This window comes from Stenotrophomonas sp., assembly GCF_032056425.1.
Lineage (GTDB): Bacteria > Pseudomonadota > Gammaproteobacteria > Xanthomonadales > Xanthomonadaceae > Stenotrophomonas.
Map to the genome: position 1 here is coordinate 1 of NZ_DAMBCN010000022.1, position 57,671 is coordinate 57,671.

The following is a 57,671-nucleotide window of genomic DNA, read 5'->3' on the forward strand; positions in this document are numbered from 1 at the left end:
TGGCCCGGCGCTACCTGTAATGAAAAGGCCGCCTTTCGGCGGCCTCTTCATTACTTCAGCTTGATCTCGCGCAGGCGCTCTTCCAGGAAACCGTGGGCGGTGATCGGCTCCGGGTAGCGGCTGGGATTTTCCGCAGTGATGCACGAGGGCAGCACGTCGATCAGGAAATCCGGGTTCGGGTGCAGGAAGAACGGCACCGAGTAGCGCGGCTGGCGGGCCAGCTCGCCCGGGGGGTTCACCACGCGATGGATGGTGGACGGGTACACATGGTTGGTCAGGCGCTGCAGCATGTCGCCGATGTTGACCACGATGGTGTCGGCGTCCGAGGTGAACGGCACCCACTGGCCATCATGCGACTGCACTTCCAGACCGGCGGCACTGGCGCCGACCAGCAGGGTGATGAAATTGATGTCGCCATGGGCGCCGGCGCGCACGTTCGGGATATCGTCGGTGGTGATCGGCGGGTAGTGGATCGGGCGCAGGATGGAGTTGCCGAAGTTGGTCTTGTCCGCGAAGAAATCTTCCGGCAGGCCAATGTGCAGGGCCAGCGCCGAGAGCACGCGCGAACCCAGGTTGTCCAGCGCCTGGTACAGGCCGTAGCCGCGCTCACGGAACCCCTCGACCTCGGTCGGCCACAGGTTCGGCGCCATGACATCACGGTACTTGGAGTCATCGGCGATCTCGCGACCGATGTGCCAGAACTCCTTCAGGTCGAAGTGCTTGGAGCCCTTCGCGGTTTCCACGCCGAACGGGGTGTAGCCGCGGGCACCGCCGCTGCCGGCCACGTGGTACTTGCGCTTGACCTCGTCCGGCAGGGCGAAGAAGGCCTTGAAGACATCGTAGGCCGCGTCGATGTCGGCCTGCGGGATGCCGTGGTTGCGGATGCCCGCGAATCCCCATTGGCGGTATGCCGCGCCCAGCTCGGCCACGAAGGCCTCACGGTCGCTGTCGAAACGGGTGATGTCGAGGGTGGGGATCTGGCTCACAGCGGTTCCTGGCTTGTCGTGGGTCTGGTCGGCCCGACAGCTGTCTGTGGGCCACCTGAACATTGTGACAGATCGGCCGAAGTCCCACACCGATACATTGAAACAAACCGATACAATGCGCCGCCGCGCGTCTTGACGCCATCGTCACAGCCGCATTCCCTCCCCCCCCTTCCCCGTTGAACCCACCGTCGCCATGGATGCCGCTCCCGCCAACGCCCTCTCCCCGCCCGCACCGGGCGCCGACCGCCGCTGGCAGCGGCTGGCGTGGTGGTCGCTGTTCATCGCCGGCAATGCGGTGCTGGCCGGGCTCATCGCGCTGGGCAACATTCCGCTGCGCGACAATCCCGGCGGCGGGCTTGGCCTGGGCTACCTTGCCGTCGCCCTGCCCGGCCACCTGCTGGCACTGGGTGCGGTGGCCGGACTGCTGCCCCTGGCCCTGGGGCTGTGGCCGCAGCGCGCGCGCATTCTGACGGTATCGGCCATCGTGACGCAGGGATTGTGGCTGTGCCTGCTGTTGGTGGATGCCAAGGTATTCGCTCTGTACCGCTTCCACCTCAACGCCATGGTGGCCAACATGGTGTTCGGCGGTGCCCTGCAGGATCAGGTCAGCCTGTCGTGGAAGACCTGGGCGCAGGCGATCACGATGATCGGCGCATTGTTCGCTGCGCAGTCCCTGCTGGCGTGGGCCTGCTGGAAGCTGCTGCCCGCGACCCGGCTGCGTCGGTGGGTGCTGCTGGCCTGGGCGGCGGTGGCCGTGTGGATGGCCGGCGGCCAGGTTGCAACGGCGTACTACGACGCCCTTGGCGAACGCGCGGTCATCAGCCAGTGGAACTACCTGCCCTGGGCCCAGCCGATCACCGCCAAGAGCTTCATGCGCCGCCTGGGCGTGGTCAGCCAGCCGCAGGCCGGCCTGCCTGATCCTCGCCACGCACAGCTGAACTACCCGCTGCAGCCGCTGCGCTGCCAGAGCCACCAGCGCCCGAACGTGCTGATGGTAGTGCTGGAATCGCTGCGCAAGGACGCCCTGACGCCACAGTTCATGCCCAATACGACGGCACTGGCGCAGTCTTCACGCGTGTACGAACAGCACTTCAGCACGGGCAATGCCACCCGCTATGGGCTCTTCGGCCTGATGTACGGGCTGCCCGGCGGTTACTGGCCCACGATGCTGGCCGAGCAGCGCGGCTCGCAGTTGTTCACGGTGCTGCAGCAGCAGGGTTACGACATGCACCTGTACGGCAGCGCGCCGCTGTACAGCCCTGAGTTCGACCGCACCGTGTTCGCCGACGTGCGCAGCCAGCTGCACCAGGGCCCACGCGATCGTGACTCGGCCGGGCGTGACCGCGCCATCGTCGAATCCCTGCAGCAGGACATCGCCACCAGCCACGACGCGCAGCGCCCGTGGTTCGGCTTCGTGTTCCTCGATTCCACCCACGCGCCCTACCACATGCCTGCCGACTACCCGCCGGTGGCGATGCCGATGGCCGAGGACATCGACTTCCTGAAGTTCGGCCCGGACCACGACCCCACCCCCGAGTTGAACCGCTACCACACCGCCGTGCACTACGCCGACAGCCTGGTGGGGCAGCTGCTGGAAACACTGCGTGCGCAGGGGCTGGAGCAGGACACCATCATCCTGGTCACCGGTGACCATGCCGAAGAGTTCAACGATCTGGGCCTGAACTACTGGGGCCACAACGGCAATTTCTCCGATTACCAGCTGCAGGTGCCGTTCGTGCTGCATTGGCCCGGACAGGCCGCCACGCAGGACACCCGCACCAGTTCGCATGAAGACTGGGTGCCGACGCTGATGCGCCATGGACTGGGCTGTGAGAACGCCCTGGCCGACTACAGCACCGGCCAGGATCTGCTGGCTGCACCGCAGGGCACCCGATCGCTGGTGGTGGAGAGCTGGTCGCAGCGCGCGGTCCGCCATGGCGAGGTGATCCAGGTGTTCGACAAGTTCGGCAATGCCACCACGCTCGACCGCCGCTACCACCCGCTGCCGCAGCAGACCCCCGACCCGGCCAGCCTGCGCGCGGCCTGGGACGCGCTGACCCGCTTCCGTAATCGTTGATCCAAAGGACGGCTTCAACCATGCATCGCCCGTTGCGCATTCTGCATACCGAGGCCGCCACCGGAATGGGCGGCCAGGAGATCTACATTTTCCGCCACATGCAGGCCATGCGCGCGCGTGGCCATGAGGTGGCGCTGTTGTGCCAGCCCCATGCACGCCTGGCCGGGCTGGCCCGCGACGCGGGGTTCACCGTACACACCCTGCGCATGGGGGGGCTGCCGCGCCTGCTGCGCGGTATCTGGTCGGTCGCGCGCCTGGTGCGGCGTGAACGCTATGACGTGGTCAATACCACCAGCCGTCGCGACGCGCTGATCGCCGCTGCCGGTGCACGCCTGGGTGGTACCCCGCTGGTGGTGCGTTCGCGGCACCTGATGAGTCCGGTCAATTCACTGCTGACCTACACCGGGCTGCCGCACCGGGTGCTGACCGTCAGCAGCTTCGTGAAACAACTGCTGGCCGAACGTGGCGTGCCTGCCGCCAGCATCGGCATCGTGCCGCCGATTGCGGTGCCGCCGCAGTGGAGCGACGTCCGCAAGCCTGACCCGTGGCAGTGCCTGCAGGATGTCCGCGCCGAGGTGCGTGCCGAGCTGGGCTTCAGCACCGACGACATCGTGGTGGGCTGCGTGGCCGTGCTGCGTGAACCCAAGGGGCACGCCGACCTGCTGCAGGCCATCGCACCGCTGTGCCAGGCCAACCGCAACCTGCACCTGGTGGTGGTGGGTGACGGCGAGCCGGTGTTGGCCCGCCTGCAGGCGATGCGCGATGCGCTCGGCCTGCAGCACCAGATCCACCTGCTGGGCTACCGCGACGGCGCCTGTCGGCTGATGGCCGGCTTCGACATCTTTGCGTTGGCCTCGCACAAGGAAGCGGCCGGCACGGTGTTCCTGGAAGCGGCGTTCGTTGGCGTGCCGATCGTGGCCACACGCGTGGGTGGCGTACCAGAAATGGTGGTCGAAGGCAGCAATGCGCTGCTGACCCGTCTGGGTGACCGCGCCGCATTGACCGCTGCGCTGCGCCTGCTGGTGGACGACCCCGAGCGCCGCCGCCTGATGGGCCGCGCCGGCTGGGACTGGATGCGCAGCGCGCACCGGTTCACCCCGGCCGGCCACGGCGAAACCACCGAATATTATTATCACCAGTGGCTGAAGGAGCTGGGACATGGCTGACGCTCGTACCGTACCGGTGCTGATGCACCATCATGTAAGTCCGTCGCCGGGCATGATCACCGTGTCGCCGGAAAACTTCGAGAGCCAGATCGCCTGGCTCGCGCGCGAAGGCTGGACGTCGCTGACGCTGGACCAGTACGCAGGCTTCCTGGCCGGCAAACCGATGCCACGCAAGTCGATCGTGATCACCTTCGACGACGGCTACCTGGACAACTGGGTGTATGCCCACCCGATCCTGCAGAAGTACGGCATGCACGCAGTGGTGTTCGTGGTGACCGGCTGGATGGGCGAAGGCCCGGTGCGCGCGCATGCCGGTGTGCCCGGTGCCGTGCTGCCGCCCACGCCGGACCATCGCGGCTGCGAGGCGGCGATCTTCCAGGACAACCGCTGTGACAATGTGATGATGCGCTGGAGCGAAGCGCGCGCCGCCATCGAGGCCGGTACGTTCGAGGTGCATTGCCATACCCACACCCATACCCGCTGGCTGCAGCGGCAGGACCTGGACCGCGCGCAGCGCCGCGATGGCATCGACCAGGACCTGGCCCGCGCGCGGCAGGTGCTGCAGGCTGAGTTGGGCGAAGTGTCGGACACCCTGTGCTGGCCGTATGGCGACTTCGACCAGGACCATATCGAAGTCGCGCGCGCGCATGGGTTCCGCTACCTGCATACCACCCACCCGTTCGGCCGCAACGTGATTGGCGGCGATCCGGAACGCATCTATCGCTTCGCGATCCGCAACCGCCCGGCCAGCTGGCTGCGCAAGCGCATCGCGCAGAGCTACCACCCGCTGCTGGCGCCGATCTTCAACGGCTTCAAGGCACGCCAGAAGAAGATGGTGCCCGGGCCGTAGTTCCTTGCCTGCGGGTCGGCACGGCAGGAACGAAAACGCCCCGGTTTCCCGGGGCGTTTCGCATTGTGCAGGCAGGACCGGAGATCAGGCCGTCGCGGCGGATTTCACTGCGGCCGACAGCCGGTCCAGCGTGTTCTGCATCAGCGTGGCGTCGTCGGCTTCCACGGTAACGCGCACCACCGGCTCGGTGCCGGACGGACGCAGGAACGCACGGCCGCGGCCACTGACCGCCTGCTGCGCTTCCACCAGCGCCGACTGCACGCTGTCGGCCTGCACGGTGGCCTTGGCCGAGACATCGCCCAGGCGCACGTTGACGGTCTTCTGCGGCACCTTCGACAACGGCTGCAGTGCCTGGCGCAGGGTCTGGCCACTGCGCTTGAGCGCCACCAGCACCTGCAGCGCACTGACGATGCCATCGCCGGTCGTGGCGCGGTCCAGGCACAGCAGATGGCCGGAGGCTTCGCCGCCGAGCACGCCGTTGCCTTCGATCAGCGCCTGATGCACGTAGCGGTCGCCCACGTTGCTGCGCTGGAACGGAATCTGCAGCTCGGCCAGCGCCTTTTCCAGGCCGTAGTTGCTCATCAGGGTGCCGACCACCGGACCGCGCAGGCGGCCTTCGGCCTGCCACGCGCGCGCCAGAATGTAGAGCAGGTCGTCGCCGTCGACCGGTGTGCCCTGGTCGTCGGCCATCAGCACGCGATCGCCATCACCGTCGAAGGCGATGCCCAGATCGGCGCCGGTCTCGCGCACCTTGGCGGCAAGGTTGTCGATGTGGGTCGAGCCCACGCCGTCGTTGATGTTCACGCCGTTGGGCTCGGCACCGATGCCGATGACATCGGCACCCAGCTCGCGGAACAGCAGCGGCGCGATCTGGTAGGTCGCACCGTGTGCACAGTCCAGCACCAGGCGCACGCCGCGCAGATCGAACGAGCGCGGCACGCTGGCCTTGCAGAACTCGATGTAGCGGCCCACCGCTTCACGGGCACGTGCCGCCTTGCCCAGCTGCTCCGATTCGGCAGTAGTGAACGGCACATCCAGCGCCGCTTCCAGCGCCATTTCGGTGGCGTCATCAAGCTTCTCGCCATGGGCGGAGAAGAACTTGATGCCGTTGTCGTAGTGCGGGTTGTGCGAAGCACTGATGACGATGCCGGCGTCCACGCCCAGGGTGCGGGTCAGGAACGCCACCGCAGGCGTGGGCATCGGGCCGAGCAGCTGCACGTCGGCACCGGCAGCGACCAGCCCGGCTTCCAGCGCGGCTTCGAACATGTAGCCGGAAATGCGGGTGTCCTTGCCGATCACCACGATCGGGCGACGCCCCTGCGCGCCACGCTGGGCCACCAGCACGCGGCCCAGGGCATTGCCCAGGCGCAGCACGAAATCGGCCGAAATCGGGCTCTGGCCGACGCGTCCGCGGATGCCGTCGGTACCGAAGTACTTGCGGCCTGCCATCACGCCACCTCCGGCCGCGGCTGACGACTGAGCATGGCCAGCAGGTCGGCCAGGCGGTCACGCATTTCGCGGCGGTCGCAGATCTGGTCGATGGCGCCGTGCTCGAGCAGGAATTCCGAACGCTGGAAGCCTTCGGGCAGCTTTTCGCGCACGGTCTGCTCGATCACGCGCGGGCCGGCGAAGCCGATCAGGGCCTGTGGTTCGGCGATGTTGATGTCGCCCAGCATCGCAAACGAGGCCGACACGCCACCGGTGGTCGGGTGGGTCAGCACCGAGATGTAGGGCAGGCCGGCCTCGCGCAGCTTGCCCAGCGCGGCCGAGGTCTTGGCCATCTGCATCAGCGAGAACAGGCCTTCCTGCATGCGCGCGCCGCCGCTGGCGGAGAAGCACACGTAGGGCGCACCGATCTCGACGGCGGTTTCAGCGGCCAGCGCGAAGCGCTCACCCACCACCGAGCCCATCGAACCGCCCATGAAGGCGAAATCGAACGAGGACGCCACCAGCGGGCGGCCCTTGAGCAGGCCACGCATGGCGATCAGCGCGTCGTACTCGCCGGTGTTCTTCTGCGCGATCTTGATGCGTTCGCTGTACTTCTTCTGGTCCTTGAACTTCAGCAGGTCGGTCGGCCCCAGGCGCGCCGCGATCTCGGTAGTGCTGTCCGCGTCAAACAGCGCGGCCAAGCGAGCGCGCGCGCGGATCGCCATGTGGTGGCCGCACTTCGGGCAGACCTCCAGGTTCTCTTCCAGCTCGGGGCGGTACAGCGCGCTGCCGCAGCTGCTGCACTTTTCCCACAGGCCCTCGGGGACGCTGCGCTTCTTGCTGGGGGTGTTGTCGGTGCGGATGCCGGACGGCATCAACTTGCTGAGCCAACTCATGCGGGAGGACACTTCCGTTCAGGGCGGCCCGAAGGCCGCAAAGGCCGACAGTCTAGCGCCGCTCCCCCCGCCCGTGCACCCCCGCGCGTCTGCCGGGGGTTCCGGAAAAAACCATGCTGTGACGTACGTTTAGCGCGGCAACGCCGTGCAGGCAGCGCCGGGCCATGCCCGGGCGCGACCGTCAGGCGTCCAGGGCCTGTCGCAGCGGGGCCAGGAACGCGTGCGCCTGCTGCGCCGCCTGTTCCGGCGATTCGGCATCGGCCAGTGCGGCCACCAGCGCGCTGCCGACCACCACGCCATCGGCCTGCACGGCCATGGCCGCGGCGCTGGCCGCGTCCTTGATGCCGAAGCCGGCCACCACCGGCACCTTGGCGTGCGCGCGCAGGGCCTGCAGGCGCGCACTCGCCGCCTGGCTGTCCAGGCGTTCGGACGCGCCGGTGACGCCGGCGAAACTGACGTAATAGAGATAGCCGCGTGCCAGCCCCAGCAGCGTGTCCGCACGCGCATCGCTGGTGGTGGGCGAGGCCAGCAGCACCAGCGCCAGGCCCGCAGCATCGAAGGCCTGCAGCGCCTCACCGGCTTCTTCCGGCGGCAGGTCGACCAGCAGCACACCATCCACGCCGGCCTGCACCGCCGCCTGCGCGAACGCCGCATAACCATGGATCTCGACCGGGTTCAGGTAGCCCATCAGCACGACCGGCGTCTGCGTGTCACGCTGGCGGAACTCGGCCACCGCCTGCAGCACGTAGCGGCTGCCCGCCCCGCGTGCCAGCGCACGTTCGGAACTGCGCTGGATGGTGGGACCATCGGCCATCGGATCGGAAAATGGCACGCCCAGTTCGATCACATCGGCACCGGCATCGACCAGTGCATGCATGACCGGCACCGTGGCCTCCAGCGAGGGATCGCCGGCGGTGACGAAGGGAATGAGCGCCTTGCGACCGGCGGCACGCAGGCGGGCAAAGCAGGCATCGATACGTTCAACGGACATTTCAGCTACATCCTTCAATCAATTCAACGGCGCCACTGGCGCCCCAGTACATCCTCGATACGACGCCATCGACAATTTCCACCCGGATCGCCAGGTCCGACCCCGGGTCCTGCCAGAGCAGGCTCTCACCGGCTTCCGCATCGCCGCTGGACGGCTGGACGACGGTACCGGTGGGCAGTCGCTGCAGGGCCTGTGCGCGCGGCATGTCCAGATGCAGCCCGAACGGACCGGGCTGCACCACCACCTGGCCGGAATCATCGATGGGCGCCAGGTCGAAGCGCACCACATCATCATCCTGCACCAGCATCGACACGCCCTCGGGCAGAAGACCGCGCTCGTAGTACTCACAACGCCCCTCGGTGGCTTCATGCAGGCCGGCCGAGTGCCACTCGCCTTCCCCCTGCAGTTCGCTGAAGCGCTGGCCCACCAGCACCTCGCCGGCATGGTCCAGCGCCACCGAAACCACTGCGGGCGCCTCATCCATGGCCTGCGCTGCCGGCGGCGCAGGCGCCGGCGCGTCATCGATGGGGCGATGCGCGAGGTCGTCATCGTTGCTGGCCGGGTGCTGCGCAGCGGCAATCGCCGCCGGAGCGGCAGGCGCGGGCGCCAGTACCGGTGGCTCCGGCGGCGCACAGCCGCCCAGGCCGACGGCCAGCGCCAGCACGCCACCGTGGCGCAGCACGCAGTTCACAGCACCAGACCCTCGCGCGCGGCGATGGTGTGCACGTCCTTGTCACCGCGACCGGACAGATTGCACAGCACGATCTGGTCACGCGGGCGTTCACGCGCCAGCTTGATGGCCTGCGCCAGCGCATGGCTGGATTCCAGCGCGGGCAGGATGCCTTCGGTGTGCGCCAGCAGGTGGAAGGCCTGCAACGCCTCTTCATCGGTGATGCCGAGATAGCGTGCGCGGCCGCTGTCGGACAGGAAGGCGTGTTCCGGGCCGACGCCCGGATAGTCCAGGCCGGCGGACACCGAATGGGTTTCGATGATCTGGCCATCGTCGTCGCACAGCACGTAGGTGCGGTTGCCGTGCAGCACGCCGGGGCGGCCGGCGGCGATCGAGGCGGCGTGGCGGCCGGTGTGGATGCCGTCGCCGGCCGCTTCGGCGCCGAAGATCTCGACCTGGCGGTCATTGAGGAAGGCATGGAACAGGCCGATGGCATTGCTGCCGCCGCCGACGCAGGCGGTGATCGCATCGGGCAGTCGACCGTACTCGGCCAGCATCTGCTCGCGTGCTTCGCGGCCGACGATGGCGTTGAAGTCACGCACCATGCGCGGATACGGATCGGGGCCGGCCACGGTGCCGATGATGTAGAAGGTGTCCTGCACGTTGGTCACCCAGTCGCGCATGGCTTCGTTGAGCGCGTCCTTCAGGGTGGCCGAGCCGGAGGTGACCGGCACCACGGTGGCGCCCAGCAGCTTCATGCGGTAGACGTTGATCTTCTGCCGCTCGATGTCGGTGGCGCCCATGTAGACCACGCATTCCAGGCCCAGGCGTGCGGCCACGGTGGCACTGGCCACGCCGTGCTGGCCGGCGCCGGTCTCGGCGATGATGCGCTTCTTGCCCATGCGCGCGGCCAGCAGGGCCTGGCCGATGGTGTTGTTGATCTTGTGCGCGCCGGTGTGGTTCAGGTCTTCGCGCTTGAGCAGGATCTGCGCGCCGCCGACATGGTCGCTCAACCGCTGCGCGTGGTAGATCGGGCTGGGCCGGCCGACGTAATGGGCCAGGTCCCTGTCGTAGGCCAGCTGGAACGCCGGGTCCTGGCGGGCCTGGTCATAGGCCTGGGCCAGTTCCTGCAGCGGGCCGACCAGGGTTTCGGCGACGAAACTGCCGCCGTAGCGGCCGAAGTGGCCCTGGGCGTCCGGGAAGGCGTGGTAGTCGGCAATGGGGGAGGCAGACATGGAAGCGACCGCTGGTTCGAGACAGGTGGATACTCTAGCGCACGGGTCGTGACCGGAATATGGATATTATCTGGCCCATGATGTCAGGAAAACTCACATGAGCACGTCACTGCTGCCGCCCCTCAATGCCCTGCGCGCGTTCGAGGCCACCGCTCGCCTGGGGGGCGTCGGCCGGGCGGCGCAGGCATTGCACGTGACCCACGGCGCCGTGAGCCGACAGCTGAAGCTGTTGGAAGACCATCTGGGCGTGGCGCTGTTCCAGCGCTCCGGCCGTGGCCTGCGCCTGACCGAGGCCGGGCAGCACCTGCAGGCTGCCTGCAGCGACGCGTTCGCGGGCATTGAAAACTGCGTGCGCGAACTGCGCCGCCCGACGCCCTCGCCCGCGCTGGTACTGGGCTGCAGCGGCAGCGTGCTGGCACGCTGGATGATTCCACGCCTGCCCGCGCTGCAGGCAGCGCTGCCAGGGGTGAGCCTGCAATGGTCGGCGCTGGATGGGGCCTTCACTGAAGCACAGGCCGCGCTGGATGCCGTGCTGCTGCTGGCCGAAGGCCCGTGGCCGCGCGGCTGGCAGGTGCGCGAACTGGCCGCGGAACGAGTGGGCGTGGTGGTTGCGCCTTCGCACCCGGCCGGGCAGCGGCTGCGCCATGCCGCGCCGTCGGCCCTGCTGCAGGAGCCACTGCTGCACACCCGCTCACGCCCACAGGCGTGGCCCGGCTGGGCCCAGGCGCATGGGCTGGATGCCGCGCAGTTGCAGCTGGGTACTGGCTTCGAGCATCTGTACTACCTGCTGGAAGCAGCGGTGGCCGGGTTGGGCCCGGCGATTGCCCCGGAACCACTGGTCGCCGAAGACCTGGCCGCAGGGCGGCTGATCGCGCCGTGGGGGTTCTCCGCAACGGGTGGATACTGGGTGCTGGCCTGGCCGGACGGGCCGGTTGACCCGCGCGTGGAAGCACTGGCCGAGTGGGCCATGGCACAACTGTAGCGTCGAGCTTGCTCGACTGGAGCGAAGGCAGTCGAGCAAGCTCGACTCTACTGGACGCGGGGCAAGCTCGACGCTACGGGGTGCGGGGCAAGCGCGGCCCTACAAGCCGTTGGAGAACACGTCCAGGGCTTTTGCACTGACCCACCCCTGTGCACAGGAGCCCGAGGCGGGCAGGCAGGCCTGGCTGCGGTTGCGCTGCAGGTGCTGGATCGGGCGGTCGCCATAGGTGCTGCACAGCGGGCTGCCTGCCTGGCAGGCGGCCACGGTGCTGGCCGGCACCGAGGTAACGAAGTAGTACTGCGGGTTCTGCCCTGCACGGCCGATGGCCTGCACGCAGACCAGTTGGCCCTGCGCGAACCGCGCCGTCGCCACCGCCTTGCTGCCCGTACTGGGCACACGGTCGAGCGCGTCGGCGCCCTTTGCCTCGGCGACGCCGGCGAAGAAGCCCTGCGCACCGCAGCCGGGCGACAGTTCAACGTCATAGAAATCGCCGCTGGCGATGTCACCGGCCGTACATCCCTTGCCCGCCTTGGCGTCCGTGCACTGCACGCCACTGGCCTGCACCAGCGCGGCGACGGGGTCCACCGCCGGCGATGCAGCCGAGGCCTGCAAGGACAACAGCGCGCCGGACAGCGCAATGGAGATGCCTGCGGAACGACACAGCGATTTCAGAGGTGCGAGGGTCATGATCAGTCCTTTGGTTTCAATGACGGCGGTGATCGCCCGCCGATCAGGGGGCGGTGGGAGCGACCAGGCGCTGCTGCAGATCTTCACGCAGGCGCGCCAGTTCGACTTCGGCCTGCTGGCGCTGCTGCATGCCTTCGCGGTGGATGCTGCGGACTTCTTCCACGGTGGCGATCAACTGGTCGTGGACGTGGCGCAGGGTGGCCACGTCGATCACCCCGCGCTGGTTGCTGCGCGCGGTATCCACCGAGGCCTGGCGCAACAGGTCGGCATTGCGGCGCATCATCTCGTTGGTCGCATCGTCGATCGAGTTGGCCAGTTCGGCCGCGTTCTTCTGCTCGCCCAGCGACAGCTGGATGGCGAACTGGCGCTTCCACGAGGGAATGGTGATCTCGCGCACCGTGTTGAACTTTTCGATCAACTGCAACGCGTTGGCCTGGATCAGGCGGATCATCGGCAGCGACTGATCGGCAGCATGCTGCATCAGCAGCAGGTCGGACACGCGTTTTTCGATGAGGCGGATTGCATTGTCGATTTCGCTCTGGCGGATGCGCTGCTGCGGGTCGTCACTGCCCTGCCCGGCCAGCTGTTCAGCCTGCAGTTCGGCCAGCCGTTGCTTGCCAGCGGCGACATACAGGCCCAGCGCATGGCGCTCCTCGCGCACGATATCGTGCATGCGATCGAATTCACCCACGCGCTTGCCCATCAGCGCCTGCTGCATGCCGACATCGCCCAGCAGCTGCTCGATCTGCGCATTGGTGTCGCTGAACTTCTGCACCAGCTCACCCTTGGAGGATCGCAGGCGGTCGATCAGGCCACCGATGATCGGCACCTTTGATCGCTGGGAGAAGCTGTCCAGTTTCAGGCTGCGCGCAATGCGCACGACCTCGCCCAGTTTCTCGCCGCTGGCATCCAGATCGCGGTTGCGCACCTGGTCCAGCAGCTGGCTGGAAAACGCCGCGGTGCGGGTGGCGGCTTCACGCCCGAACACCTGCAGGTTGCCGGGGCGAAGATCGTCCAGCTCCTGGCGGATCTGCGCGATGCGCGGCAGGTCGGCCGGTACCAGACCAAGGGCCTGCAGCGTGCTGTCGTCAATCGTGGCAGGGACGGCAGTGCTCGGCACGAGGCCGCTGTTGCTGTGGCTGTCCTGGGTCATGGGGCAGTCTCCTTGCAGATGGTAATGCGGCAGCGGCGGCCGGCTCAGCGCAGTCTAGCCTGAGCAGCAGCCACTTCGTGATCGATCTGGGCCTGCAGGTCAGCAGCCTGTGCAACCTGCGCGCTACGGGCCTGGGTCTGGCCAGCCAACGCCGCCTGTCGCCAGGCGGGCAGCAGGGTGTCGTGGATGTGGGCAAAACGCTGCAGCAAGGCCTCATCCTGCTCGTTCAGCAGCTGTAACTGCCGCGCGTCCAGCGCGCGCAGGGCCGAAAGCCGTTGCAGGTGGTCCACCCGCGCGGCCAGCCCGGCCTGTGCGTGGCCGGGCAGCGTCGCCAGCATTGGACGCGCGGCATCGGCCCACTGCTGCAGTGCCTGCGCAGCTGCCTGGGCGTGGGCGATTGCGGACTGGCGCTGCTGCAGGTGCCCCTGCAGCCGCTGCGCCTGCTCACGCGCCTGCAGCACCAGCACCCCCAACTGCGACTGCAGCTGCTGCGCCTGCGCCTGGCGGGTGACGTCGCGGCCCAGCAGCCGGCCCCACCAGCTTTCCTGCTGGCGCAGCCGTGCCGGGTCGGCCGCCTGCACGGCCAGCGCGATGCGTGCCAGCGCCTGCACCAGGCCCTGTCCATCGCCGACGGCGGCGGCGGGCTCATCGGCCTGCAGCGCGCGCAGCAGCGGTGCGCCATAGTCGGCCAGTGCCGTGGCATCGGCGCTGTCAGGCAACTGCGGCGTGGGCAGGTGCGGGCTCACGGCAGCGGCGGTGGCCGCGGCATATCGTCGGCGCTGGTGTCCGGCGGCAGTGATTCGCCATAGAAGTGGCGCATCAGTGCTTCGTCCAGCGCGCGCTCTTCCGGCGTGGACGCACGGCGCACACGTGGCCGCCGGCGCAGGTCTGCCACCGGCTCGGACTGCACCTGCTGCCGCGCCCAGCCGGCAAAGGCCGCCAGGGTCTGCGACAGCTGCAGCTGCTGTTCCTGCGAGGACACGAGCACCTGCAGCAGCGGCGCCAGGCCGGCCTGCAGATCTTCGGCCAACGGCGGCGCCTGCACCACGGCAGGCGCGCTGGGTGTCGCTGCCGCAGGGCGCACCTCAGCCAGGCGCTGCAGCGCGTCCAGCAGGGCCGGCCACGGCGCCGGTTCGGCGGGCGGTGCCGGGGCTTGCACGGGCGCAGGCGGCGGCAACTGCAGTGCGCTGGCAATGTCAGCCAGCTGCGCCACCACCCGCCCACCGACATCGCCTTCGTCGGCGCCCATGGCCTTGTTGCGCAGGAAATCGCGCTTGATCTGCGCCCAGCGCTGCGCCTGCGCGTCATCCAGCACGCCACGCAGTTCCCCCAGCTTCAACAGGTTCTCTTCGGCGCCGGTAGTAAGCAGCTGCGCCTCGCCCAGGTAATGGTCGGAAATCAGCTGCTGCAGCTCTTCCTCGTTCATCACCGGCGAGATCTTCTCGGCCAGCTTGTTCATGTTGCGATAGCTGCCCTGCAGCCGGAACGGCGGCTCGGTGCGGTAGCGATCGTCCTGCGCGGCGCTGGCGATGTACTGCTGGTTGACCCGGTAGACCACGTCGCGCACCCGCAGCATGCGCTGCAGGGTGGCGGTGATCTCGTTCACCTCGGCGCCGCTGTAGGCGTGGCTGAGACCATTGGTGGAGACGTCCTTGCCCATCGCGCGATCGACCAGCAGGTAGAGGTCGGCCATGTCCCGCGTCGCCAGCGGCGCCAGCACCGGGTTGGAGGTGAGGCTGTTCTCGATGTAGCTGAGCGTGAAGGCCGCCTCCATGCCACCCAGCACGTCGCCCAGGTTGTAGATGTCGGCGCGGTTGGCCAGCATGTCCGGAATCTTGAACACCTCGCCGGACTCGGTGTACGGGTTGCCGGCCATGACCACGCAGAACTTCTTGCCGCGCATGTCATAGGTGCGGGTCCTGCCGCGCCACACGCCCTCGATGCGGCGCGTGCCATCGCACAGCGAAATGAATTTCTGCAGGAACTCCGGATGGGTGTGCTGGATGTCATCGACATACAGCATGGTGTTGTTGCCCATCTCCAGCGCCAGGTTCAGCTTTTCCAGTTCCTGCCGCGAGGTGGCATCGGGCGCCTGCTGCGGATCGAGCGAGCGCACTTCATGGCCCAGCGCCGGCCCGTTGATCTTCATGAAAACCAGGCCCAGGCGATGCGCCACGTATTCCATCAGCGTGGTCTTGCCGTAGCCGGGCGGCGAAATCATCATCAGCAGGCCCATCAGGTCGCTGCGCTTGTTTTCGCCCACCGTGCCCATCTGCTTGGCCAGGTTGTCGCCGATCACGCCCAGGTAGACGTCGTTGATCAACTTGTTGCGCACGAACGAAGACAGCGGTCGCGGCTTGAATTCGGACAGGCGCAGGGTGTCGCGTTCGCGGGTGATGATGCCCTGGCGCACGCTCTGGTAGGCATGGAAGGACGGCACGAAGCGCTGCAGGTGGTGCTGCAGGCGCGATTGGAAATCGTCCAGCGTCAGCACCAGAGTGCCGCCGTGGATGCGCGGATGCTCGCCCAGCAGCCCCTTCACTTCGGCGCGCAGGACGGCCTCGCTGGCTCGCGTGCGCAGTTGCCGCTGCACCAGCAGCAATGCCGCAGCCTCGTCCACGTAACCGGCGTGCGCGGCCTGCGCCGGCAGGCCCGCCAATGCACGCAGCCACTGCCCGGCGAGCGCCCAGCGGGTGGCCAGCGGGTCCTGGCTGCGCTGCAGCGCGCGCTCGAACGCATCGCGCTGGCCGGCCTGTTCCAACTGCTGGGACAACGCGTCAAGCAAAGCCTGTGCGTGGCGGCTGATGCTGAACACCGGCTCGCCATTGCGCAGTTCATCGGCCAGGTAGGCCGCGGCATCGGCGGCCATGTCGGCGTCGAACGGAAGGCCGTTTGCCTGTGCGTGGTGATGCAGGGCCTGCGCCATTTCCGCGCGCAGCGCCTGCCGCCCTTCGTCCGAACCAAACAGACGGGCGATGGTGTCTGCGCCTGCCTGGCGGCTGGGCCACTGCGCCACGGCATCCTCGCGCTGCTGCGCGGCCCAGAACAACAGGGCCAGCGCGCGCACGCGCGGCGCATGCCGCAGCGGACCGGCGGCCTGCTGCAACGGCAACAGCGCGCGCAGGATCAGCGCAGCGTCGTGATCGTGAATGCCGCGTTCGTAGCCCTCGCGGTAGCGCGGTGCGGCAAACGCACGCACGCGTTGGTCCAGCGCGTCCGGCTCGGCGGCATCGTGCAGCAGCTGTGGCAGATCCAGGCCGTCGCGTCCCTCTTCTGCTGCGCGCAGCAGGCAGCCGGCAAGGTACTCGCTGCGGTAGATGGCTTCGGATTCCGAGTCCAAGGTGACCGGCCAGAATGGCTTCAGCGCGTCCAGTTCCGGGTCGTGCAGGGTTTCCAGGAAGTCGGTGCCGGTCAGATGGATGGCGAGCGTATCGCCGCGCGGCAGCAGGGTCAGATCAAGCGCCTGGGTGTTCACGCTGAAGCGATGACGCGGGCCCAGCCGCACCACATTGCCGCCGGCTTCGTACAGGTCGCTGCGATCGCGCAACTGGCGCACGGCCTGGTCGCGCACGCCCTTCAGGCGGGCCTCGATATCGTCGGCCTTCACATTGTCGCGCAGCGCACGCAGGCGCTCGGCCAGTTCGCGCAGCTTGAGGATCAGCGGATCGCCGGCGAAGAAGGCATTCAGTTCGTCGGCGCTGGCGAAGCGCTCAGTGCGCTTGGCCAGGCCGTCGAGGATGCGGTTGGCCGCATCGAGCACCGAGCGCGCCTTGCGCTGGCGGTCATCCAGCAGCGCCTGCTTGTGCGTATCGAAGGCCTCAACCAGCTCTTCACGCTTGCTCAGGATGTCGCCGAGGAACTGCTCATGCTCGCCGAACTGGCTTTCCAGCTCTTCCAGCTGCACCAGCAACCGCGACAGCTGGTCATCGGCTTTTTCCGGATCGCTGGCCATGGCCAGCGCGCTGGTGATGGACTGCGAGAACAAGGCGAACTGTGCGGCAAACTGCGCCACCGACTCGGCGCTGCCCAGGGTCTTCCGGCGCTGCTCGGCACGGGCGCGGGCCTGGTTCAAGCGGCCATACAGGGCGGAAATGGCTTCCACCACGCGCGTACGCGCAGTGGCGTCGTCCACCTTCAGCCCGGCCATCAGCTGCGACAGCATGTCCAGATCGGCGGCCATGTCACGCAACCCCTGCAGCTGCTCGTCCAGCAGGCGCGCACTGGCGGCCTGCTGGGCCGCTTCATCCAGCGCCTGCAGGCGCGCAGCCAGCGGCGCCAACGCCGCGTCACCGGCCAGGAAGCTGCCGGTGGCCGCGCCGACCCGCTCGTGCGCCTGCACCAGCTCGGCGCCCATCGTCTCGATGCGGTCGGTGTCGATGTAGCGCAGTTCGCGCAGGGTCAACAGGCGGCCACGCAGCGCGGTGATGGCATTCAACGCCTCGACGAAGGCCTGCACCTCGTTCCAGTTTTCCGGCTGCAGCCGGCCCAGCAGTGCCTTGTACGCCGCTTCGGCCTCGGCCATGGCCTGCGCCGACTGCTGGCGGATCGACTGCACTTTCTCGTATTCGTCCAGCACCGATTCGCCGGTGGCGCTGATCTGCCGCAGCAGCGCTTCGGCACCGTCGCAGGCCTCGTCGCCCAGCCAGTGGTGGGCGTCGAACAGCCGGCGGGTGTCGGCCACCAGCCGCTGGTAGCGCTGCACCGACACGTCCTGGCCGTCGATCTCGCGCGCCAGGTTGAACAGGTTGGAAATGCCGCGCACCAGTTCGGCGTTGCCGATGCGGCCCATGAAGGTGTTGCCCGGCGGCCGGCTGGCAGCGAATTCGTCACTGCTGAAGGGCGTCTGCCAGACCTGCATCGGGTGGATGCGGGTGGGCTCGGTGCCTTCGGCGTTGAACAGCACCATGCGCCCATCCTGCATGAACGCATAGCCGTGGCCGAACACCGGGTTCTGCAGCACGCGCTGGATGGTGTTGTACACGAACAGGGCCGAGCGGCCGCCTTCGCGCTCATAGAAGATGTACAGCACGTCCTCGCCGTTGGGCGAACGGATGCTGCGCTTGAACTGCATGCCGGCCATGGACGCATCGAAGGCCTTGTGCTCGCCGCCCTGCAGGTAGTAACCACCGGGGAAGATCACGCCGTGGTCTTCGGGCAGCTGCACGCAGGCCTGCACGATGGCATCGTTGCGCACGATGGCGCCGGTGAGGGTGTTGTAGATCAGGCCGCGCCAGACCGTTTCGCGGTACGGCAGCACCTTCAGCAGCAGCAGCGAGCCGACCCGGGCGAACTCGAACTGCGCATCGTCCAGTGACTGGGTGCTGTCTTCCACCGGCTCGCTGTAGATGCCCTGCCCGGTCTCGGTGTTGTTCTCCACCTTGATGGTCAGGTCGCCACCGGTGGTTTCCACGAACAGGGTGTCGAGGATGTTCAGGTGCGAATGGCGGCCGTTGACCGCAAGATCGCGGGTCGCCTTGGTCCATTCGAAGTCGAACGGCGGCGGCAGGGCGATGTCACGCTCACCGCGTGCATCCAGGTAGGTCAGCTCGCCCTCGCGCGACAGCGCCCAGCGGAACACGCGCACATCGCTGCTGCGTTCACCGATCTGGAACGAGGCCAGCAGCTTGTCCCCCACCACGATCAACTGCAGCAGGCGCGCGTGCTTGTAGTAGGCGTACAGCTCGTTGAAGTCGTGTACGAAGCCAGGCTGGTCGAGGAAGCTGCCTTTCAGCTCCAGCGTGGCCACATCGTAGCCATCGGGCCCCTGCACCAGGCGATACAGGCCGAACACATCCTCGATGCGGGTCTGGGTCTTCAGCCCGATGAACACGTTGTAGCCGAACAGCAGGCGATCGGGACCGACCTGCACGATGTCGCGGCCGACGCAGTTGTTCTCGCTGCGGATGCGGAAGCGACCGACCACCTCCAGGCGGCTGTCGCCGAACTCGGCCAGGCGCTGCTGGTTCAGCGTTTCGGCCAGCGCCTGCAGGCGCTGGCCCTGTTCGACCAGGCGACGGCGAAGGACTTCGTAGGCGCCGCCCTGGGCGACGGCCTGGTCGACGGTGTCGGCGGCCACCGCCGCGGTGGCGCTGTCGGCGGTTGAATTCGTTTCAGACATCAGCAGGCTTCCAGCTCACGGATGGGTGGCCGCTGGGGCGGCCGCCGCGGGCGTGCGGTGACCCTGACGGCCACCGCACGGTGCATCAACGGACGCTGTCGACCACGGTGGCCGACACGCTCGGCACCGCGTCGGCGTCCTCGGCGATCTGCCGCGGTGCCGGCTCGGCCACGGCCACGCCCAGGTAGCGCTGCATCAGCTCCTGCACGATCGGGCTCTTGCCGGCGAAGCCTTCGATCGACTTGCCCAGCGACACGGCCTTGACCAGATTCTCGAACATGCCGCCGTCGCCGCCGACCAGATCGATGTCGGCGTTGCGCAGCGCGCTGGCGATGACGTTGGCGTTTTCGCGCGAGACTTCCTTGCCCGCCTCGATCGAGGCCAGCGCCTGCTTCAGGCTGTTGTCCAGCATCATGCGGAACTCTTCGTGGCCACGCGCCTGGTCGCTGAGCGAGGCGATGGCTTCGAACTTGCGCACCAAGCCCTCGGCCTCGGCCAGCAGCTTCTTCTGCACCACGCCGGCCTCGGCATTGCCCAGCGATTCGGTGGCGGTGGCACGGGCCAGGCCCATCTTCTCCTCGCCCTGCGCCTGCGCCTGCAGGGTCTCGGCCAGCACACGCGCCTCGTTGCTGCCCTGCTTCAGGGTGGCATCGGCCTTGGCTTCGATCACGCGGGCCTCGGCAATGCCGACCTTCTCGATGGCCAGCGCCGACGCTTCGCGCACCTGCGCTTCGGCCAGGCCGGGTGCGGCCTGTTCGGCGCGGAATGCATCGGCCAACAGGCGCTTGGCTTCGGCCTGCTTGCCAGCGGCTTCGTGCTCGGCCTGGGCCAGGGTGGTCAGCTCCACTGCGCGGTGCTTGGAGGCGGTTTCGCGCGCCTGCGCTTCCTTCACTTCGCGCACCAGCGCTTCCTGCGCCTTGGCTTCGGCTTCCAGGATCAGCACCTGCTTCTGGCGGTCGGCCTCGGACACTTCGCGCACTTCCTTGATGCGCTCCTCTTCCTGGGCCACGGTCTTGTCGATGGAGATGCGTTCGCGGGTGATGTTGGCCACGTCCATCTTGCCCTGTTCGACAACCTTGTCACGCTCCACGCCCTGCAGCTGCACTTCGCGGTCGGTGGTGACCTGTTCCAGCTGGCGGGCGCGTTCCACCCGCTCGGCCTCGATGGCCACGGCACGCTGGCGGTTCTGTTCGGCCACTTCCACTTCGCGCAGGCGGTTCTGGTCGCGGATCTCGATCAGCTGCTGCGCTTCGATGCGTGCGTTCTCGGACAGCTGGCGCTGCTCTTCCTGCACCTTGGCGGTCTCGGCTTCCTCGCGCGCACGGATGGTTTCGATCTCGCGCTTCTGCCGCGCTTCGGCCTCGGCCTGCTGGCGTTCCAGGGCCAGCAGCGCCTCGCGGGCCTCCACGTTCTTCTTGGTGATGGCGAGCTTTTCGTTCTGTTCCAGCTCGTTGGTCACCACGTTCTGCGCAGCGGTCAGCTCGGTGATCTTGCGGATGCCCTGCGCATCGAGGATGTTGAACTGGTCCAGCAGCGCCTTCGGCGTCTGTTCCAGGTAATCGATGGCCACGTCTTCCAGCACATAGCCGTTCAGGTCGTTGCCGATCACCGCGATGATCTCGTCGCGGAATTCCTGGCGCTTCTCGAACAGTTCGGTGAAGTCGAATTTCTTGCCGACTGTCTTCAGCGCCTCGGAGAACTTGGCGTTGAACAGTTCGTCCACCGCGTGCTTGTCCGAGGCACGGTCGGCACCGATGGCCTTGGCCACGCGCAGCACGTCGGCCTGGGTTTCGTTCACCCGCAGGTAGAAGGCCACGGCGATGTCGGCGCGCATGTTGTCGCGGCAGATCAGGCCTTCCTTGCCACGGCGGTCGATCTGCAGGGTGATCAGGCTGATGCGCATCAGCTCGGCGCGGTACAGCACCGGAATGATGAGCGCGCCGGTGAAGTGCACCTTGGGCGTGGAACTCATGTCGTTGACGATCAGGGCCACGCCCTGGTCGACCTTGCGGTAGAACGCCTTGAACAGACCCGCCAGGCCGAGCAGGCCCACCAGGACGGTGACCAGAATGATCAGGAAGGGGGCCGCGCCTGCGAAACTCATCGGTGATTCTCCTTGTTGCCCGGAAGCAGGTTGTCCTGGAAATCGAGGGCGACCGCATCGGCGCGGACTACCCGGTAGTAATGCTGTTCGGCCACGTGCTCGACCAGCACGATGCGCTCGCCACGCTGCAGTTCGATGTCGCTGCGCACCTGCAGGACCAGCCCGGCCCCGCCGTCGTCGACGGTGGCATGGCCACTGCGCGCATCCACTTTCGGCGAGGCGACCACGCCCAGCCGGCCCAGCAGCGATGCCTGCGGCACCGGCTGCAGGCGCAGCAGGAAGCGGCGGATCGGGCGCAGCAGCAGGGCGGTGAGCGGCACGCCCGGCAGCGGTGCCAGCAGGGCCACACCGGTGCCGATGGTCCAGCGCAGCAGGTCCGGCAGCGGCAGCAGCAGATAAAGGTGGACGAAATAGGTCAGCACCCAGCCGAACAGGGCAAGCATCGTGACCACGACCATGACCGGCACGCCGCCCAGGCCGAAGCGCTGCAGCAGGGCGGACAGACCGTGCAGATCGGTGCCGCCGTCGAGCGCGCCATCGGCGCCAAGATCGCCAAACCCATCGTCAACCAGGCCAAAGGCGGCAAGCCCCCAATACACCAGCGCCACCGACAGCACCACGCTGTACGGCAGGGTCGGGTAACCGAACACTACGGTCAGGAACTCCTGCATCGCTTGCCTTCCAGGGCTGTGGGCGCGACACGCCCGTTCGGATACCGCCGGTGGCGGCCCCGTCGATCCCCGCCACGGCCCTCATGGCCGCAGCGTTCCCTTTTATCCTATGTGAAGAGGACGTGCAGGGACAAATGTGAAGACCCCAGGCGGCGACCGTTGCAGCCGCGCCCTGGCCTGCAGGATCAGTCCAGCACGGTGCAGTCGGCGCTGCGGACTTCTTCCACGAACGTACGCATCTTGTAGCCGTCCTTGATGCCCGGCTCGACTTCGATGCCGCTGGACACGTCCACGCCCCATGGCAGCGTGGCCAGCACGGCCTCTTTCACATTGTCCGGGGTGAGCCCACCGGCCAGCAGGAACGGCCGGTGCAGACCGGTAGGAATGCGCGCCCAATCGAACGCCACGCCGGTGCCGCCGCCACCACCGGGCGCATGGCTGTCGAACAGGAAGCCGGCCGCACTGGGGTAACGCAGTTGCAGCGTGCGTGCGTTGACCTCCTCGCGCCCGCCCATGGCAATGGCTTTCAGATAGGGCATGTTGAAGCTGCGGCAGAAGCTTTCGTCTTCCTCGCCATGGAACTGCAGCAGGGTCGGCCGCACGGTGCGCAGGACCTCGCGTACCTCTTCCTTGCTGTTGTTGCGGAACAGCGCCACCACATCGACCATCGGCGCGATCGCCTGGCGCATGGCGCGGGCCTCGGCCGGGGCCACGCGACGGCTGCTTTCACGGGCGAAGATGAACCCCACCGCATCGACGCCCAGTTCACCGGCCAGGCGCACGTCGCCGGCGCGGGTCATGCCACAGAACTTGATGCGGGTGCGGTAGTACGAACGGCTCATAGAGTGACCTCGGCGGGCAGGTGCCAGTTGTCGGGGTACAGTGGCCCCAGGAACACCAGTCCCTGCGGGGGAGCGGTGGGCCCGGCCACGGTGCGGTCGCGTCCGGCCAGCAGTTCGGCGATCCATTCCACGGGTTTTTCGCCGCTGCCGACCAGGATCAGCGAACCGACGATATTGCGAACCATGTGATGAAGGAATGCATTGCCCTGCACGGCCACCTCGATCACCTCGCCCTGGCGGCTGACCTGCAGCGACTGCAGCTCACGCCGCGCATGCAGGGCCTGGCACTGCACCGAGCGGAACGCGCTGAAGTCGTTCTCGCCCAGCAATGCCTGCCCGGCCTGGTGCATCAGCGTGGCATCCAGCGCACGGCGCTCCCAGCTCAGGGTCTGCCGGTCCAGGGCCGGGCGCACCTCGCGGTTCAGCAGCCGGTAGCGGTAACGCCGGGCCCGGGCCGAGAAGCGGGCGTGGAAATCATCGGCCACCGGTACGCACCAGCGCACGGCGATCGCGCGCGGCAGGCGGGTGGTGGTGCCCAGCATCCAGGCGCGCGGGTCACGCACCACCTCGGTATCGAAATGGACCACCTGGCACTGGCCGTGCACGCCGGCGTCGGTACGCCCGGCACAGACCACCTGCAGCGGCGCGTCGGCAACCGATGACAGGGCCTGTTCCAGGCTGGCCTGCACGCTGGGACCACCTTCGCCCAGGTTCTGCCAGCCCCTGAAATCGCTGCCGTCATATTCGACGCCAAGCGCGTAACGCATGTGCTACCTCGATCTTGCCTTGGGGGTGGCGGTCAGGCCGGGTCTCGCTCGGACCAGACCGCCAGTTCGTTGCCGCCCGGTTCGATGAACTGGAAGCGGCTGCCGCCGGGGAAGGAAAACACCTCGCGCACGATGCGGCCGCCGGACTGCTGTACCGCGCTCTGCACCGGCAGCAGCTGGTCGGCATAGAGCACCAGCAGCGGCGCACCGGTGCTGGCCTGCTGCGGCGCTGCGCGGAAGAAGCCGCCCTGCAGGCGGCCATCGTCGAAGGCGGTGTAATCGCTGCCGTAATCGACGAACGACCAGCCGAACACCGTCTCGAAGAACGCACGGCTGGCGGCGGGATCGCTGGAAGCGAATTCAACGTAGTCGATGCGGTGTTCGCGGCTCATGGCAGGTTCCATCACGTGGATTCAGTCCAACCGGGCCAACAATTCACGCGCCTGCGCCTGGCAGTGCAGGTCGCCCTGCTCGGCCACTTCCTGCAGCAGGGTGCGCGCGGTCTGTGCGTCGCCCAGGTCCAGATAGGCGATGGCCAGTTCCAGCCGCTCCTGGCCGGGGCGTGGCGCCCAGTCGTGCGCTTCGGGCGGCGGCGGTTCGGGCAGTTCACCGTCGGTCTCGTGCGCGTCTGCAGCCTGCGCATCGTCATGTGCTTCGGCCGGCAGGTCGAACACGCCGCGGAACTGCGGCTGCTGCTCGGCGTGCAATGCGTAATCGGGCACGGCCACGGCCTCCGTTGCCGATGCGTCCGCATCCAGCGGCGCGGGCGCGGCTTCCGGTTCCGGCGCCACCCACTGCGGCGGCAGGTCCACGGCGGCCGGCACCTCGTCTTCGGGCGCGCCAGCAGGTGCGATGACCTCGAATGCTTCGGCGCGCGGCGGGTCGGTGTCGGCCGCAGTGGCCCACTCCGGCATCGCCGGTTCCTGACGGCCGTCGCCCGGCGCGGTGGATGCCCACGCCGACTGCTCGGCCAGGGTATCCAGAGCGGCACCGGCAGGCACGGCTGCAGCCAGGGCCGTGGCATCACCTTCGTCACGCAGCGGCGGCAGGGGCGAGGGCTTGCGCCGGCGCATCAACCACGCGCCGCCGGCCACGATCAGCAGCAACGGCAGGCCCAGCCAGTACCAGGGCGTGCCTGCGCTGGCGGCCTCCGGCGGCTGCGCCAGACGCTGCTGGGCAGCGGCCAGATCGTTGTCCTTCAGCGCGATCAGCGACTGCTGCTGGTCTTTCAGCTTTTCCAGTTCGGCCACGCGCTGCTTCAGCTCGCCGATCTCGGCATCGCGGGTGGCGATGTCCTCCTTGGCCTGGCGCAGTTGTTCATTGCCGAGCATGTCACCCTCGCTGCCGGCCGCAGTGCCGGTGGTTGTGCCCGCATGCGCGGCGTCGGCCGCCAGCGCAGGAGCGATCTCAAGACGTGCGCCAGTGGCGGCTGCCGGTGTGGCCGACGCAGGGGTGGCGACCGCGGCGGGCGCACCGGCCGGCTGCGGCACGGTGCGTGCCTGCCGCCATTGCGCCGCATGTTCGCGCAGCATCGCTGCCGCTTCGGCCGCATCGACCGCCGCCAGCGTGGCCTGGTCCGGCACGCGCAGCACCGCACCCTGCTTGAGCAGGTTGGCGTTGCCGCGGATGAAGGCCTCGGGGTTGGCACGCAGCAACGCAATCATGGCGCGGTCGCGGCTGACCTGGTTGCCGCGCGCGACCGCGTCGGCAATCTGCGACAGGGTCTGGCCCTGCTGCACGGTCACACTGCTGGCGGCGGCCACCGGTGAAGGTGCGGGCGCCCGGCGTGTCGTCGGGCGCGTGGCGCCGGGCGCCGGTGTTGCGACCGCTGCGGGCGGGGCCGCGGCCGGTGTCGCCGTGTCCCGGGTGATCGTGTCTGGCAGCATGCCTGCCGGTGCCACGATTTCCGGCTCGGCCACGGCCAAGGCGCTGGACGGCGCATCCACCAGCGCCGAGTACTCGCGTACCAGCCGGCCCTGGCCCCAGTCGGCTTCGATCAGGAAACTCAGCGACGGGGTCTCGACCGGGGTCTGCGAAGTCACCCGCACCACCGCCCTGCCCTGCGCGTTGGTGCTCAATTCGAACTGCAGTTCGCTGACCAGCCCGGTGGGCCGCTGCAGGCCCACGCGCTCAAAGGTGACCGGCGACGCCAGGGCCACCCGCAGGTTTTCCAGTTCGGAGGGGTCGGCCGATACCACCGGGATCTCGGCCAGCAAAGGCTGGCCCGGGCGCGACAGTACGCGGATGTCGCCCAGCCCCAGGGCCATGGCCGAACTGCTGGCCAGGGCCAGCAGTGCCGCGGAAAGATAGGTGAGCGGGCGTCGTGCGCCCTGGGCCCGTTTGTTCATGGGCGACACTATAAAGCGTGCGGACCAGGGTCCGCACCCACCGATTGGGGCGGTCCGCCCCCACCGTGTGGGGCAATACCGCTCATCGGGTGGCGACGATGCCCCGTAGAGTCGAGCTTGCTCGACTGCCTTCAACGCCGTCGAGCAAGCTCGGCTCTACGAAGGGCGGAGGCAGTCGAGCGTGGCTCGACTCTACAGAAGCAGGTGTCAGCGCTGTTCGGCGGCGACCAGCTCGGCCAGCTGCACGGCATTCAGGGCGGCGCCCTTGCGCACGTTGTCCGACACGATCCACAGGTTCAGGCCGCGCGGGTGCGACAGGTCTTCGCGGATGCGGCCAACGTACACCGCGTCGGTGCCCGAGGCATGGGTGACCGGGGTCGGGTAACCGCCCGCTTCATGGCGATCCACCACTTCCACGCCCGGCGACTGCTCCAGCAGCGCACGCGCTTCGGCCACGGTGACCTTGTCGCGGGTTTCGATCGCCACCGATTCGGAATGACCGTAGAACACCGGCACGCGCACCGCGGTCGGGTTCACCAGGATGCTCTCGTCGCCGAGGATCTTGCGGGTTTCCCAGACCAGCTTCATTTCTTCCTTGGTGAAGCCGTTGTCCTGGAAATCGTCGATGTGCGGAATCAGGTTGAAGGCGATCTGCACCGGGAAACGCTGCGGGTCGATCTCCTGGAAACTGAGCAGCTGGCCGGTCTGCTTGCCCAGCTCTTCCATCGCCGAACGGCCACCGCCGGACACCGACTGGTAGGTGGACACGTTGATGCGCTCGATGCCGTACTTGCGGTGCAGCGGCGCCAGCGCCACCAGCATCTGCATGGTCGAGCAGTTCGGGTTGGCGATGATGCCACGCGGACGGTTGCCGATCTGGTCCGGGTTGACCTCGGACACCACCAGCGGCACGTCGTCGTCGTAACGGAAGGCCGAGGAGTTGTCGATCACCACCGCACCGGCGGCGGCGAACTTCGGTGCGTACTCCTTGGACACACTGCCGCCGGCCGAGAACAGGGCGATTTCAACGCCGCTGGGATCGAAGGTGGCCAGGTCCTGGATCTTGATCTTCTGGCCTTCGTATTCGACTTCGCCACCGGCCGAGCGCTCGGAGGCGAGCAGGCTCAGGGTGCCGACGGGGAAGCCGCGCTCGGCCAGGATGGACAGCATGGTCTCGCCGACTGCACCGGTGGCGCCGACGATGGCGACGTGGTAGCTGCGTTGTGCATTGCTCATGGGGGAACTCTCACGAAAAACGGGAAGGGGAAAACTCACGCACGACAGCTGGGTTCGGGGAACCTCCTCGGACGGGGCGCGTGGAGGTTCCCTATCGTTTCCCGCTTTTTTTACCCAGCACGGCACGCGCGGCCAGGGCCGCGTCGGCATTGATCGCGCTCGGCATGGCAGTCGGGCTGCCCGACAGGCCCAGGCCCGCCAGCAGGTTGTCCACGGCCAGCTGCACCATGGCCGTGCGCGTGCCCAGCGAGGCACTGCCGATATGCGGGGTCAGCACCACGTTGCGCAGCGCCAGCAGTTCCGGGCGCACCTTCGGCTCGCCTTCGTAGACATCCAGGCCGGCGGCGGCCAGGCGGCCGTTGGCCAGCGCATCGACCAGGGCCAGTTCATCGACGATGCCACCGCGGGCGATGTTCACCAGCGTGGCCGACGGCTTCATCTTCGCCAGCGCAGCCGCGTCGATGATGTGGTGCGAGGCCGGGGTGTACGGCAGCACGGTGACCAGGTGGTCGGACTGCGCCAGCAGCGTGTCCAGATCGACGTAGGTCGCGCCCAGTGCAGCTTCGGTGTCGGCCGGCAGGCGCGAACGGTTGTGGTACAGCACCTTCATGCCGAACCCGTGTGCGCCGCGGCGGGCAATGCCCTGGCCGATGCGGCCCATGCCGAGAATGCCCAGCGTGCTGCCATGGATATCGGCGCCCAGCATGGTCTGGAACGACCATTGCCCCCACTTGCCCTCGCGCAGCCAGCGCTCGGATTCGGTGATGCGACGCGCGGCGGCCATCAGCAGGGCAAAGCCCATGTCGGCCGTGGTTTCGGTCAGCACATCGGGGGTGTTGCTGGCCAGGATGCCGGCCGCGCTGAGCGCGTCCACGTCCAGGTTGTTGTAGCCCACGCCGACGTTGGCGATCACCTGCAACTGCGCGGCATCGGCCAGCTGGGCCGCGCCGATGCGCTCGTTGAGGGTGATGATGGCGCCGTCGACCGAGGCCAGTTGTCCGGCGATCTGCTGCGGCGACCAGGCGGTGACGGTTTCGGTGGCGAGCAGCCGCACGCGATCGCGCAGCGGCGCGATGGCCGCATCGATCAGCGGCTGGCTCACCCATACCGTCGGCCGCGTATCAGCCATCGATCTGCCCGGGAATGCGCGGGGTAATGGTACCGACGTCGCCACACTGGGCGCGGTGGCGCAGTGCCTGGTCCATCAGCACCAGGGCCATCATGGCCTCGGCGATGGGGGTGGCACGGATGCCGACGCAGGGATCGTGGCGGCCGGTGGTGACCACTTCGACCACGTTGCCTTCGGTATCCAGCGACGGGCCCGGCAGGCGCAGGCTGGAAGTGGGCTTCAGCACGATGGACGCGACCACCGGCTGGCCGGTGGAAATGCCACCGAGGATGCCGCCGGCATGGTTGCTGGCAAAGCCCTGCGGGGTCAGCAGGTCACGATGTTCGGTGCCCTTCTGCGCGGCGCTGGCGAAGCCGTCGCCGATCTCCACGCCCTTGACCGCGTTGATGCTCATCAGCGCGGCGGCGAGGTCGCCGTCGAGCTTGCCGTAGATGGGTTCGCCCCAGCCCGGCGGCACGTTGTCGGCCACCACATCCACGCGCGCACCGACCGAGTCACCGGACTTGCGCAGCGCATCCATGTACGCCTCCAGCTGCGGCAGCTGTTCGGCGTGCGGCCAGAAGAACGGGTTGTCTTCCACCGCCGACCAGTCGAAAGCGGCCGGACGGATCTCGCCCAGCTGCGACAGGTAGCCGCGCACGGTCACCCCGAAGCGCTCGGCCAGCCACTTCTTGGCGACCACGCCGGCTGCCACGCGCATGGTGGTTTCACGCGCCGACGAGCGGCCGCCACCGCGCGGGTCGCGGATGCCGTACTTGTGCCAGTAGCTGTAGTCGGCATGGCCCGGCCGGAACTGCTGGCCGATGTTGGCGTAATCCTTGCTGCGCTGGTCGGTGTTGCGGATCAGCAGCGCGATGGGGGTGCCGGTGGTCAGGCCCTGGTACACGCCGGACAGGATTTCGACCTCGTCGGCCTCGCGCCGCGCCGAGGTGTGCCGGCTCTTGCCGGTGGCACGGCGCTGCAGGTCGTGGGCGAATTCGGCCGCATCCAGCGCCAGCCCCGGCGGGCAACCGTCGATCACGCAGCCGATGGCCGGCCCGTGCGACTCGCCGAACGTGGTGACGGTGAACAGCTTACCGAACGAATTGGAACTCACGGGCGCTGCGCCGCCAGTTCGGTGATGCGTGCGCTGTGGGCGATCAGCTCGCGGCATTCGACCGCGAAGATGCCCATCTGGCCGACCTTGAATTCGACCCAGGCGAAGTCGACTTCCGGCAGCAGCTTGATCAGGTGCTGCTCGGATTCACCCACTTCGCAGATCAGCAGGCCGTCCTCGCTGAGGTGCAGCGGGGCGTCGCGCAGGATCTTCAGTACCAGGTCCAGGCCGTCGTCGCCGGCGCGCAGGCCCATTTCCGGCTCGTAGGAGTATTCCTGCGGCAGGGCATCGGTCTCGTCGTTGGTGACGTACGGCGGGTTGGTGACGATCAGGTCGTAGTGGCGGCCGGTCAGGCCGTTGAACAGGTCCGACTTCAGCAGGGTCACGTTGTGCGCCTGCAGGCGCTCCTTGTTCTCTTCGGCCAGCGACAGGGCGTCATCGCTCAGGTCCACGCCGTCCACGTCCCAGTTCGGGTAGTAGTGGCCCATGGCAATGGCGATGCAGCCCGAGCCGGTGCACAGGTCCAGCGCGCGGCTGACATCGCGGCCGGCCAGCCACGGCTCGAAGCCGCACTCGATCAGCTCGGCGATGGGCGAGCGCGGCACCAGGGCGCGCTTGTCGCTCTTGAAGCTGAGCCCGGCAAACCAGGCCTCGCCGGTCAGGTAGGCGGCGGGGATGCGTTCGTCGATGCGGCGCTGGAACAGTTCCAGCACGCGCAGCTTCTCTTCCTGCAGCAGGCGCGCCTGTCCGTAGGCCGGGCCGAGGTCATGCGGCAGGTGCAGGCTGTGCAGCACCAGCTGGGTGGCTTCGTCCAGGGCGTTGTCGTAGCTGTGCCCGAAGGTCAGGCCCGCGGCGTTGAAACGGCTGGTGCCGTAGCGGATCAGGTCGATGATCGTGTGGAGTTCGGCGGCCGTTTCAGCGGTCATGGCGGTACTGCGGGCAAAGTGGCCAATGATTATAGGGCTTGCAGCCTGCGCCGGCATCCGTTGCGACGGAAACGATCCGGCCACAGCCGGTATGATGGGGCCCACTTCGCGCGGGGGCCCCCATGTTCAATCGCAACGTCGGCATCATCCTGCTGATCGCCCTGGCCGCGGGCCTGGGCCTGCTGGCCGCCCAGCAGGTCTTCGCGCCGAAGCCGGCGGCCCACCAGCCGGCCACCGAGGCGATCACCCTGTACCCGCAGGCACGCGCCCTGCCCGACTTCAACCTGGCCCAGTCCGATGGCACCCGCCTGATTCCCGGCGAGCTGAAGGGGCACTGGACGCTGGTGTTCCTGGGCTTCACCTTCTGCCCGGACGTGTGCCCGACCACCCTGGCCGAGCTGGCCGGTGCGCAGAACCAGTGGGAAACCCTGCCGGACACGCTGCGCCCGCGCGTGCTGTTCGTGTCGGTCGACCCGGACCGCGACAACGCCACCCGCCTGGGCGAATACGTGCACGGCTTCCACAAGGACACCCTGGCCGCCAGCGCCGACATTCCCTCGCTGGAGCGCTTTGCCACCTCGCTGGGCTTCGTGTTCCAGAAGGTGCCGGGCAACCATTTCGACGAGAATCCCGAGGATTACACCGTCGAGCATTCGGCCAGCCTGGCCGTGCTTGACCCGCAGGGCCGTCTTGCCGGCCTGGTGCGCCCCCCGTTCAACGCGCCGGCCATTGCCCGCGACCTGCAGAAGCTGACCGAGAAATCCGCCCCATGAGCCTGACCACCGCCCTGACGTATGCCCTGCCCCACCGCCTGCTGTCTTCGATGGCACGCTCGCTGGCGTACTCGGACCATCCGCGCGTATCGCGCTGGTTGATCGACACGGTCACCCGCAAGTTCGACGTCAACCTGGACGAAGCGGCCAACCCCGACCCGCGCAGCTACCCCACGTTCAATCAGTTCTTCACCCGTGCACTGAAGCCGGGCGCGCGCGTGGCCGACGCCGACCCGCGGCGCCTGGTGATGCCCGCCGACGGCCGCATCAGCCAGTTGGGGAAGATCGAGGCCGGCCGTATTTTCCAGGCCAAGGGCCAGTCGTTCACCGCCGCCGAACTGCTGGGCAGCGCTGAGGACGCCAAGCCGTACAACGATGGGCTGTTCGCCACGGTGTATCTGTCGCCGCGCGACTACCACCGCGTGCACATGCCCTGGACCGGCACCCTGCGCGAAACCGTGCACGTGCCGGGCCGTCTGTTCAGCGTGGGCCCGGCGGCAGTTAACGGCGTGCCACGCCTGTTTGCTCGCAACGAGCGCCTGGTCTGCCATTTCGATACCAACTTCGGCCCGATGGTGAGCGTGATGGTGGGGGCACTGCTGGTATCGGGCGTGGAAACGGTCTGGAGCGGCGAAGAGATTCCGGCCTATGGCGACCGCATCACCCGCAAGGATTACCGCGGCCAGGGCATCGTGCTGGAGCGCTTCGCCGAGATGGCGCGCTTCAACTACGGTTCGACCGTGATCGTGCTGCTGCCGCCGGGCGTGGCCGAATTTGCCCCGCAGCTGGGCGCCGAGAGCCCGGTGCGGCTGGGCCAGGCGCTGGCAACGCTGCGCTGAGGGTGGTGGGCGTCAGCGATGCCCGGGATTCTCGGCACGCCGGGTATGCCGGGTATGCCGTCGTAGAGTCGAGCTTGCTCGACTGACGTGCGCAATGCAGTCGAGCAAGCTCGACTCTACGGGGTGAAGCAGTCGAGCAAGCCCGACGCTACTGCAGGGTCGGGGCCGGGCCGACGTCCACGCCGTCGTAGTCTTCAACGCCCAGCTGGCTGGCCAGTGCGGCCAGTTCCTGGTTGCGCAGGTCCAGCGAGGCTTCGTCGTGCACCTCGACGCGCTCCACGTGCAGCACGTGGAAGGGCGCATCGCCCTCTTCGGGCTCCTGCTCGAACTGGTCCACCAGCGTGTAGCCCTGCGCCTGCAGGCTGACAGCCAGCGCCTGCAGGCGCTCGGGGGTGGAATGCACGAAGTAGTAGCCCCACAGCAGGGGCACGCTGAGATCCCAATCGGTGTTCTCGCGCAGGTTCTCGAACAGGTCGCGGGTGGCTTGCAGGTCCATGCGGTGGGGTCTCCGGGCAGTTACTTGTCGCAGCCCTGCAGCTTCAGGGTCTGGCCCTGGCGCAGGCTGTAGGAAGGGGCCTTCAGGCCATTGGCGCGGGCCAGCACCGGCACGTCGCACTGGAACTTTGCGGCGATGCGGCCCAGGGTGTCGCCCTTGCCGACCTTGTAGCTGCGTGCCGGCTTGGCGCGCGGTGCCGGCGCCGGACGCGGTGCGGCCACCGGCGCGCTCGGGGTCGTGGCCACCGGGCTGGCCGCGTTCGGATCGGCCACCGGCACCAGACCGCCTACCGCGACGCTGCCGGTGTAGGTGGTCGCGCTGGGGCGCACGATGGCCGCGTTCAGATCGGCGGTGATGAGCGTGCGCGCCAGATCCGCGCGCGGGCCACTGACACAGTTGCGCTGGTACAGGCTGGCAATGCGCGTGGTGGCGTTGATGAGGGTGCCGGCCGGAATCCAGCCATCGGCTTCATAGCGCGGGTTGAGATTGCGCAGCGCGCGCATGTAGCCATCGCGGGTGCCGTGGCTGCCCAGGCAGATGGTCAGTTCGTAGATGGTGGTCGAACGGGCCAGCCGCACCGTGGCCGGCTGCGCGTTGATCTTCGGGAACTCCACGCCGTACTGCTGCGGGTGCAGGTAGATCCACGCCGCGGCAATCACCATCGGTACGTAATCCTTGGTTTCCCCGGGGAACTGGTTGTACACGCGGTCCACCCAGAAGCTCTGCCCCGGGTTCTCGCGTGCCACGCGCGCGGCACGGCCTTCGCCGCCGTTGTAACCGGCCAGCGACAGCTCCACACTGTTGTTCAGTTCGCGCATGCGCTCGTTGATGTAGGTGGCGCTGGCTTCGGCCGCGCTGCGTGCGTCGAAACGGGTGTCAAAGCCGGTGCCATCCGGGCCCAGGCCGAAGCGGCGGCCGGTGGCCGGCATGAACTGCATCAGCCCGGCCGCACCGGCACGCGAGGACGCATGCACGCGGCCATTGGATTCCTTGGCCATGATGCCGAACAGCAGGGCCTCGGGCAGGCCACGCTTTTCCCATTCCGGCCACATCACCGGGCGCAGGTTCTGGTAGTTCTCATAGGTGGTCATCAGCGCCGGGCGCATGTCGGTCAGCCAGCGGCGGATACCGGCCTGCACTGCCGGGTTGTACTCGACCATGGTGTCGAAGGCGTGGCGCTTGTCGTTCAGCAGCGCGGCGGCGCGCGCCGCCTCGGGCACGTCGGCGGCCAGCGGGCCCACGTGGTCCGGGTCGGCCTCCAGGCGGTCGCCGGCATCGGCGGTGGCGTCATCGTCGCTGGCGGCATCGGCATCACGCTTCAGCAGGCGCTTGTAGGTGGCCAGCATGCTGCCCATCTGGCAGCCCTTCTGCTTCACGCATTCGCTGATGACATCTTCCATGTCCTCCAGCGCCGCGTCGGCCTCGTTGCTGCCCTTGGGATCAGCATTGGCCACCAGCAGCAGGGCGTCGCCATAGCGCTTCTCGGCTGCGGCCATGCGCTGCTGCAGCGCGTCCACCTTCACCTTGTCCCGCGCCGAAACACGCTGCGCGTGGGCATCGGGTGCCAGGGAAACCAGGCCAACCAGGGCCAGCAGCGGCCAGGTGCGGGAAATCAGGACAGGAACGGGCATTGGTGGCACTGTGTGCGAAACAGGCAGGCAGAGTAGCGGTGCCGCCAAGGTCCGGGCAACCCGGCCGGCGACCGGCTGCCGCCGCCGGTTAACATTGACCGCATTCACCACAAGGGCTGGACCATGGATCCGATTCTGCTCGGCAAAGGCATGACCGACGATGTGGCCGTTACCCTGCTGCCGAAACTGGGCAACCGCCATGGCCTGGTGGCCGGCGCCACGGGCACCGGCAAGACCGTGACCCTGATGACCCTGGCCGAGGGCTTTTCACGGCTGGGGGTACCGGTGTTCCTGGCCGATGTGAAGGGCGATGTATCCGGCCTGGCGGTGCCCGGCACGGGCAGCGAAAGCCTGCAGCAGCGTGCGGCGCAGATCGGCGTGGCCAACTATGCACCCGAAGGCAGCCCTACCGTGTTTTGGGACCTGTACGGCAAGCTGGGCCACCCGGTGCGTACCACCGTGAGTGAAATGGGCCCGACCCTGCTGGCGCGCATCCTGGAGTTGAACGACACCCAGTCCGGCGTGCTGGACATCGTGTTCAAGCTGGCCGACGACCGCGGGCTGCTGCTGCTGGACATGGACGACCTGCGCGCCCTGCTGGCCCTGGTGGCCGAAGAACGCAAGGACATTTCCACCGAATACGGCCTGGTCAGCGCGCAGTCGATCGCGGCCATCCAGCGTTCGCTGCTGCGCCTGGCCCAGGACGGTGGCGAGGGCTTCTTCGGCGAACCGGCCTTGGAACTGGCCGACATCATGCGGGTCAACCATGACGGCCGCGGCGTGATCGGCATCCTGGCCGCCGACCAGCTGGTGCTCAAGCCCAAACTGTATTCCACGTTCCTGCTGTGGCTGCTGTCCGAGCTGTTCGAGCAGTTGCCCGAAGTGGGCGACCTGGACAAGCCGAAACTGGTGTTCATCTTCGATGAGGCCCACCTGCTGTTCGACGATGCCCCCGCCTCGCTGGTGCAGCGCATCGAGCAGGTGGTGCGGCTGATCCGTTCCAAGGGCGTGGGCGTGTACTTCTGCTCGCAGTTCCCCGACGACGTGCCGGCCAACATCCTCGGCCAGCTGGGCAACCGGGTGCAGCACGCACTGCGCGCGTTCACCCCGCGCGACCAGAAGGCGGTGAAGACCGCCGCCGAAACCTTCGTACCGAACCCGAAGCTGGACGTGGCCAAGGCGCTGGGCCAGCTCGGCACCGGCGAGGCACTGGTGTCCACCCTGCAGGACAAGGGCGTGCCGATGCCGGTGCAGCAGACGATGATCGCCCCGCCGCGCTGCCGGATGGGGCCGGTCACCGAGGCCGAACGCGCGCAGGTGCGTGCCGGCAGCCCGGTCGGCACCCGCTATGACACCGCAGTGAACCGCGAATCGGCCGCCGAACTGCTGGCCCAGCGCGCGCAGAAAGCGGTGGAGAAGGCCGAGGCCCCTGCCGCGCGCAGCCGCGAGCAGGACGAGGCGCAGGAAGGCGGCTTCGGCCAGGCCATCAAGGATGCGATCTTCGGCACCAAGCGCCGCCAGGGCATGATTGAAACCATGGCCAAACAGACCACCCGCACCGTCGGCACCAAGCTGGGCAACCAGATCGTGCGCGGGCTGCTGGGCGGCATCTTCGGCGGCAAGCGCTGAGCTTCAGCTGCTGGGGTCGGATCCCTCCCGCCAGGGAGGGCTCCGACCCCATTCCCTATCGTCATCCTGAGAAGAAGTCGTACTGCATGTCCCGTTGGCGTCCGCCCGCAGAAAAAAGCACTGCCCTGATCACCGCCGCCGGCCATGCCCGGCTGAAAGCCGAACTGGATGAGCTGTGGCGCGTGCGCCGCCCCGAGGTGGTGAAGGCCCTGGCCGCGGCCGCGGCCGAGGGTGATCGTTCCGAGAACGCCGAATACACCTACCGCAAGAAGCAGCTGGGCGAGATCGATCGTCGGGTGCGCTACCTGACCAAGCGCCTGGATGCGCTGCGCGTGGTGGACACCACCCCGACCGACCCGCAGGCGGTCTTCTTCGGCGCCTGGGTGGAGCTGGAGAACGTGGACAGCGGGCAGACCAGCCGCTATCGCATCGTCGGCCCGGACGAGACCGATGCCGGACTGGGCTGGATCAGCATTGATTCGCCGCTGGCGCGGGCGTTGCTGAAAAAGCGCATCGATGATGAGTTTTCGGTGGAGCTGCCCGGCGGGCAGTTCACGTTCGCGGTGATCGGAGTGGAGTACGTGCCCCGGTAGAGTCGAGCTTGCTCGACTGCTTTTGCGATCAGTCGAGCATGGCTCGACTCTACAGGTCGGTGCAGTCGAGCATGCTCGACTCTACCCGGCGATGTGCAGGGGCAGCGGGTACTGGCGGCCTTCGCGCAACGGGCGGAAGTACGCGGCATCGGCGTAGAAGGCCGCATCCTGCACCTCGTGCCAGCCGGGAATGCCGGCCAGCGGCAGCGGCCGCAGTTGCAAGGGATCAGTCAGCACCTGGTCCTGTTCGATGGCCTGCACCACCGCTTCGATGCAGGCGGTGTCTTCATCGCCACGCACCACCACGCACTTGCCCACCAGTCGCCGCCCGGGCAACAGCGCCTGTTCCATCAGCGCGTGGCCAAACACGGTCGCCACCGCGATAGCACCCTCCTTCCAGGGTCCGGGCGCGAACAGTGCCAACCAGTCATGACTGTCCCACGCCGCAAGCAGCGCGCTGTCGCGCACCCGCACGATCACGCCGGTTTCATCGAACTGGGTCAGTGCGGCCTGCGCGCGGTTGCGCTGGCCGGGCGCCATCGCTGCGATATGCCGGCATTGCTGGCCATTGAGCGCACGCTTCAGCGGCCGCAGATGGGCCCATACCAGCGCATTGAACAGGTCATGCCAGTTGTCGGCACGGGTCGCGAGGCGGCCCTGGGCAATGCGGGTTTCGTAGTGCAGGCCATCGGCCAGCAGCGCGGCGTCCTGCGCCACCAGCCGCAGGCCCGGCACGGCCAGGCGCGCATCCAGTGCCGATACGCTGGGCCAGCCCGGTGTTGCCAGCAGGTCACGGAAGCCGGCCACATCGGCAAACAGGGGATGGTCGAAGACCGATGCCGCCACCGCCGCACGCGGCGGCGGCACGAAGCGTCGATGGCCGGCGTCGGCCATCGCTGTGCTCACAGAACCTTGAGGTCGAACGCCGGCCGCGTGCTCGACGGCAGCGCATCGCCGTACAGATCGTGGTCGTCGCTCTCGGTGATTTCCACGTTGACGAATTCACCCACGCGCAGCGCCACCTGGTCGGCGTTCTGGATATGCACCAGGCCGTCGATTTCCGGCGCATCGGCGCGCGAACGGGCCACGGCGATATCGCCTTCGATGGCATCGACCAGGCACTGCTGCACGGTGCCGATCTTGGCTTCCAGGCGCGCAGCGGAAATCTGCGCCTGCTTTTCCATGAAGCGCGCCAGGCGCTCCTGCTTCACTTCTTCCGGCACCGGGTCCGGCAGGGCGTTGGCGGTGGCACCTTCGACCGGCGAATAGGCGAACGCGCCGACGCGGTCCAGCTGCGCCTCGTCCAGGAACGACAGCAGTTCTTCGAACTCGGCCTCGGTCTCGCCCGGGAAACCGACGATGAAGGTCGAACGCACGGTGATGTCCGGCGCGATGCGGCGCCAGTTCTGCACCCGCTCCAGGGTTTTTTCCACCGCACCGGGGCGCTTCATCAGGCGCAGGATGCGCGGGCTGGCGTGCTGGAACGGGATATCCAGGTAGGGCAGGATGCGGTTTTCCGCCATCAGCGGCACCACCTCGTCCACGTGCGGGTACGGGTAGACGTAGTGCATGCGCACCCAGGCATCGAGCTCGGACAGGCCTTCGCACAGCGCCTTCAAGCGGGTCTGGTAAGCCTTGTCGCGCCACATCTTTTTGGCGTACTTCACGTCCACGCCGTAGGCGGAGGTGTCCTGCGAAACCACCAGCAGTTCCTTCACCCCGCCACGCACCAGCCGCTCGGCTTCGCGCAGTACGTCATCGACCGGGCGCGAGACCAGCTTGCCGCGCATCGAGGGGATGATGCAGAAGCTGCAATGGTGGTTGCAGCCTTCGGAAATCTTCAGATAGGCGTAGTGGCGCGGGGTCAGCTTGATGCCGTAGTCGGGCACCAGGTCCACGAAGGGATCGTGCTTGGGCGGCAGCGCTTCATGCACCGCTTCCATCACGCTCTGGTAGTCCTGCGGGCCAGAGACCGCCAGCACGTTCGGGTAGGCCTCGCGGATCTGCTCCGGGCGCTTGCCCAGGCAGCCGGTGACGATGACCTTGCCGTTCTGGTTCATGGCCTCGCCGATCGCATCCAGCGATTCGGTCACCGCCGAGTCGATGAAGCCACAGGTGTTGACCACCACCACGTCTGCCGAATCGTAGGACGGGACGATGTCATACCCTTCCGAGCGGAGCTGGGTCAGGATGCGCTCGGAATCGACAAGGGCCTTCGGGCAGCCAAGGCTGACGAAGCCGACTTTGGGGTTCAGCTGGGACATGGAAATCGCGGGACTCTGGGGGCCTGGGCCCCTGCCGGCATGGCAGGGGGACCTGGGGGCCGGGGCCTGAAAGGGCGCCAGTATACCGGGGTTGGCGCCTGCGCCTGAACGGCCAGCCGCCTGATCGCGCACAGCCGCTGACGCGCCGCTAACCCGGCCAGCACCGACAATGCAGGCCTGTCCCCCTGCAACGAGGTTCCCGACGATGTCCGAATGGATCACCCTGGATACGCACCATGGCCCGGTCCGTGCCTGGCAGGCCCTGCCCGAGGGCAAGCCGCGCGCAGGCCTGGTGGTGGTGCAGGAGATCTTCGGCGCCAACCCGCATATCCGCAGCGTGGCCGAACGCTTCGCCGCGCAGGGCTATGCGGTGCTGGCGCCGTCGTTCTTCGATCTGGTCGATGGCGCCGAGGCCGACACCGATGCCCTGCCCTACACCGCCGAAGGCGTGAAGGACGGGCTGGAACGGGTGAATACGCTGGGCATGGAAAAGGGCCTGGAAGTGGTACGCGCCGCCGCCACCCGGCTGGCCCCGTACGGCAAGGTCGGCACCGTCGGCTACTGCTGGGGTGGCAGCGTGGCCCTGCTGGCGGCCATGCGCCTGGGCCTGCCCTCGGTGAGCTACTACGGCGGCCGCAACGTGAATTACTTGGACGAAACGCCCAAGGCGCCGGTGATCTTCCACTTCGGCGCGCAGGACAGGAGCATTCCGCCGGAGGCGGTGCAGGCCCATCGCGAAAAGCTGCCGCAGATGCCAACCTACGTCTACCCGGCCGACCACGCCTTCAACCGGGACGTCGGACATGCGTATGATCCAGACAGCGCCGCCCTGGCGCTGCAACGCACCCTGGACTTCTTCACGGAGCATCTTGGATGAGCGAGTTCGAACTGGATACACGCCTGGCCACCGACAGCGTGCTGGTCGCCGAAGGCCCGTTGTCGCAAGTGCGGCTGATGAACGATGAACGCTTTCCCTGGCTGGTGCTGGTACCGCGCCTGGCCGGGGTGACCGAGTGGATCGAGCTGGACGGCGAGCAGCAGGACAAGCTGCGCACCGAACTCAACCGCGCGTGCAAGGCCCTGAAGGGCTCGGACGGGGTGGAGAAGATCAACATCGGCGCGCTGGGCAACATCGTGCGCCAGCTGCATTTCCATGTGATCGGCCGCCACGACGGTGATCCGGCCTGGCCCGGCCCGGTCTGGGGCAGCGGCCCGGCCCACCGCTATGACCCGGCGGCACTGGACCAGCATGTCGCCTACTGGAAGGAACGGCTAGGATATCCGGCCCATCCCTGAGCCTTTGACGACCCGATGCGCTTCAATCTCGTCGCCGCCATCCTGCTGATCCTGATCGGCCTGTTCATGCTTGCCAGCAACCTGGGCTGGACGCATCTCAACCTGTCCAAGCTGCTGCTGACCTGGTGGCCGGTGGCGCTGGTGGGCGTGGGCATCGCCATGCTGTTCGGGCGCGGCAAATAAGGAAGCGCCGGGCATTGCCCGGCGCTCCCGATTCCCAGCGATGACGCGTGCGCTCAGGTGCGCGGCAGGGTCACGCCGGTCTGGCCCTGATACTTGCCACCGCGATCCTTGTAGGACGTCTCACAGACGTCATCGGCGGCAGACTGGAAGAACAGCATCTGCGCCACGCCTTCGTTGGCATAGATGCGCGCCGGCAGCGGCGTGGTGTTGCTGAATTCCAGGGTCACGTGGCCTTCCCATTCCGGCTCCAACGGGGTCACGTTGACGATGATGCCGCAGCGCGCATAGGTGCTCTTGCCCAGGCACACCACCAGGGTGTCGCGCGGAATGCGGAAATACTCGACCGTGCGCGCCAGCGCGAAGCTGTTGGGCGGAATGATGCACTCATCGCCGACGATATCCACGAAGCTGCCCGGGTCGAAACGCTTGGGGTCGACGATGGTTGAGTTGATGTTGGTGAACACCTTGAACTCGCGCGAGCAGCGCACGTCATAGCCGTAGCTGGACGTGCCGTAGCTGACGATGCGCTCGCCGTTGGCCTGCTTCACCTGCCCGGCCTCGAAGGGCTCGATCATGCCGTGCTGTTCGGACATGCGGCGAATCCAACGGTCACTCTTGATGCTCATGCTTTGTCCTGGGTACGAGGGGGCGCGGGGATTCTATCAGGGGGCCGGGCGCGCCCGCTGCGGCGCGGCCGTGGCGGTCACAGCAGCGAGGACAGGATCGGGATCGAACCACGCGGGCGCTTGCCCACTTCCTCGATCAGCCGCTGCGCGGCCTGGCGGTAGGCCTGGGCGGTGGCCGAATCCGGCTGTGCGGCGGTGATCGGCGTGCCGGCATCGCCCTGTTCGCGGATGTCGATCTGCAGCGGCAACGAGCCCAGCAGCGGCACGCCGTACTGCGCGGCCATGCGCTCGCCACCACCTTCACCGAACAGGTGCTCCACATGCCCGCAGTTGCTGCAGGTGTGCACGGCCATGTTCTCGACCACCCCCAGCACCGGCACCTCCACCTTCTCGAACATCTTCAGCGCCTTCTTCGCATCCAGCGTGGCGATGTCCTGCGGCGTGGTGACGATCACCGCGCCGGCCAGCGGGATCTTCTGCACCAGGGTCAGCTGGATGTCGCCGGTACCCGGCGGCAGGTCGATCAGCAGGTAGTCCAGGTCGTCCCAGAGGGTGTCTTCGAACAATTGAGTGAGCGCGGCAGTGGCGCGCGGGGCACGCATGATCAGCGGCGTCTCGTCTTCCACCAGGTAGCCGATGGACATGGTGTCCACGCCGAACGCGCGCATCGGCTCGATGCTCTTGTTGTCCGGGCTTTCCGGGCGACCGGACAGGCCCAGCATGGCTGGCACGCTGGGGCCGTAGATATCGGCGTCCAACACGCCCACGCGGGCACCGAGCTGCTGCAGGGCCACGGCCAGGTTCACCGAGGTGGTGGACTTGCCCACGCCCCCCTTGCCCGAGCCCACCGCGATCACGTTGCGGATGCGCGCATGGGGCGACAGGCCCTTCTGTACCTGGCTGGCGTGGGGACGACGGGCGGGGCTGTTCACTGCGGACTCCGGAAGCGATTCGTGGGGACTGGCAACCTCCCATCATACAAGTTGGGCTGAGGCCGACAGAAATCGAGCAGGCCCGGGGTCGGCCAGATATCGGTTCACGCCAAGTTGACGACCAGCCAGCAGTCGTTCATCTTCAGCGCATCATTCCGTGCTGCTGCCAAGGACGCCACCATGCAACGCCCTCGCTCCATTCCAGCCTTCCGGCTCGCTGCGACACTCACGGGCCTTTGCCTGGGCGTGCTGCAGGCGACCGCAGCGCCACTGCCGGCGGAAGACTTCGCAAAGATTCCCGCCCTGCAATCGGTCACCATGAGTGCCGACGGCAAGCAGCTGGTCGCCATCATTGCCGCCCCTGGCAGCAACAACGCCGACACCGCCCTGGCCAACTGGAACCTGGACAACCTGGGCGCCGGCCCGGTTGCCATCACACCGTCCGGCGACCGGATGAAGTTCATTGCCGCCAGCGCCCTGAAAGCGGGCCGCAACCTGGTCATCGGCCGCCAGGAATGGACGGGCAAGCTGGGCGGCTGCGGTGAGGGCAACAGCACCGGTGCCACCAAGACCTTCCTCACCAAGGCCTACCTGACCGACGCCAGCCAGGCGAAGTTCGACGAAGCCTTCGCCAACAACACCCGCACCCTGGGCGTCAGCCCCGAAACGCTGCGCTGCCTGGAACTGGCCGGCACCGCCTCGCTGGTCCACCTGCTGCCGCTGGACCCGGACCGGGTCATCATCAACCAGCTCAATGAAGCGACGCTGCAGGCCAACTACTACCGCTTCAACCTGCGCACCGGCCAGACCGAGATGCTGTTCAAGGGCAACTCGCGCACCACGCCCGGCCTGTTCCACCCCCGTACCGGCGAAGTGCTGACCCAGACGCAGATCGAATCCAGCGGTGCCGATGATTTCGAGCAGCGCGTGCTGATCAAGAACAGCGCAGGGCAGTTCGAGGTGCATGCGCCACTGACCACCCGGTTGAGCGACCGCTACACGGTGGACGTGGTCGGCATCGACGATGAGAGTGGCAAGCTCTACGTGCTGACCGACCAGTTCTCGGACCTGGTGCAGGCCCGCCTCTACGATCCGGTGAAGAAGGAGTTCGACAAGGAGCCGCTGGCGGCCCACCCGACCTTCTCGATCAGCTCGCTGATCCTTGGCACGCGCAAGAGCAACTTCAACCAGGTGCTGGGCTTCTATGTGGACGGCCCGGAACGCCAGGCGGTCTACGTCGACCCGCAGATGAAGGGCCTGCAGGACGGCCTGCGGAAGGCCTACCCTGGCCTGACCGTCTACATCACCGGCTACAACGACGACCTGTCGCGCGTGTTGTTCACCACCGAAAGCAACCGCAACCCGAAGAGCTACTACATCCTGGCCGACCGCAAGGACGTGGTGCCGCTGGGCAGCGAGCGCCCGTGGGTGGACAGCAAGCAGATCGGCGAACAGCGCTGGGTGACCTATACGGCCCGCGATGGCCAGCAGATTCCGGCCATCCTGGACCTGCCGCCGGGCTGGAAGCAGGGCGATGCCCCCCTGCCCGCACTGGTCCACCCGCATGGCGGCCCGTGGGCGCGTGACTATACCGGCTGGGATGCTTCGGGCTGGGTCCCGTTCTTCACTTCGCGCGGCTACGCCGTGCTGCGCCCGCAGTACCGCGGCAGTTCCGGGCTGGGCCGCAAGCTGTGGCTTGCCGGCGATGGCCAGTGGGGCCAGAAAATGCAGGATGACAAGGACGACGGCGCCGCCTGGCTGGTATCGCATGGCATCGCCGCGAAGGACCGCATCGCGATCTTCGGTTACTCCTATGGTGGCTTCGCTGCCGCAGCGGCCACCGTGCGCAGCCCGTCACCCTACCAGTGCGCCATCGCTGGCGCGCCGGTGACCGACCTGGGCCGCCTGGGCACCTCCTGGAGCCAGAACCGCCTGCAGCGCATCCTGCAGGGGCGTACGGTGAAGGGCATGGACCCGATGCAGAACACCGCAAAGGCCACCCTTCCGCTGCTGACCTTCGTCGGCGACCGTGACGTGCGCACGCCATCCTTCCATGCCCGCAATTTCTACAGCGCAGTACAGGGCAAGGTGCCGGCGCGCTTCGAGCTCATTCCGGACATGCCGCACAGCATGCCGTGGTACCCGCGCCACTTCCAGACGACGCTGACGCTGATGGAGGATTACCTCGCCAAGGACTGCGGACCCGGCGGACTCTGACGCCCGAACTATCCTGAACAGGCCCCGTTGCTGAACCAACGGGGCTTTTTTTTGCCTGCTGGATGCTGAATCGCCTTTAGCAACAGTGAGTTACAAAATTCAATTCTTCACGTTGCATTTACTTTACGGCGCACATACACTCGATTAACCGAAGCATAACAAGTGGGGATCCATCGAAATGCGCAACGCCAACCGCCACATCAAGCCAAGCCGCGTTCCTCTTGCTCTCGCTGTGCTGGCCTGCCTGCAGGCCGCACCGGTCCTGGCCCAGGAGTCCACCCAGCAGGAAGCACAGGCGTCAAGCACTTCATCCACCTCGCAGCGTGCAACCGATCTTGACAAGGTCACTGTCACCGGTTCGCTGATCCGCCGCGCCGACTACGAGACCACCTCGCCGGTCTTCACCATCAACGCCGAGACCAACGCCAAGCAGGGCCAGGTCAACGTTGCCGAGTTCCTGCAGAAGTCGGCCATCGGTTCGGCCGAAACGCAGATCACCCACCAGTTCGGCGGCTTCGTCGTCGACGGCGGCACCGGCGTGCAGACCGTTTCGCTGCGCGGCCTGGGTGCCAACCGTACCCTGGTCCTGCTGGACGGCCAGCGTCCGGGCCCGGCCGGTACCCGCGGCGCCGTCGGCGCATTCGACCTGAACGTCATTCCGACCGCGATCCTGCAGCGCGCTGAAATCGTGAAGGACGGCTCGTCGTCCATCTACGGTTCGGACGCCGTGGCCGGCGTGGTCAACCTGATCACCAAGAAGAACATCGACCGCCCGGAACTGACCGTCACCGGCCGTGTCCCGACCGAAGGTGGCGGTGAAGTGTTCTCCGCCTCGCTGGCCAATGGCTGGAACTTCGAGAAGGGCAGCATCGTGGCTGCCGTCGAGTGGTACAAGCACTACGAGCTGACCCGCGGCGACCGCGACTTCCTGAACTGCAGCAACGACCTGATCAAGGATGCCGACGGCAACAGCATCGATCGCGAAGATCGCTCGCTGAACGCCGGCACCCCGCTGGCCGGCTGCAACAACATGCTGCACAACGTGTTTGACATCGGCAGCACCCGCTACGTGCCGTCGGCGGACGGCAGCACCGTCGGCCCGGTTGCCGGCTACCGCCCGCGCACCACCCAGACCTACGCCCGCGGCCAGGCCTTCTACGATGATCCGTTGAACTTCGCGCGCTGGAGCGAAGGCCAGATCATCAACCCGCAGGAACGCAAGACCGTCTACGTCGCAACCGATTTCGGCTTCGACTCGGTCAACTGGAAGACCCAGTTCCTGTACAACCGCCGCGAAACCGAAACCTTCGCATGGCGCCAGTTCTTCCCGTACGCGTACGTGCCGGGCACCCAGATCGAAGCCAACCCGGTCATGCTGTTCAAGTCGCAGCAGGACGTGACGGTTGATTACTTCTACGCCGCCACCAAGCTCGATGGCCTGTTCAAGGGCACCGACACCTGGGCGTGGGAAGTCAACGCCAACTTCAGCCACTCCGAAGGCAAGTACGGCAACCTGGCCATCCAGGCGTCCAAGAGCGGTGACCTGGATTACACCGACCAGCCGCCGGCAGTGAACTACTTCGACCCGGACTACCTGAGCGGCCGCAAGGTCGACGAACTGGTCGACAAGCTGGGCGTGTGGGACTGGGGCAAGACCATCTACAAGCAGGCCACGATCAATGCGATCGTGAGCGGCGACCTGTTCGACATGCCGGCCGGCGCGGTCGGTTTCGCAGGCGGCCTGGAATACCGCTACTACTCGATCAATGACCAGCCGGGCGAACTGTCCCGCGCCGGTGACATCTGGGGCTCGTCCTCGGCCGACGTGACCAAGGGCAATGACAAGGTCAAGGAAGCGTTCGTCGAGCTGGACGTGCCGCTGCTGAAGGGCCTGCCGGCCATCGAGTCGCTGAGCCTGAATGCCTCCGGCCGCGTGTTCAAGTACGACACCGTCCCGGGTTCGGACAACGTCTGGAAGGTCGGCCTGAACTGGCAGGTCATTCCGTCCCTGCGTCTGCGCGGCTCGATCGGCACCTCCTACCGTGCACCGGGCCTGTATGAGCTGTACCTGGGCAACCAGACCGGCTTCTTCTCGCAGGCCAACGATCCGTGCGTCCGCTGGGGTGAAAGCTCCAACAGCGCCTACCAGACCAACTGCGCGGCAGCAGGCATTCCGGCCGACTATGCCGGTGGTGGCTCCAGCGGCACCGTGTACGCCACGGGCGGCGCTGGCAACCTGGTTCCGGAAACCTCGCGCGCCAAGACCGCCGGTATCGTGTTCACCCCGACGTTTGCCAACCTGAGCGTGGCCATCGATTACTTCGATTACGAAGTGAACGATGAAATCGCGCAGCTGGGCAGCACCAACGTCATGCGTGGCTGCTACGGCGGCAGCATCTACCCGAACAGCTACTGCGACCTGCTGACCCGTAACCCGGCCACCGGCAACCAGCCCTACGCCGTGACCGAGATCCAGAACAAGTACATCAACATCAACAAGCAGCGCACGCGTGGTTACGATCTGACCGCGAACTTCGACCACGACTTCTCGTTCGGCAAGTTCTCGGCCGAAACGCAGGTCACCTACACGATCGAAGACACCCAGGAAGTGTTCTCCAGCGCCGCCGCCAGCGGCCTGACCTCCTCGGAGCTGCTGGGCGACGTGGGCCGTCCCAAGGTCGTGGGTAACCTGGCGCTGAGCCTGACCCGTGGTGACTGGTCGTTCAACTGGCTGACCACCTACATCCACAAGACCGAGGACATCGACCTGGATCCGGTGTTCACCTACCAGGGCCGCCCGAACTCGTATCGCGACATCGTGGCTGACTCGCGCACCTACCACACCGCATCGGTCAGCTACGCGCAGGCCGATTGGGAAATCCTGGTGGGCGTCAGCAACATCTTCAACAAGACCCCGCCGCTGGTGTCCACCGGTGTGGCCGATGCCCGCTACGGCAACGTTGCAGCCTTCGCCACCCAGTACGACCTGTACGGCCGCACTCCGTTCGTACGTCTGAAGTACAAGTTCTGATCCAGCAGTAACCGCAACACCCCGACAGACCCGGCTTTTGCCGGGTCTGTCTTTTCATGGGCCCGGCCAGACCCTTGCGCCCGGCCATGACCTTCGACACCCTTGCAGGCCGGGCCGCAGGCGTATCGTTCGGCCCACGGCCGTCCAACCGGCCTTTCCCTGACTCACTCGGCCTGGAGGCCATTCAAGTGACCCGTACCCCCAAGATCGTGCTGCTGACCCTGGCCGTTTCGGCCGCGCTGGTCGGCTGCGGCAAGACTGATACCCCGGCAAAGGACGCCACCGCCTCCACGCCGGCCACCACCGAAGCCGCCACCGCCTACAAGCTGGACGAGAGCAAGCTGCCGGCCTACAACGCCTTCCAGCCCGGTGACCTGGACGCCAGCAAGGACGCCTGCAGCGCCTTCGGCGATTACGTGAACAGCAAGTGGCTGGCCGCCAACGAGATTCCGGGCGACCGCACCAGCTGGGGCGCCTTCACCATCCTGGACGAGCGTTCGGTGGCCGTGCAGCACCAGCTGGTCGAACAGGTGGCCCAGGTGAAGAATCCGGACCATATCGAGAAGGTGGTCGGTGACCTGTGGGCCACCGGCATGGACGAAGCCAAGATCAACGCCCAGGGCATCGAGCCGCTGAAGGCCGACCTGGCCGCCATTGACGGCCTGCAGGACAAGGCTGCCATCGCCGACTACCTGCGCAGCAGCGCCGCCAAGGGCGAGAACATGCTGTTCGGCTTCGGCGCCGAAGCCGACTTCAAGAATTCGGCCATGAACATGGCATACGCCAGCCAGGGCGGCCTGGGTCTGCCTGACACCACCTACTACACCGACGCCAAGAACGCCGACAAGCTGAAGGCCTACCAGGCCCACGTGGCCAAGGTACTGGAGCTGTCCGGCGTGGCCGCGGCCGATGCAGCCAAGCAGGCCGCGGATGTGGTCAAGTTCGAGACCCGCCTGGCCAAGGCCTCCAAGTCGAGCGAAGAACTGTCGCGCGATGTCTCGCTGTTCTACCACCCGGTCACCCTGGCCGAGGCCGACGCGCTGACCCCGAACTTCAGCTGGACCGAGTTCTTCAAGTCGCAGAACGTCGCCGCTCCGGAGAAGTTCTCGCTGGCCATCCCGACCTTCCACCAGGAAGTGAGCAAGGCCCTGGCCGATACCGATCCGTCGATCTGGCGCGCCTACCTGCGCTTCCACACTGTTGATGGCGCTTCGCCGTACCTGTCCGAAGCGTTCGTGCAGGAAAGCTACAACTTCTACGGCAAGACCCTGAACGGCCAGAAGGAACAGAAGCCGCGCTGGAAGCGCGTGCTGGGCACCATTGAAAGCGACGCCGGCGAAGCCTTCGGCCAGCTGTACGTGAAGGTGGCCTTCTCGCCGGAAGCCAAGGCGAAGATGGAAGACCTGGTGAAGAACCTGGCCGCATCGCTGAAGGACCGCATCCAGGGCCTGTCCTGGATGAGCGATGAAACCAAGGCCAAGGCCATCGCCAAGTGGGAAACCTTCACCCCGAAGATCGGCTACCCGGACAAGTGGCGCGACTGGTCGGGCCTGCAGACCAACCGTGACAGCTACCTGGGCAACGTGCGCGCGGCCACTGCGTTCAACTACCAGTACAACCTGTCCAAGATCGGCAAGCCGGTGGACAAGACCGAATGGGGCATGACCCCGCAGACGGTCAACGCCTACTACAACCCGCTGCAGAACGAGATCGTGTTCCCGGCCGCCATCCTGCAGCCGCCGTTCTTCGACCCGAAGGCCGACGACGCCCTGAACTACGGCGGCATCGGTGCGGTCATCGGCCACGAAATGACCCACGGTTACGACGACCAGGGCAGCCGCTTCGGGCCGACCGGCAACTTCGAGAACTGGTGGACCGAAGGCGATTCGAAGAACTTCGCAGGCCTGACCGGCAAGCTGGTCAAGCAGTTCGACCAGTACAAGGTGGACGGCCAGGCGGTGAACGGCAAGCTGACCCTGGGCGAGAACATCGCCGACCTGGGCGGACTGGCTACGGCCTACGACGCCCTGCAGAAGGCCAGCGCCGGCAAGGAAGACCCGAAGGTGGACGGCTTCACCCGCGACCAGCGCTTCTTCTTCAACTGGGCCACCGTGTGGCGCACCAAGTACACCCCGGAAAACGCCAAGGTCCGCCTGGCCACCGACCCGCACGCCCCGGCACAGTTCCGCGCCATGGGTGCGCCGTCGAACCTGCCGACCTTCGCTGCAGCGTTCCAGTGCAAGGCCGGTTCGCCGATGGCCCGCACCGGCGACCAGCAGGTGGTGATCTGGTAAGCCGCGACTGACCGCAACGCAGACCCAGGAGGCCCGGGATACCCCGGGCCTCTTTTTTTGCGCAATGCAGCACAAGAAGCGCTGATCCGGCGTTGTGTGATCGAGCGCACACCCCTTGAGCGCAAAGGCCTACAGGAATGATGTGAAAAAATCATTACGAAATGCTTGCCAAACGATTAGTTCATTTGATATTCATGAAATCGAGGCGCCATTCAAGCCTCGTTAATCTTCAAAGACATCCATTTTTCGGGGAAATCGATGAGCAAGCATTCAGCGCAGCTGCGTCGCGCAGGTCTGACCGTGGCCCTGGGCCTGTGCCTGGCCGGCGTGGCCCAGGCCCAGTCCGTGACCGGCAGCATCTACGGTTCTGGTGAGCCGGGGACCACCATCACCGTGCAGAACCTGGGCACGGGCGTGAGCCGTACCGTCACCGTGGACAAGAACGGCCGCTATCGCGCCGCCGATCTGCCCAACGGCAACTACAAGGTCATCCTGCAGAAGGATGGCCAGGTCGTAGCGACCCGTGATTCGGTGCAGGTACTGATCGCCAGCGGCACCGACGTGTCCTTCGGTGCAGGCGGCGTGCAGAACCTGGACCGCGTGGAAGTGACCGCCGCTGCCGTGCCGCGTGTCGACGTGACCCAGGTCGATACCCGCACCGTGTTCACCGCCGAGGAGATCAACAAGATCGCCGTTGGCCGTGACATCGCCAGCGTCGCCCTGCTGGCACCGAGCGTGGTGTCCAACTCCAGCTACACCGCCAACGGCAACACGGTTCCCAGCTTCGGCGGCGCCGCATCGTCCGAGAATGCCTACTACATCAACGGCTACCCGGTCACCAACCCGCTGACCTCGATCGGTTTCACCACCCTGCCCTTCGACGCCCTGGCCCAGCAGCAGACCCTGACCGGTGGCTACGGCGCCGAGTTCGGCCGCGCCACCGGTGGCGTCGTCAACGTCGTCACCAAGCGCGGTTCCAATGAGTTCCACGCCGGTGCCTACACCTACTGGAGTCCGGAATCGCTGCGTTCGGACCCGAAGGACTCGTACTTCCCGGTCACCGGCTTCTACGGCGATGACAATCCGGACCCGACCAAGCGCACCGACGGCAAGCTGTACCAGACCCGGAAGAAGTCGCAGAGCTGGACCCAGACCAGCGGCATCTATGCCAGCGGTCCGGTCGTGGAGGACAAGCTGTTCTTCTACGCCAACGTGGAACTGACCAAGCGTGAAGGCGCCGGCGTGGCGTCGACCAGCCAGGCTGCCGCCACCACCACCAACGCGTGGCAGGAATACAAGTACGAGTATCCGCGCTGGGCGGCCAAGATCGACTGGAACATCACCGACAACCACCTGCTGGAACTGACCGGCATCTCCGATGTCACCAAGTACTACAGCGAAGGCTACACGTACGATTACGCGACCGGCACGCACGGTGACGAGCAGAACGCCGGCACCAGCAACGAAGACAAGGCCCGCCTGTACGTGGGCAAGTACACCGGCTACATCACCGATGATCTGACCATCTCGGCGCTGTACGGCACGCAGAAGGTCGACCACAGCCAGACCCCGTGGGGCTACGACCCGGCCTGCCCGCGTACCTCCTCGTCGGCAACCACCCGCGCACCGGGTATCCCGGCCGCCAACTACGCCGGTTGCTGGACCGCAGCCACGGTCAACGTGCCCGGCGCCTACGACGAAACGAAGGGCTTCCGCTTCGACGTCAACTACCGCCTGGGCAATCACGACCTGCGCGCCGGCCTGGACAACATGGAAGCCGAGTCGTACACCGGCAGCGAGTACGGCGGTGGCTTCGTCTGGGTCTACTCGCGCACCAACAACCCGAACGCTGCGATCGACGCCTCGCATGGCGTGGGCTCACCGGCAGCGGCCGGTGGCCTGGGTTCGCAGGGTTACTACGTGCGCCAGCAGTACTACACCCAGCTGGCGAACGTGCGCACCAAGCAGAGCGCACAGTACATCGAAGACCGCTGGCAGGTGACCGACAACGTGCTGCTGCAGCTGGGCCTGCGCAACGAAATCTTCAAGAACTACACCAGCGCCGGCGAGGTCTACGTCAAGCAGGACAACCAGTGGGCCCCGCGTCTGGGCGCCGTGTGGGACGTCTTCGGTGATTCGACCCTGAAGCTGTTCGCCAATGCCGGCCGCTACCACCTGGCACTGCCGAACAACGTGGCCGTCCGCGCTGCGTCGGGCTCGCTGTACACCATGGAATACTTCACCTACACCGGCGTGGCGGCTGACGGCACCCCGACCGGCCTGGTCAATGTCCCGGTGGACCAGAGCCTGGGCTACACCTGCCCTGGTAACCCGAACGCGATCTCCTCCAACCTGGAATGCGGCAATGCGCCTGATCCGCGCACCGTGGCCGCCGTCAACCTGAAGTCGCACTACCAGGACGAGTACATCATCGGCATGGAACAGGCACTGGGCGATTCGCTCACCTGGGGTGCCAAGTTCACCTACCGCGACCTGAAGAGCGCCATCGATGACACCTGCACCCCCGCACTGGGTGGCGGCTGCTTCATCTTCAACCCCGGCGAAAGCAACACCTTCTGGGAAGAGCAGGCCGATGGCAGCTTTGCCCAGCACACCTACTCGGCCGAAGAGCTGAACCTGCCGAAGCTGAAGCGTCGCTACTACGCGCTGGATCTGTTCCTGGAAGGCTCGATCGGCGAGAAGTTCAACGGCAAGATCGCCTACACCTTCTCGCGCAACTACGGCAACACCGAAGGCCAGCTGGCCTCCGACCTGGATACCGGCACCGGCGGCCAGACCGACGTGTCCGTTACCCAGGACTGGGATCTGCCGCAGCTGATGGTCGGTGCCAACGGCAGGCTGCCCAACCACCGCGCGCACCAGTTCAAGGCGTTCGGTGCTTACCAGATCAGCGACGAATGGCGCGTGGGTGGTTCGCTGCTGGTCGATTCCGGCCGTCCGCGTTCGTGCACCAGCTACTACCCGACCGCAGATGCAGGCCTGTACAACGGCGCCTACTACCACTTCTGCGGCCTGGCTGGCAGCGGCACCGCACCGGGTTCGGCGGGCTACGTGGCACCGTCGGCGGACTACGCCTTCTCGCCGCGCGGCAGCAAGGGTGAAGCGCCGTGGAACTACACGCTGAACCTGTCGCTGGCCTACACCCCGCTGTGGGCGGACAAGAAGCTGACCCTGCAGGCTGACGTGCTGAATGTGCTCAACCGCCAGGTCGCCACCTTCTACTACAGCAACTACTCCACCGACCGTGTGACCCCGGATGCCCGCTACAACCAGGCACTGGGCTACACCTCGCCGCGCCAGGTCCGCCTGTCGGCACGTTACGACTTCTAAGCAACCCGGCTGGGATCCACCCATAGCGGGGCCGCGCTCGACGGCCCCCGTTCTCCTCTCCTCCCCCTGCTTCGGCAGGGGGATTTTTCTTTGCTGCTTCACCCATTCCCGGACAGCGGCCCGCGCACCCAGCCCCTGTCGTGTCGCGTCCATCCAGCGTCCATGCCGCACCGCCCGGCAGCGCCGGGCCGTGCCCGGCGAATGCCGCGTGACGCATGCATCCCGTGCCCATGCACGGCTTGCTATAGTTCGCCCGCCCTCAATCCATCACGGATTCGTTCTACATGCTCAACTTCCGTCCGCTTGCCGTCGCCCTGGGCATCAGCCTGGCGACCCTGGTCCCGACCCACGATGCATTCGCCGCCAAGAAGAAGGCCGCGCGCACGCCTGCCGTCAGCGCCCAGTGCAGCGACTTCTACGACGCCACCAATGCCGGCTGGCTGAAGGCCAACCCGGCACCGCAGACCGGCGCCGCCACGGCCCTGGGCCAGCTGGTGGACCGCAGCCGCCAGCAGCAGCGTGAACTGCTGGACGCCTCGATGAAGGCGCCGCAGGGCAACGTGCAGAAGCTGCTGGGCGACTTCTGGGCCAGCGGCCTGGACGAAGCGGCCGTGGAAGCGGACGGCTCGAACCCGATCGCCCCGCTGCTGACCCGCATCAACGCGATCAAGAAGGCCAAGGACGTCCCGGCCTCGATCGCAGCGCTGCACCAGGTCGGTATTCCGGTGGCCTTCAACTTCGGCCCGGACGTGGACCTGAAGGCGCTGGACCGCCATATCGGCTATTTCATGCAGGGCGGCATGGGCCTGCCCGATCCGGCCTTCTACACCCGCACCGACGCCGACACCGTGGCCCTGATGGGCCGCTACCGCAACTACGTGAAGCAGATCCTGGCGCTGACCGGTACCCCGGCGGCCAAGCTGGATGCCGAATCGCAGTCGGTGATCGAACTGGAAACCGAACTGGCCCGCAACGCGCAGTCGCTGGCCGGCATCAACAACCCGTTCAACAACTACGCGCCGATCTCGACCAAGGATCTGAACAGCCGCTACCGCAACCTGCAGCTGGATGCCTTCCTGAAGGCGCAGGGCGTGAACGACGACCTGGTTTCGCTGGCCGACCCGCAGCTGTTCAAGCAGCTGGACGGCATGGTGACCAAGCTCAAGCCGGACCAGTGGAAGGCCTACCTGCGCTGGCGCGTGGGTGACTCGATGGCCCCGTACCTGTCCAAGGCCTACCGCGATGCGGAATTCGAGTTCCGCGGCCGCGTGCTGCGGGGTGAGGCCCTGCCGCCGCAGCGCTGGGAAAGCGTACTGGACGCCATCAACGTGGCCGCCGGCCCGATGGTCGGCCGCGAGTATGCCGCGCGTTACCTGTCCGCCGAAGACCGCCGCCAGGCGGCGTGGATCGTCGACAAGGTGCGTGAAGTGCAGATCGAGGCGGTGAAGAACAGCACCTGGATGAGTGCCGAAGCCAAGACCGAAGCGCAGGCCAAGCTGGCCGCGCTGAAGATCGAAATCGGCACCCCGCTGCGCGACCTCGATTACAGCGTGCAGCCGATGGGTCGTGGCTCGTTCGGCGGCAACATGCTGATCGCCTCGACCTGGCGCCACCGCGAAGAAATGAAGCGCATCGGCAAGGGCAACGCCGACCGCCGCTGGGACGTGCTGCCGCAGCAGCCGTCGCTGGCCTACGACCTGGCCCAGAACCGCCTGATCGTGACCGCCGCCATCCTGCAGGGCCCGGTGTTCAACGCCAAGGCCGACGCCGCCGACAAGTTCGGCAGTTTCGGCGGCCTGGTCGGCCACGAACTGAACCGCGCCATCGATGCCAAGGGCGCTCTGGTGGATGCCAAGGGTGAACTGCGCAGCTGGTGGACGCCGGCTGACAAGACCGCCTGGACCCTGCTGGGCAACCGCGTGGCCGCGCAGTACGGCGCCTACGAATTCCCCGGCGTGAAGGGGGCCAAGGTCAACGGCGCGCTGACCCAGGAAGAGAACCTGGCCGACATTGCCGGCCTGGAACTGGCCTGGGCTGCCTACACCGCGCAGGAACCGAAGGCCAAGCCGGCCCAGCAGCAGGGCTTCTTCCGCGCGTGGGCCGCGCTGTGGCCGCAGCAGCTGTCGCCGAACGAAGCGGCGCGCCGCCTGACCGCCGACATCCGTGCACCGGGCCGTTGGCGCACCAACGGTCCGCTGTCGAACCTGCCGGCCTTCGGCGCGACCTTCAGCTGCAAGGCCGGCCAGCCGATGCAGCGCACCGACGCCGAGCAGATCAAGGTCTGGCGCTGAGTGCAGCGGTAATGCAGTAACGGAAAAGGCGCCTTCGGGCGCCTTTTCCGCATGTACCGAAGGGAGATCCACGCCATGCGTGGATGCGCGTCAACCCGGCTGCAACGTGCCCCGGTAATGCACGATGCGCCCCACCCCCGGCGCGCCGATCTCCACGTCGAACACGAAACGTCCATCCACCTCGTACTCGAAGCTCTGGTCACCGGGCAGCAGTGCGCGCGGCAGCGGGATGCCCAGCACCGACCAGCTGCGCGGCACCAGCTGCAGCCGTCCGCCGTCCACCACCAGCGCCAAGGCAACCGCCACGGCACCGAAGCGCTCGACCAGCAGCGCCTCGTCACGCCCCTTGCCTTCGGTCTGCAGCGAAGAGAAGCGCTGCCCATTGAAGGTGCGCGTCCAACGCTCACCGCCCGCTTCGGGGCTGAACTGCACGGTCACCGGCACGTTCGCAGCGGCGGCGGGAAAGCCAAAGATCCTGCCCAGCACACGCGACAACAGGCCGCGCCCGCGCTCCACCTGGGCCTGCCCCACCCAGCGCTGCGCCGCACCCGGTGCATGCAGCGCCTGCAGGGTGGCCGGCAATAGCGCATACGCGTCGCCCAGCACACGCTGGTACAGGCTGGCACCGGGCATGTCGCGGCGGAAGCCGGTGTGGATGGTGCGGCCGGCAAACAGCTGATCGTAGTCGGCCAGTTCCAGCGCGTGCGTTGCCGGGCGAGCGCCCGGTGCGGGCCTTTCACCGGCCAGTTGCTTGCGGATCACCGCTTCGATGGCCATCGACGGAATGTAGGGACCGTCATCGGCTTCGGCCAGCAGGTGCCAGCTCTGTTCCACCGGCATCCCGTTGCAAGTGCCCTGCGCACGCACGATCATGCCGCCGCGGTGCTCACCGAACTTCATCAGGTTCAGCACGGTGTAGAACAGCCGCGAACACGGCTCCAATGACGGCAGCTTGAAGCGCCAGCGCGCCTTCGCCAGCAGGTTCAGTGCCCGGTGCAGTACCTCCGGTACCGGGCCAGCGCCTATCCAGATATCGGTCATGGTCGGGTGTTCGGGCGGCAGCACCTGCAGGTCCGGCACGTCCACCAGCGAGAAATGCAGGTTGCGCAGCGGTATCCGGCCCGGCACCGCCACGGTGAAACGGCGGCTTTCGGCCAGACCGATACCATGGCCATCGCGGCCCTCCCGACGCAGTTTCACCGGTGAGCCGGCGTAACCGACCACCGCGCGCATCACGTTCAGGCCGATGCCTGCGAACGGCGACGGCGCGATACCGCCTTCCACCCGGGTGATGTCCATGCGCGTGGCCATCTGCCGCAGCACCGCGGCGGTCAGCACCGGGAAACTGCTGACCCCGGACAGCACGTACACACCGGCCGCGCGGGCCTGTGCATCGTAGGCCGACACGCCGAACACGAAGTCGGCGGCGTCGGCGAAATCCAGGTAATCGATGCCGGCGCCGATGCAGGCTTCCACCGCGCTGTAGCGGTGCTCACCGTAATCCTGGAAGGGCCCGGAAGCATCGACCACCAGGTCCGGACGCTCGGCCTGCAGCACCGGTGCCAGCTGCCTGCGGTCCACCTGCAGCGGACGTACCGGCGGCTGGCCCTTGTAGGCCGCGCAGAACGCCTGTGCCGCCGCCAGGTTGCGACCCGCGATCAAAAGTTCCAGTTGCGGCAGATCCGCCAGCAACCGCACCAACCGCCCACCGAACACACCGTAACCCCCCAGAACCAGGATCTTCACGCGCCTTCCCTGTCGTGTCGTTGCGCCATGGTAGCGCGCCGCCCTGCGCTCCTGCAGCGCAGCACGATCCGGTGTTAACGGGCCGCGTGCTATCGCTGCGCCATCGACCGCTGCGGAGCCCGACCATGGCCCACAAGAACACCATCTGCGTGTGGTACGACAAGGACGCCCTGGCGGCAGCCACCTTCTATGCCCAGACCTTTGCCGACAGCGCGGTGACCGCGGTGCACGCCGCGCCCAGCGACTACCCCGACGGCCGCGAGGGCGATGTGCTGATGGTGGAGTTCACCGTGTACGGCATTCCCTGCGTGGGCCTCAACGGCGGCCCGGCGTTCAAGCACAGCGAAGCGTTCTCCTTCCAGATCCAGACCGAGGACCAGGCCGAGACCGACCGCCTGTGGAATGCCATCGTCAACAATGGCGGCCAGGAAAGCGAATGTGGCTGGTGCAAGGACCGCTGGGGCGTGTCGTGGCAGATCAGCCCACGCGTGCTGATCGACGCGGTCACCAGCAGTGACAAGGCGCTGGCGCGGCGTGCGTTCAACGCCATGATGCCGATGAAGAAGATCGACATCGCCACCATCGAAGCGGCGATCGCGCAGGCATGAACCACTGGGACGCGATCATCGTCGGTGGCGGCCACAACGGCCTGGTGTGCGCCGCCTACCTGGCCCGCGCCGGGCACAAGGTGCTGGTGCTGGAACGACGCGCGGTGCTGGGCGGGGCGGCGGTCACCGAAGAATTCCACCCGGGCTTCCGCAACTCGGCGGCCTCGTACACGGTATCGCTGCTGCAGCCGAAGGTGATCGACGACCTGCAGTTGCACCAGCACGGGCTGCGCATCGTTGCGCGGCCGGTGAACAACTTCCTGCCGCTGGCCGATGGCCGCTATCTGCTGGCCGCACCGGGCCGCACCCAGGCCGAGGTGGCGAAATTTTCCGAGCGCGATGCGCAGGCCCTCCCCGCCTACGAGGCCGGCCTGGAAATCTTCGCCGACGTGCTGCGTGCGTGGGCGCTACGCGCGCCGCCCGACCTGGGCGCGGCGGCCGGCTGGCGTGCGTTGCCGGCGCTGTGGCAGATGGGCCGGCTGGGCCGCGAGTTGTCCGCCTTGGACCCGTCAC

Annotated in this window: 45 protein-coding genes (1 of these 45 running past the window's edge); 18 read left to right on the forward strand and 27 right to left on the reverse strand. The window is 67.1% G+C overall.

What is annotated here, in order from left to right; genetic code table 11:
- Positions 1 to 50: 50 nt before the first annotated feature.
- Positions 51 to 986, reverse strand: coding sequence for a 2-oxoglutarate and iron-dependent oxygenase domain-containing protein (locus RTY46_RS14395; protein WP_312709194.1), 936 nt, complete (start codon positions 984 to 986; stop codon positions 51 to 53).
- A gap of 193 nt (positions 987 to 1,179) precedes the next feature.
- Between RTY46_RS14395 and RTY46_RS14400 the strand changes: the two genes are divergently transcribed.
- From RTY46_RS14400 to RTY46_RS14410, 3 genes are read left to right on the forward strand one after another with little or no spacing between them, the layout of a single operon-like run.
- Positions 1,180 to 3,063 carry a sulfatase-like hydrolase/transferase gene (locus RTY46_RS14400; protein WP_312709196.1) on the forward strand — a complete coding sequence of 628 codons (1,884 nt, stop codon included), beginning with the start codon at positions 1,180 to 1,182 and terminating at the stop codon, positions 3,061 to 3,063.
- 20 nt (positions 3,064 to 3,083) lie between these two features.
- Complete coding sequence (locus RTY46_RS14405) at positions 3,084 to 4,229, forward strand: glycosyltransferase family 4 protein (RefSeq protein WP_312709197.1); 1,146 nt, start codon at positions 3,084 to 3,086, stop codon at positions 4,227 to 4,229.
- The gene (locus tag RTY46_RS14410; RefSeq protein ID WP_312709198.1) at positions 4,222 to 5,079 is read left to right on the forward strand and encodes a polysaccharide deacetylase family protein; all 858 of its coding nucleotides are present in this window, start codon (positions 4,222 to 4,224) and stop codon (positions 5,077 to 5,079) included. Before RTY46_RS14405 ends, RTY46_RS14410 begins: the two co-directional genes overlap by 8 nt.
- A gap of 84 nt (positions 5,080 to 5,163) precedes the next feature.
- Here the strand turns inward: RTY46_RS14410 and glmM are convergent, their stop codons facing one another.
- The 5 genes from glmM to trpB all read right to left on the reverse strand — a co-directional run bounded on the left by glmM (position 5,164) and on the right by trpB (position 10,299).
- A complete protein-coding gene (glmM, locus tag RTY46_RS14415) occupies positions 5,164 to 6,528 on the reverse strand; it encodes a phosphoglucosamine mutase (RefSeq protein WP_312709200.1) in 1,365 nt (454 codons plus the stop codon).
- A complete protein-coding gene (gene accD, locus RTY46_RS14420) occupies positions 6,528 to 7,403 on the reverse strand; it encodes an acetyl-CoA carboxylase, carboxyltransferase subunit beta (protein WP_312709201.1) in 876 nt (291 codons plus the stop codon). Before accD ends, glmM begins: the two co-directional genes overlap by 1 nt.
- Before the next feature lie 181 nt (positions 7,404 to 7,584).
- A complete protein-coding gene (trpA, locus tag RTY46_RS14425) occupies positions 7,585 to 8,394 on the reverse strand; it encodes a tryptophan synthase subunit alpha (RefSeq protein WP_312709203.1) in 810 nt (269 codons plus the stop codon).
- A gap of 1 nt (position 8,395) precedes the next feature.
- A complete protein-coding gene (locus RTY46_RS14430) occupies positions 8,396 to 9,085 on the reverse strand; it encodes a hypothetical protein (RefSeq protein WP_312709204.1) in 690 nt (229 codons plus the stop codon).
- Positions 9,082 to 10,299: a tryptophan synthase subunit beta gene (gene trpB, locus RTY46_RS14435; protein WP_312709205.1), complete on the reverse strand. Its 1,218-nt coding sequence runs from the start codon at positions 10,297 to 10,299 to the stop codon at positions 9,082 to 9,084. Before trpB ends, RTY46_RS14430 begins: the two co-directional genes overlap by 4 nt.
- A 97-nt stretch (positions 10,300 to 10,396) precedes the next feature.
- On the opposite strand from trpB, the gene RTY46_RS14440 reads away from it, so the two are divergent.
- Positions 10,397 to 11,281 (forward strand): LysR family transcriptional regulator, encoded by an 885-nt coding sequence (locus tag RTY46_RS14440; protein WP_312709207.1) that lies wholly within the window; start codon positions 10,397 to 10,399, stop codon positions 11,279 to 11,281.
- A gap of 99 nt (positions 11,282 to 11,380) precedes the next feature.
- On the opposite strand, the gene RTY46_RS14445 is transcribed toward RTY46_RS14440, so the two are convergent.
- The 14 genes from RTY46_RS14445 to prmB all read right to left on the reverse strand — a co-directional run bounded on the left by RTY46_RS14445 (position 11,381) and on the right by prmB (position 30,358).
- Positions 11,381 to 11,968 carry a hypothetical protein gene (locus tag RTY46_RS14445; RefSeq protein WP_312709208.1) on the reverse strand — a complete coding sequence of 196 codons (588 nt, stop codon included), beginning with the start codon at positions 11,966 to 11,968 and terminating at the stop codon, positions 11,381 to 11,383.
- A gap of 43 nt (positions 11,969 to 12,011) precedes the next feature.
- Positions 12,012 to 13,121 carry a toxic anion resistance protein gene (locus RTY46_RS14450; RefSeq protein WP_312709210.1) on the reverse strand — a complete coding sequence of 370 codons (1,110 nt, stop codon included), beginning with the start codon at positions 13,119 to 13,121 and terminating at the stop codon, positions 12,012 to 12,014.
- Positions 13,122 to 13,165: 44 nt separating this feature from the next.
- Positions 13,166 to 13,867, reverse strand: coding sequence for a hypothetical protein (locus RTY46_RS14455; RefSeq protein WP_312709212.1), 702 nt, complete (start codon positions 13,865 to 13,867; stop codon positions 13,166 to 13,168).
- Positions 13,864 to 19,239, reverse strand: a complete 5,376-nt coding sequence (locus tag RTY46_RS14460; protein ID WP_312709214.1) for a DNA repair ATPase — start codon at positions 19,237 to 19,239, stop codon at positions 13,864 to 13,866. The genes RTY46_RS14455 and RTY46_RS14460 overlap by 4 nt, the downstream gene beginning before the upstream one ends.
- Before the next feature lie 85 nt (positions 19,240 to 19,324).
- On the reverse strand, positions 19,325 to 21,343 hold the full coding sequence (locus tag RTY46_RS14465; RefSeq protein ID WP_312709215.1) for a hypothetical protein: 2,019 nt from the start codon (positions 21,341 to 21,343) through the stop codon (positions 19,325 to 19,327).
- Positions 21,340 to 22,014, reverse strand: coding sequence for an OB-fold-containig protein (locus RTY46_RS14470; RefSeq protein WP_312709216.1), 675 nt, complete (start codon positions 22,012 to 22,014; stop codon positions 21,340 to 21,342). Before RTY46_RS14470 ends, RTY46_RS14465 begins: the two co-directional genes overlap by 4 nt.
- 185 nt (positions 22,015 to 22,199) lie before the next feature.
- Positions 22,200 to 22,856, reverse strand: coding sequence for a phosphoribosylanthranilate isomerase (locus RTY46_RS14475; RefSeq protein WP_108750241.1), 657 nt, complete (start codon positions 22,854 to 22,856; stop codon positions 22,200 to 22,202).
- Entirely contained in the window at positions 22,853 to 23,623 is a 771-nt protein-coding gene (gene truA, locus RTY46_RS14480) for a tRNA pseudouridine(38-40) synthase TruA (protein ID WP_312709218.1), read from the reverse strand. The genes RTY46_RS14475 and truA overlap by 4 nt, the downstream gene beginning before the upstream one ends.
- A gap of 32 nt (positions 23,624 to 23,655) precedes the next feature.
- Entirely contained in the window at positions 23,656 to 24,015 is a 360-nt protein-coding gene (locus RTY46_RS14485; RefSeq protein WP_312709220.1) for a VOC family protein, read from the reverse strand.
- A gap of 21 nt (positions 24,016 to 24,036) precedes the next feature.
- The gene (locus tag RTY46_RS14490) at positions 24,037 to 25,971 is read right to left on the reverse strand and encodes a FimV/HubP family polar landmark protein (RefSeq protein WP_312709221.1); all 1,935 of its coding nucleotides are present in this window, start codon (positions 25,969 to 25,971) and stop codon (positions 24,037 to 24,039) included.
- Between the two features lie 207 nt (positions 25,972 to 26,178).
- Positions 26,179 to 27,207: an aspartate-semialdehyde dehydrogenase gene (locus RTY46_RS14495; RefSeq protein ID WP_312709223.1), complete on the reverse strand. Its 1,029-nt coding sequence runs from the start codon at positions 27,205 to 27,207 to the stop codon at positions 26,179 to 26,181.
- A 91-nt stretch (positions 27,208 to 27,298) separates the two neighbouring features.
- Positions 27,299 to 28,336 carry a D-glycerate dehydrogenase gene (locus RTY46_RS14500; RefSeq protein ID WP_312709224.1) on the reverse strand — a complete coding sequence of 346 codons (1,038 nt, stop codon included), beginning with the start codon at positions 28,334 to 28,336 and terminating at the stop codon, positions 27,299 to 27,301.
- The gene (aroC, locus tag RTY46_RS14505; RefSeq protein ID WP_312709225.1) at positions 28,329 to 29,432 is read right to left on the reverse strand and encodes a chorismate synthase; all 1,104 of its coding nucleotides are present in this window, start codon (positions 29,430 to 29,432) and stop codon (positions 28,329 to 28,331) included. The genes RTY46_RS14500 and aroC overlap by 8 nt, the downstream gene beginning before the upstream one ends.
- Positions 29,429 to 30,358, reverse strand: coding sequence for a 50S ribosomal protein L3 N(5)-glutamine methyltransferase (gene prmB, locus RTY46_RS14510; RefSeq protein WP_312709227.1), 930 nt, complete (start codon positions 30,356 to 30,358; stop codon positions 29,429 to 29,431). Before prmB ends, aroC begins: the two co-directional genes overlap by 4 nt.
- Before the next feature lie 122 nt (positions 30,359 to 30,480).
- Between prmB and RTY46_RS14515 the strand changes: the two genes are divergently transcribed.
- On the forward strand, positions 30,481 to 31,131 hold the full coding sequence (locus RTY46_RS14515; RefSeq protein ID WP_312709229.1) for an SCO family protein: 651 nt from the start codon (positions 30,481 to 30,483) through the stop codon (positions 31,129 to 31,131).
- On the forward strand, positions 31,128 to 31,970 hold the full coding sequence (asd, locus tag RTY46_RS14520; RefSeq protein WP_312709230.1) for an archaetidylserine decarboxylase: 843 nt from the start codon (positions 31,128 to 31,130) through the stop codon (positions 31,968 to 31,970). Before RTY46_RS14515 ends, asd begins: the two co-directional genes overlap by 4 nt.
- A 148-nt stretch (positions 31,971 to 32,118) precedes the next feature.
- Here the strand turns inward: asd and RTY46_RS14525 are convergent, their stop codons facing one another.
- Both RTY46_RS14525 and RTY46_RS14530 read right to left on the reverse strand, forming a co-directional pair.
- The gene (locus tag RTY46_RS14525; protein ID WP_312709231.1) at positions 32,119 to 32,466 is read right to left on the reverse strand and encodes a ribonuclease E inhibitor RraB; all 348 of its coding nucleotides are present in this window, start codon (positions 32,464 to 32,466) and stop codon (positions 32,119 to 32,121) included.
- Between the two features lie 20 nt (positions 32,467 to 32,486).
- Positions 32,487 to 34,097, reverse strand: a complete 1,611-nt coding sequence (locus RTY46_RS14530) for a transglycosylase SLT domain-containing protein (protein WP_312709232.1) — start codon at positions 34,095 to 34,097, stop codon at positions 32,487 to 32,489.
- 123 nt (positions 34,098 to 34,220) lie between these two features.
- Between RTY46_RS14530 and RTY46_RS14535 the strand changes: the two genes are divergently transcribed.
- Both RTY46_RS14535 and greB read left to right on the forward strand, forming a co-directional pair.
- Positions 34,221 to 35,726 (forward strand): helicase HerA-like domain-containing protein, encoded by a 1,506-nt coding sequence (locus RTY46_RS14535; RefSeq protein ID WP_345785126.1) that lies wholly within the window; start codon positions 34,221 to 34,223, stop codon positions 35,724 to 35,726.
- A gap of 86 nt (positions 35,727 to 35,812) precedes the next feature.
- Positions 35,813 to 36,319: a transcription elongation factor GreB gene (gene greB, locus RTY46_RS14540; protein WP_312709233.1), complete on the forward strand. Its 507-nt coding sequence runs from the start codon at positions 35,813 to 35,815 to the stop codon at positions 36,317 to 36,319.
- Between the two features lie 81 nt (positions 36,320 to 36,400).
- Here greB and RTY46_RS14545 read toward each other — a convergent pair whose 3' ends face one another.
- Together RTY46_RS14545 and rimO are read right to left on the reverse strand one after the other, a co-directional pair.
- Positions 36,401 to 37,213 carry a DUF3025 domain-containing protein gene (locus tag RTY46_RS14545; protein WP_312709275.1) on the reverse strand — a complete coding sequence of 271 codons (813 nt, stop codon included), beginning with the start codon at positions 37,211 to 37,213 and terminating at the stop codon, positions 36,401 to 36,403.
- Between the two features lie 8 nt (positions 37,214 to 37,221).
- Positions 37,222 to 38,583, reverse strand: a complete 1,362-nt coding sequence (rimO, locus tag RTY46_RS14550; protein ID WP_312709234.1) for a 30S ribosomal protein S12 methylthiotransferase RimO — start codon at positions 38,581 to 38,583, stop codon at positions 37,222 to 37,224.
- A gap of 205 nt (positions 38,584 to 38,788) precedes the next feature.
- Between rimO and RTY46_RS14555 the strand changes: the two genes are divergently transcribed.
- The 3 genes from RTY46_RS14555 to RTY46_RS14565 are packed head-to-tail and all read left to right on the forward strand — an operon-like array spanning position 38,789 to position 40,062.
- Positions 38,789 to 39,460: a dienelactone hydrolase family protein gene (locus tag RTY46_RS14555; protein WP_312709236.1), complete on the forward strand. Its 672-nt coding sequence runs from the start codon at positions 38,789 to 38,791 to the stop codon at positions 39,458 to 39,460.
- On the forward strand, positions 39,457 to 39,879 hold the full coding sequence (locus RTY46_RS14560) for an HIT family protein (RefSeq protein WP_312709237.1): 423 nt from the start codon (positions 39,457 to 39,459) through the stop codon (positions 39,877 to 39,879). Before RTY46_RS14555 ends, RTY46_RS14560 begins: the two co-directional genes overlap by 4 nt.
- A 15-nt stretch (positions 39,880 to 39,894) precedes the next feature.
- On the forward strand, positions 39,895 to 40,062 hold the full coding sequence (locus RTY46_RS14565) for a DUF5668 domain-containing protein (protein WP_005410498.1): 168 nt from the start codon (positions 39,895 to 39,897) through the stop codon (positions 40,060 to 40,062).
- Between the two features lie 53 nt (positions 40,063 to 40,115).
- On the opposite strand, the gene dcd is transcribed toward RTY46_RS14565, so the two are convergent.
- Both dcd and apbC read right to left on the reverse strand, forming a co-directional pair.
- On the reverse strand, positions 40,116 to 40,688 hold the full coding sequence (dcd, locus tag RTY46_RS14570) for a dCTP deaminase (protein ID WP_312709238.1): 573 nt from the start codon (positions 40,686 to 40,688) through the stop codon (positions 40,116 to 40,118).
- A gap of 77 nt (positions 40,689 to 40,765) precedes the next feature.
- The gene (apbC, locus tag RTY46_RS14575) at positions 40,766 to 41,620 is read right to left on the reverse strand and encodes an iron-sulfur cluster carrier protein ApbC (protein WP_312709240.1); all 855 of its coding nucleotides are present in this window, start codon (positions 41,618 to 41,620) and stop codon (positions 40,766 to 40,768) included.
- A 180-nt stretch (positions 41,621 to 41,800) separates the two neighbouring features.
- Here apbC and RTY46_RS14580 point away from each other — a divergent pair, with 180 nt between their 5' ends.
- The 5 genes from RTY46_RS14580 (at position 41,801) to RTY46_RS14600 (ending at position 54,804) form a co-directional block, all read left to right on the forward strand.
- Positions 41,801 to 43,837, forward strand: coding sequence for a prolyl oligopeptidase family serine peptidase (locus RTY46_RS14580; protein ID WP_312709242.1), 2,037 nt, complete (start codon positions 41,801 to 41,803; stop codon positions 43,835 to 43,837).
- 178 nt (positions 43,838 to 44,015) lie between these two features.
- A complete protein-coding gene (locus tag RTY46_RS14585) occupies positions 44,016 to 46,868 on the forward strand; it encodes a TonB-dependent receptor (protein ID WP_312709243.1) in 2,853 nt (950 codons plus the stop codon).
- Between the two features lie 188 nt (positions 46,869 to 47,056).
- Complete coding sequence (locus RTY46_RS14590) at positions 47,057 to 49,162, forward strand: M13-type metalloendopeptidase (protein WP_312709244.1); 2,106 nt, start codon at positions 47,057 to 47,059, stop codon at positions 49,160 to 49,162.
- A 258-nt stretch (positions 49,163 to 49,420) separates the two neighbouring features.
- Positions 49,421 to 52,513: a TonB-dependent receptor gene (locus RTY46_RS14595; RefSeq protein ID WP_312709246.1), complete on the forward strand. Its 3,093-nt coding sequence runs from the start codon at positions 49,421 to 49,423 to the stop codon at positions 52,511 to 52,513.
- 284 nt (positions 52,514 to 52,797) lie between these two features.
- Positions 52,798 to 54,804 (forward strand): M13 family metallopeptidase, encoded by a 2,007-nt coding sequence (locus RTY46_RS14600; protein WP_312709248.1) that lies wholly within the window; start codon positions 52,798 to 52,800, stop codon positions 54,802 to 54,804.
- A gap of 90 nt (positions 54,805 to 54,894) precedes the next feature.
- Here RTY46_RS14600 and RTY46_RS14605 read toward each other — a convergent pair whose 3' ends face one another.
- Entirely contained in the window at positions 54,895 to 56,550 is a 1,656-nt protein-coding gene (locus RTY46_RS14605) for a DUF4166 domain-containing protein (RefSeq protein ID WP_312709250.1), read from the reverse strand.
- Between the two features lie 125 nt (positions 56,551 to 56,675).
- On the opposite strand from RTY46_RS14605, the gene RTY46_RS14610 reads away from it, so the two are divergent.
- Together RTY46_RS14610 and RTY46_RS14615 are read left to right on the forward strand one after the other, a co-directional pair.
- Entirely contained in the window at positions 56,676 to 57,158 is a 483-nt protein-coding gene (locus RTY46_RS14610) for a VOC family protein (protein WP_312709252.1), read from the forward strand.
- Positions 57,155 to 57,671, forward strand: partial view of an NAD(P)/FAD-dependent oxidoreductase gene (locus RTY46_RS14615; RefSeq protein WP_312709253.1) — the 5' end (the start) only. It continues 1,070 nt past the right edge of the window; only the first 517 of its 1,587 coding nucleotides appear in the window; it begins with the start codon at positions 57,155 to 57,157; its stop codon lies beyond the right edge, outside the window. The genes RTY46_RS14610 and RTY46_RS14615 overlap by 4 nt, the downstream gene beginning before the upstream one ends.

What these genes read in the sequence shown, in the direction of transcription:
- RTY46_RS14400 (WP_312709196.1), top strand. Translation starts at nt 1,180, where the DNA reads ATGGATGCCGCTCCCGCCAACGCCCTCTCCCCGCCCGCACCGGGCGCC.
- RTY46_RS14405 (WP_312709197.1), top strand. Translation starts at nt 3,084, where the DNA reads ATGCATCGCCCGTTGCGCATTCTGCATACCGAGGCCGCCACCGGAATG.
- RTY46_RS14410 (WP_312709198.1), top strand. Translation starts at nt 4,222, where the DNA reads ATGGCTGACGCTCGTACCGTACCGGTGCTGATGCACCATCATGTAAGT.
- glmM (WP_312709200.1), bottom strand. Translation starts at nt 6,528, where the DNA reads ATGGCAGGCCGCAAGTACTTCGGTACCGACGGCATCCGCGGACGCGTC.
- accD (WP_312709201.1), bottom strand. Translation starts at nt 7,403, where the DNA reads ATGAGTTGGCTCAGCAAGTTGATGCCGTCCGGCATCCGCACCGACAAC.
- trpA (WP_312709203.1), bottom strand. Translation starts at nt 8,394, where the DNA reads ATGTCCGTTGAACGTATCGATGCCTGCTTTGCCCGCCTGCGTGCCGCC.
- trpB (WP_312709205.1), bottom strand. Translation starts at nt 10,299, where the DNA reads ATGTCTGCCTCCCCCATTGCCGACTACCACGCCTTCCCGGACGCCCAG.
- RTY46_RS14440 (WP_312709207.1), top strand. Translation starts at nt 10,397, where the DNA reads ATGAGCACGTCACTGCTGCCGCCCCTCAATGCCCTGCGCGCGTTCGAG.
- RTY46_RS14445 (WP_312709208.1), bottom strand. Translation starts at nt 11,968, where the DNA reads ATGACCCTCGCACCTCTGAAATCGCTGTGTCGTTCCGCAGGCATCTCC.
- RTY46_RS14450 (WP_312709210.1), bottom strand. Translation starts at nt 13,121, where the DNA reads ATGACCCAGGACAGCCACAGCAACAGCGGCCTCGTGCCGAGCACTGCC.
- RTY46_RS14460 (WP_312709214.1), bottom strand. Translation starts at nt 19,239, where the DNA reads ATGTCTGAAACGAATTCAACCGCCGACAGCGCCACCGCGGCGGTGGCC.
- RTY46_RS14465 (WP_312709215.1), bottom strand. Translation starts at nt 21,343, where the DNA reads ATGAGTTTCGCAGGCGCGGCCCCCTTCCTGATCATTCTGGTCACCGTC.
- RTY46_RS14470 (WP_312709216.1), bottom strand. Translation starts at nt 22,014, where the DNA reads ATGCAGGAGTTCCTGACCGTAGTGTTCGGTTACCCGACCCTGCCGTAC.
- RTY46_RS14475 (WP_108750241.1), bottom strand. Translation starts at nt 22,856, where the DNA reads ATGAGCCGTTCGTACTACCGCACCCGCATCAAGTTCTGTGGCATGACC.
- truA (WP_312709218.1), bottom strand. Translation starts at nt 23,623, where the DNA reads ATGCGTTACGCGCTTGGCGTCGAATATGACGGCAGCGATTTCAGGGGC.
- RTY46_RS14485 (WP_312709220.1), bottom strand. Translation starts at nt 24,015, where the DNA reads ATGAGCCGCGAACACCGCATCGACTACGTTGAATTCGCTTCCAGCGAT.
- RTY46_RS14490 (WP_312709221.1), bottom strand. Translation starts at nt 25,971, where the DNA reads ATGAACAAACGGGCCCAGGGCGCACGACGCCCGCTCACCTATCTTTCC.
- RTY46_RS14495 (WP_312709223.1), bottom strand. Translation starts at nt 27,207, where the DNA reads ATGAGCAATGCACAACGCAGCTACCACGTCGCCATCGTCGGCGCCACC.
- RTY46_RS14500 (WP_312709224.1), bottom strand. Translation starts at nt 28,336, where the DNA reads ATGGCTGATACGCGGCCGACGGTATGGGTGAGCCAGCCGCTGATCGAT.
- prmB (WP_312709227.1), bottom strand. Translation starts at nt 30,358, where the DNA reads ATGACCGCTGAAACGGCCGCCGAACTCCACACGATCATCGACCTGATC.
- RTY46_RS14515 (WP_312709229.1), top strand. Translation starts at nt 30,481, where the DNA reads ATGTTCAATCGCAACGTCGGCATCATCCTGCTGATCGCCCTGGCCGCG.
- asd (WP_312709230.1), top strand. Translation starts at nt 31,128, where the DNA reads ATGAGCCTGACCACCGCCCTGACGTATGCCCTGCCCCACCGCCTGCTG.
- RTY46_RS14525 (WP_312709231.1), bottom strand. Translation starts at nt 32,466, where the DNA reads ATGGACCTGCAAGCCACCCGCGACCTGTTCGAGAACCTGCGCGAGAAC.
- RTY46_RS14530 (WP_312709232.1), bottom strand. Translation starts at nt 34,097, where the DNA reads ATGCCCGTTCCTGTCCTGATTTCCCGCACCTGGCCGCTGCTGGCCCTG.
- RTY46_RS14535 (WP_345785126.1), top strand. Translation starts at nt 34,221, where the DNA reads ATGGATCCGATTCTGCTCGGCAAAGGCATGACCGACGATGTGGCCGTT.
- greB (WP_312709233.1), top strand. Translation starts at nt 35,813, where the DNA reads ATGTCCCGTTGGCGTCCGCCCGCAGAAAAAAGCACTGCCCTGATCACC.
- RTY46_RS14545 (WP_312709275.1), bottom strand. Translation starts at nt 37,213, where the DNA reads ATGGCCGACGCCGGCCATCGACGCTTCGTGCCGCCGCCGCGTGCGGCG.
- rimO (WP_312709234.1), bottom strand. Translation starts at nt 38,583, where the DNA reads ATGTCCCAGCTGAACCCCAAAGTCGGCTTCGTCAGCCTTGGCTGCCCG.
- RTY46_RS14555 (WP_312709236.1), top strand. Translation starts at nt 38,789, where the DNA reads ATGTCCGAATGGATCACCCTGGATACGCACCATGGCCCGGTCCGTGCC.
- RTY46_RS14560 (WP_312709237.1), top strand. Translation starts at nt 39,457, where the DNA reads ATGAGCGAGTTCGAACTGGATACACGCCTGGCCACCGACAGCGTGCTG.
- RTY46_RS14565 (WP_005410498.1), top strand. Translation starts at nt 39,895, where the DNA reads ATGCGCTTCAATCTCGTCGCCGCCATCCTGCTGATCCTGATCGGCCTG.
- dcd (WP_312709238.1), bottom strand. Translation starts at nt 40,688, where the DNA reads ATGAGCATCAAGAGTGACCGTTGGATTCGCCGCATGTCCGAACAGCAC.
- RTY46_RS14580 (WP_312709242.1), top strand. Translation starts at nt 41,801, where the DNA reads ATGCAACGCCCTCGCTCCATTCCAGCCTTCCGGCTCGCTGCGACACTC.
- RTY46_RS14585 (WP_312709243.1), top strand. Translation starts at nt 44,016, where the DNA reads ATGCGCAACGCCAACCGCCACATCAAGCCAAGCCGCGTTCCTCTTGCT.
- RTY46_RS14595 (WP_312709246.1), top strand. Translation starts at nt 49,421, where the DNA reads ATGAGCAAGCATTCAGCGCAGCTGCGTCGCGCAGGTCTGACCGTGGCC.
- RTY46_RS14600 (WP_312709248.1), top strand. Translation starts at nt 52,798, where the DNA reads ATGCTCAACTTCCGTCCGCTTGCCGTCGCCCTGGGCATCAGCCTGGCG.
- RTY46_RS14610 (WP_312709252.1), top strand. Translation starts at nt 56,676, where the DNA reads ATGGCCCACAAGAACACCATCTGCGTGTGGTACGACAAGGACGCCCTG.